We start from the raw sequence: 54,913 nt of genomic DNA on the forward strand, positions 1-54,913 counted from the left end.
CGTCCAGACGCACGACAGCCCCCCCGATACCGAACCCGGGGATGGCTGGGAGCCGGCGGAGGAGATGAGCCTGCTCGCCGATACCCCCACGCTCTGCCTCGCCACCATCGGGCAGGGCGACTTCTGGGACGCATGGCCCGAAGACCAACCGCCCCTCGAAGCACCTGAGGCTGCCGACAGCGGCGGCTGGGTCCACATGCGCCTCTACTGCCATGTTGACGACCTCGAGCCGGGCATCGGCGATCACGGGGAAAGACACCTCATCCAGCTCTGGCCAGCACCCCAGGCACCCGCCGTGCATCCGGACATCAGCGACGCGGACCGGCAGGCACGAGCCGCGTACGCCGCGGACATGGCCAGGCCCGTGGAGGACTACACGGTCGCATACCCCTTCACCTACGGCGACGAGGCCGGCTGATGTCCGTAAGGTGATCACGGGCCATCACGCGAATTCAGAGCGAAGGGGGCTGATGGTGCAGCAGCCCCCGTACCTCGACCGCGTGACTGCCCGCCGCACACTTGGTGCTGGCCCTCAGGCCCCGCACAGCATCCGCGCCGCCCAGGGCGACCTGCTCGACGCCCTCTCTTGAGTCCGTCTGCCCGACGTGGAGGAACTGCGGACCTGTGGCGTACTCGGCGCTCAGCCGCCGGCGTCCCCGGCTTCACGGCGGACTCTCGGCGCCGGCGTAAGTGCCGACGCGGCCCCCCGATCTCGCCAGCTGACGCTGGGCGGGCAGCCGGGCGCTACGAGCACGTCCCCCCTGTTTGCCAGGCGGGCGCTCATTGCCGTAGCCGTGCCGTGTGGTGCTGCTGGGCCGGGGGCCGTTTGCGGGCCCGGCGCTCGCGGTGCCGCATCCACGCCAGCAGCACGTCCCGCTTGTGCTAGGACTCCTGGGGCACGAGAGTCTGGACCAGCGCGAGAAGACCAGCCACTGCGACACCGACGATCACGGTGACGGCCACGAGCCACCAGGGCAGCGGTCGTCCGCGCCGACGAAGGCGCCCGCCATCCCGTGCCGGGCGATCTGAGCCCGCTTACCTGCAGCGAGATCGCACGTCTGTTCATTATGCTCATCGCCCAGCACGTCCACGACACGGCCCACCGGCTCCGCTGGTCCCACTGGAGACGCCGCCACCAGGCCCGATCCCGAGCAAGCCATTACCGTCGTCAGGCTGCCGCCCCAGCGTGATCACGGGCCACATGCTTTCTGCTCTCGCAGCAGCCCGACCTCTGGTCATGCATCAGTCACCCTTGCTGGTCCAGCGCGGCGAGCAACTGGCTCGCGCGTCCGTCCGCTGCGGCGAAGGTGAGGTGGTCGTGGAAGTCGCGGGTCTCGACGATCAAGCCGTCCCTGATGCGCAGGACCTGGATGTTGGCGGTACGGAAGGTGCGGCCGGTGTCGGGGTACAGGCCCTCGTAGTCGAACTCCGCGATCACGACCTCGGGGTCGTCGGTCTTGTGGACGTGGATGTTCTCGGCGCGCAGGCGGATCGCGTCGGCGGCCTCCAGGGCGGCGAAGCGCTTACGGAGTTCGGCTCGGCCGTGGATACGGCGTGGGGGAACCGGCGAGAAGACGATCTCCACCTCGGCGTCCTCCGCGTAGAGTTCAGTGAGTTCGCCCCACTTGCCCGCAGAGATGAGACCGATCAACCGCCCGAAGATCTCCTGCGGCGTAGTTGGTGCAGACATGGCTGACCTCCGTGACCCTGCCACCTATAATCGGATAGGTGACTCCGTTTCCGAACGATACGGATACGTGACTCCGTTTGTCCAGGCATAGTGAGGCCCACTTGACGACTGATCAGACTCCCCCCGTCGCGGGCGCGAAGCCCTTGCGCGCCGACGCACGGCGAAACCGCGCGCGGCTGCTGGAGGTCGCTGAGGCGGTCTTCACCGCGCGGGGCACCGGCGCGTCCACGGAGGAGATCGCCCGCCATGCGAACGTCGGAATCGCCACCGTGTTCCGGCATTTCCCCACCAAGGAAGCCCTGTTGGAAGCGGTGCTCGTCCGGCGATTGGAACGGCTGGCCGAGGAGGGACGGCGTTTGGCGGCCGAGATAGGCCCAACGGACGCTCTCTTCGCGTTCTTCGACCTGGTGCTGGATCAGTCTCCGGTTAGGAATGCCTTCGCTGCGGCGCTCGCGGACGCGGGAGTCGATGTCCGGGCCGCCACCTCCGAGGCTGGACGTGCCCTGGGCCAGGTGCTTATCGCGCTCCTCGATGGCGCCCAGCGGGCTGGCGTGGTGCGACGGGACCTGGAGGTACCGGAGCTGACGGCGATCCTGGTGGGCACCTGCCGCATGTTGGAGCACCTGGACGGCCACCCGGAGTCAGCGAAGCGCGCCCGCGCGGTCGTCCGCGACGGGCTGAAGGCGTGCACCGGGAGCGTTGAAGGACCCTCGCCGCACGGACATTGCCGCCCCTGAAAGCGGAGCGGACAGCCTACGCTCCGGGCAGCCTGAAACCGTAAGGATCACGATCTACGGCTGGAGTACGGACCCTAGACGCGTCACCGAGGTTCGCACGGAGTTCACACGGCCGTCAGAACGTGTTGGTACCAACTCGCCGGATGGGCTGTCTAACGTGCGCTGATCACTCCCGAAGTTGGAAGGACACGCACATGAGACGCGCCACCAAGGTCTCCTCTGCAGCTGTCGGCCTGGCCGTCCTCGCGGTCACCGGCACCGCCGTCGCCGCCGCGAACCAGAGCGACAACCACTGGCCCTACGCCCACCACAGCGCGGCCTCGTACACCCTGGCGGCTGTCGGCGACATCGCCTGCGAGCCCGACGACGACGAGAACGCCGCCACCCCGGCGTCGCTCAAGTGCGGCAGCCCCACCCTGGGCGGCATGAGCGCCGAGTTCGCCACCGCAAAGCAGGCCACGGACATGCACCCCGATGCCGTGGCACTGCTGGGCGACGAGCAGTACCAGGTCGGCAAGCTGACCGACTTCGAGAAATCCTTCGAGCAGGCATGGGGAGGACTGAAGATGCTGGAGCGTCCGGCGCCCGGCAACCACGAGTACTACCCGTACACGAAGAAGGGCGACGACGAGAAGGGGCAGAACGGCGCCGGCTACTTCGGCTACTTCAACGGCCACGACCAGGCCGGCACGCCGAACACCCAGGGCCAGGCCGGCGACGACACCGCCGACAACCAGGGGTGGTACTCCTACGACCTCGGCAATTGGCACATCATCTCGCTCAACGCCGAGTGCGACTCCGACGCCTTCACACACGACTGCTCCACGACGGACAACGGCCTCCTCGGCCAGGAAACCCAGTGGCTCTCGAACGACCTGGCCGCCAACAACCGTCCGTGCACGATCGCGTACTGGCACCAGGCGACCTTCAGCGCCACGACGGCCTCGACCGCCACGGTGCCCGCGTCCGCGCCGGGCGCCGGCGGCGCGGAGGGCGCAGCGACCGACGCGTGGTGGAAGCTCCTCTACCAGCACCACGCCACGCTCATCCTCAACGGTCACGAGCACGCGTACGCCCGGCTGCGCCCGATGAACCCCGCCGGCCAGTCCGACCCGGCCCACGGCATCCCGGAGTTCATCGTGGGCTCCGGCGGCGAGGCCCTCGACACCCTCGCCGGCTCGCCCGGCGACTACGACAACCCCAATGTGGTCACCGCCCAGGCCGGCGCCTTCGGCGTCATGAAGCTCACCCTCAAGCCCCACAGTTACAGCTGGGACTACAAACCCGTCCTGCCCGGCCCCGGCTTCGACTCCACGGCGCTGAAGTACAGCGACTCCGGGAGCGGCACCTGCAAGTGACGCCCCGCCCGGGCGGAACAGGCACCGGCTGCACACGCACGGGAGACGGCCTCACGGCGACGCTGTCGAGCCCACCATATGTCCAGACACGCGGCATGGGGCGCCTGGCCAGGGAAGATGCCGCGAGGCCGCGGTGAAATCTGCCGGACTACTCGACGGTCGCCGCCTGGAAAGTGGGCTTCAGCCGCAGGACATGGGTGGGGGCGAAGGGGATCAGGTTCTCGTGCCGGTCCGGCAGAGCGGCGTCGTTGCCCCTGTGAGAGCGCACCGCCCAGGGCCCGTCGCGGTGGCTGCTGTTCCGGAGCTGCGGCCCGAAGCGTGTCGTCGTCCGCGCCCGGGGCGGCCTGCCGGAGGTTCTCGGCGACGGTCGCGTCGGCGATCTACTCCTCCGCTTCAACGAGGGTGAGCGAGTCGGCGATCGCATGGGCGGGCAAAGACTCGACAGGTACGCCATCGAGCAGCACCGACCGGGAGCGGCAGTCGAGACGCGTCCGGCCAGAGTCTGGCCAGGTCGTCCAAGATCTGCGCGGCGACGTCCTCTCCGGGCAGTGCGGTCTGCTGGGCCCCAGCAGCTGCGATCGCTGTGGCCGCGACGGTGTCGGCATCGCGCACGCTGCGGTTGGCCAGCCAGGCCGTCAGCCTCGCCCGGCCACGGCGGCTGAGGGCGGCAGGAGTCTGGTAGCCGGTCGGCAAGACGAGCGCGCCCTTGTGGACGGAGGAGTCGAAAGCACGCTCCAGCGCCCGGAAGACACCGGTGAGCACGTCACGCAGCTGGTTGTCGCTCGGCCACCAGGTACGACCGGCGCGCGGTCAGCATCGCGAGATCGGCGGCCAGCTGGGCAGGCACCTCGATGGCGGTAAGTCGCTGCGGTGACGGGCGGTTTCGGCGATGACGTAGGCGTCGCGGGCATCAACGGAGGCCATCGCGGAGCGCACTGCGAGCGGAGTCCACTCGGTGCGCCCCACTGGGTGGGGGGTGCGTTCCATGGCGCGCAACTCAGCGCACCGCCCGCGCCGGTCCGCACCCGCGCGCCACCGCCCCGGCCATCCGGTGCACGCGTAGCGCATGCCGCCCGCGTCGCGTCGGCCTCTACGATCTGCGCGCGGGACAGACCCCGGCACAGAAGGCCGCGAGGGCGGCATGCGGGCAGCAGCCGAAGAAGCGGCCCGGCAAGGCGCAGCGCGAGGCGACCAAGCGGGCGCAGGCGGCGAAGAAGACGGGCGGCGGGAAGGGCGCGAAGAAGACGGCGGCTTCGTTCCGGACCCGGACTGAAACCCAGGGCGAACTGGCTCCCCATCCGCAGCCCGAAGACCTCCTCGAGCACCGAGCCCAGGACGGTCCGGGTCGTGCCCAGGTAGCTGGTGGACTCCAGTACCACCAACGCCCCCTCGTGCAGGTAGCGGCCCAAGGTCCGGCCGGCCGCGATCACCTCGTCGTGCAGTGCGTCGGCCCCGCGATCACCGCCACGTCGAACCCGGCCGCGTCGTCCGGCGTCGCGGTGGGTTGGTAAGTGCCGTCACGCAGCAGCGGCCCCAACTGCGCCGCGGTGATGTCCTCGACCGGCGAACTGCCGCAGGCCAGGTCCTCGGCCCGTTGCGCATCAATGTCAGCCCCACCACGCGATGGCCATCTGAGCGGCGCGTAACGCCAGCGGAAGACGCACATAGCCCTGGCCGACCACCACGACCCGTAAGAAAGCCACATCCGCGGGACAGCCGGCCTCCTGCCGGCTGACCAAGGTCGTCCGTGCGGGGGGGGGGGGTGTCTCTATGTCCTTCGTCAAGGACGTGGTGCCTGGTATGCGGGTGTTTGGGGCGGTCATGCGGCGAGAGTGACGTCGGGGGTCCGGGATTCGTAGAAGGTGCCGTCGCGGAGCATGGCGAACAGGACGCTGATGCGTTGGCGGGCGAGTCGGAGGAGGGCCTGGGTGTGGGTTTTGCCGCGGGCTCTTTGCCGGTCGTAGTAGGTGCGCGATGCCGGGTCGGCGTTCATGCAGGCGAAGGCGGAGAGGAACATTGCGCGTTTGAGCTGTCTGTTTCCTCCTCGTGGTGCGTGCTCGCCATGAATCGAGGTTCCCGACGACCTGGTCGTGGGGGCGAGGCCGGCGTAGGAGGCGAGGTGGGCGGCACTGGCGAAGCTGGTGCCGTCGCCGACGGTGACCAGCAGGACGGCGGCGGTCCTGACTCCGACTCCCGGCATCGAAGTCAGGACCTGGTGAAGAGGGTGAGCCTCCAGCAGACTGTTGATCTGGGCTTCCAGGGCCCGGCGCTGGTCGTGGACCGCGGCCAGCGAGCGGGCCAGCGACGGGATGACCACGTCGAGGGTGCCGGTTCCCGGGACCACGACGGTCTGCTCGTCGAGTGCGGTGAAGACGTCGTCGATCAGCCGGGCGGCCATGCGAGGGGCCTTGGGCCGGATCACCTCGACGAGTCTGCGACGGCCGGCCTTCCGTAGTGCGGCCGGGGATCCGTATCGCTCGAGGAGCCAGGTGACGGCGGCGTGGTCCAGTCTCGGGCCGAGCACGCGCTCAAGGCTGGGGTGGAACTGGGTGAGCAGGCCGCGGATCCGGTTGGAGGTTCGGGTGGCTTCGGCGGCGAGGTCCTGGTCGAAGCCGGTCAGCACCGTGAGCTCGGCAGTGATCTCGTCGGTCAGCTCCAGCGACCGCAGAGTGTGAGGCATCGTCCGGGCGGCGTCCGCGATGACGGCCGCGTCCTTCGCGTCGGTTTTCGCCTCTCCCGGATAGAGGTCGGCGATCCGTCGCATCGCGAGTCCGGGCAGGTAGGCGACCTCGCAGTCCGCATCGCGGGCGACGGTCAGGGGCAGGGCGCCGATCGAGGCGGGCTGGTCCACGATCACCAGGACAGTGCCGAACTTGGCCTTGAGTTTGTCGAACACGGCCCGCAGCTTCGGTTCGCTGTTGGGCATCGGCTTGTCGAAGACCTTCTTCCCGGCCGGCGTGAGCCCGTGGCCATGGTGGGCTGTCTTGCCGACGTCCAACCCGAGGAAGACGCCTATGTCTTCGGTGTCTAACATCGCACGACTCCAGAGGTGTTGACCGCGCCGGCCTCGGCGGTGGCACCGTGCTCGCGCATCCACGTTATGCAGACCTGCCGCCCGCGAACTGCCCGGCATTGCGCCGGGCCGGGCGGTGGCCGGGTCTCTCATCAGCGTCTCCGACGGCACCTCCCGGGCCCGGCGACACCACCCCCCAGGTCATTCGTTCGACAGAGGGGACACAGTCATACCGGGCCCGGAGGCCAGCGGCCCCATTGCAGGACCGCGAAAAACATAACGGGGGGAGAGAGAGAGTGGCACACGGCCCGGGGTGGCCGTGACTGGTAGGGGAATCAGTCATACAGGTGTCCCAGGAGGGCGCCCTGTCCGGACTGCAAGGACGTGGGCGTTCTCCTGGCCCATCCACCGCTCCGGTGCGGGCTCGGTCAGCTCAGTTCGGCTTCCAGAGCTCGGGCGTGCTCGTCGCCGGGCTGGCGCGGGAGGGGCGGACGGCGTTCAAATACGTGGCGGCCGACACCGGCGAGGTCAAGGAAGCGGCTCAGCCCGTCCGCGAGAGAGGGATCCCGCACGACAAGGTGTGGATCATGCAGCTGGCCGCGAATGATGTGCCGGTTCGGTGGCGCGGCGCGTGCCGAGTGTGCGGCGCTGGTCGTGGCGGCGGACGTGGACGCCGAGGTGCCACCATGTCCCAGTTTGCCTGCCGACCAGGGGCAGCGTGTCAGGGAGCGACGATGTCGTCTCAGAGGGGTCCTGAGAGCACTCGTGAGCGCCGGAACAGCCGACGAGGAGGTTCCGGTCATGAAGGAGTCGTCGCAGAGCGCTACGGTCGTGGCTCTCCTGGCGGATCCGGACGCGCCGACGGAAGTCGCGCAGCGCATGGCGCGGATACTTCCTGCTCGGCTCGCCGACAAGTCGGACCAGGGGCGACAGTTCGACGTAGAGGTGATCAGTGATCAGTGAGCCCTTCACTGCGGGGACCGAGGAGCTGTCCACGTCGAGGCGCCGGATCATGGACCGCAGGCATGCGGAGCATTGGGACATCGTCGTGGCCATCACCGATCTTCCGCTGTACTCGCACGGGCGCAAGCTCGTGGATCGAAACCGGTCGTGCGCGCACGGCACGTTGGTGTCGCGAGCGGGAACGGGCCGGACGGGGTGGTGTCCGGGTCCGGCCCGTCTGTGGGTTGTCAGAGGTCGAGTTGGTATTGGTGGGTGGTGTGGGTGGGTGTGTAACCGAGGCTGTCGTTGATCTGCCTCATGTGGGTGTTGCTGTCGGCGGTGTCGGTCAGGAGGCCGCCGAGGTCGGGGTGGTGCTGGTGGGCATGTCGGATCGATTCGGCCTTCATCCATCGGCCGAGGCCGTGTCCACGGTGCTCGGGCAGTACGCCGGTGCCGTAGTGCTGGCCGTCGCCTCTGCCGTCACCGGGAACGACCAACTCGGTGAACCCGGCGATGGAGCCGTCGGACGTGTCGACGGCCGCGACGGTGTGCAGGTGGTCGCCGCGCTGTTCGACGGCCTTGGCCGCGGCCCTGACACGGTCCACGTCCCAGGTGACCGTGCCGTAGTCGGTGTCGTCCATGGGCATGTCGTCCATGGCGCGACGCGAGGCGGCGAACGTCTCGGCGAGGTGGTCGGGCACGGTCTTGTTCCATGACGTCAGCCGGTAGCCGGGATGCGCGCGCTCGATGATGCGGGCGAGGGCGGTGGTGTCCACATCGGCCAGGGGCAAGCGGGAGTACCTCAGGGTGAGGACCTTCCTGAAGCCGTGTGCCGGCAGGAAGTGGTCGCCCGGAGATCCGGCGTCTGCCTGCGCGATGACGCAGCGTCGGGCGTCGGCCCGGGCAGCGGCGACGGCGGTGTCGAGGAGCTGCGAGCCGACGTGCCGGCGTCGTTCCGCGGGATGGACAGCGAGGTTCAGTTCGGTCAGGTGTTCCTGCCCTGGACTGTTGAACAGGCGGAGAAAGGCGGTCCCGAGGGGGACGGAATCGGCGTCGGATGCCAGCCATGCGAGGCGCCGGCTGTTCGGCCCGTGAATGGGGTCGGTCAGGGCAGTGATGCGAGACGACAAGGTGTCTCCGTGGTGAGGAAGTGGCGAAGGTCGGTACGCGGGCTCAACTGCTGGGCACTCCTGCGCATGTGCTCCACACCTCCTCGTCGACATCGCCGGTCCCTGACGACACCGGACGGCTGGGAGAACCTAGCTGGCCGGTCGGCTCCTTTGCAAAGGGTTAACGAGGGGCGGTGCGGGCGTCCGGTCACCGCCACTCGTGATCCGCTTCGCCGCACGCTCTGGCCGAAGAGCGGGAAGCGATCGGCGTCATCGCCGAGTCGTTCCCTCTCGACGGCGGTCAGCGGTAGCCGGCCGGTGGCCGCTCGTGCGTAGTGCCGGTCGCTCCAGTCCAGCGGGAGCGGTCCAGCAGAGCGTCGAGGGTGGCCCGTACGCATGCCAGGCCATCTTTTGCGGGCTGTAGGGCCGTTGGCAGGTGCGCCACGAGGTCGAGGTGGTGGACCGTGGCCTCGACGGCGAGTGTCCGCATCCAGTCGCCGCTGCTGAGCACATGCCCCTGGGTGCCGACCACGAACCGGGGATCGACGTCCTCGGCAGCTGTGACGAGGGCCGAGGCTGTCTCCAGGTACGACGCGCGCGATGCGTCGAAGCGGCCACGTGGCGGGCGTGTGCAACGCCACCGGCCCTCGCCGGCTATCGCTCAGACAGTGGAAGACGAGATCGCGCAGGCGTCGGCCTGCGCGCTGACGCAGCGTCGCGCTTCGACCCGGGCAGCGGCGACGGCACTCGGCCCGTCCGGCCACCGTGGAGGAAGCCTCACTGGCAGACTTCTGCCAGGAATCTTGGGTGTGAACAGCCCTTTTCGGGCTCGGCGGGTCCGGCCTCCTGGGCGCTGGACACGCCGGGCGCACCGCGATCCTCATCGGCTACGCGCGTCTCTACCGGCGGACCGAACCTCAAGCAACGCTCGACGCCTGGGGCGGTCGAAGTGTGGCTGCCTGCCCGTGGGTTCGGGTGCCGGGGGAGGGGAGGCGCGGGCGGGCTGGCCGGGGTGCACAGCTTGCCTGCCCGGGGGGCGGGGCCGCCGGTGGGCTTCGCCTGGGGCATCGTGAACACCTGGACAGGGGCCGCCCCTCTTTGGCCGGCCGGCCCCCGCGGTCTCCCGGATACGGCCCGCGCGCCCTCGTCCTTCAACCCAGGCCCTTGTCTACGGCTCCTTCGCCCCCGAACCTGAGCCCCGGCCTTGGTTCTAGTCCCTGGCCCTGGCCCTGGCCCTGGTCCCGGGCCTGAGCCCTCGGGCCCGGGACCCTGGCTCCTGGCTTCGCTCCGGGCCTCGGGCCGTCAGCCTTTGCGGGGCGTTCGCCCGCGTGGCCTGTCCGATCCGTATCCCGGGCTTTCGTCCCTGCCCTCCGGCCCCCGCCCTCCCCCTCCTCCTGGGTCTTTCCGGGGGGGCCTTCTTGTGAGGGGTGTTGGAGTCGTCTTTTCGGGTTCCCCTCTGCGGTGGTGCCAGAGTCGTGTGGGGGTGTGGGGGGCAGATGTTCAGAGTTGTTCCATGACGAAGTCTTCCTTGCTTGCTCCGCAGGTGGGGCATTGCCAGGTGTCGGGGATGTTTTCCCAGGGGGTGCCGGGGGGGATGCCTTCTTCGGGGAGGCCGAGGGTTTCGTAGTAGACCCAGCCGCACAGCAGGCACATCCAGGCGCGTTTGCCGGGGGTGTCGTTCATGCGATTCCTTCGTGGTGCGTGTGCGTGTGCAGGTGCGTGTGCGGGCCGTGGGGGGCGGTGAGGTGTTCGGTGGTGAAGTGGGTGAGGTGGGCGGCGGTGGTGCGGGACATGAGGATGCCCATGTGGCCGCCGTCGGCGTCGGTGAGTTGGGCGTTTTTCAGGCTGGCGGTGACGGTGCGGGCGTCTTCGTAGGGGACCATGGGGTCGCCTGGGTCGTGGAGGATGAGCGTGGGCAGGTCGAGTGCGGCGCCGAGCGCGGTCAGGTCCCAGTGGCTGACGGGGACGCCGTTGCGGTGGTGCAGTTCGTGGTAGATCCCCTGGACCAGCGGGGGAGTCAGGCGCAGCCCGCCGCCGTCCCAGCGTTCGAGGACGTTGCCGAGTGTGGCGGGTGGGGCGATGAGGACCGCGCATTCGGGCTGGTGTCCGGTGTGCTGTGCGATGGCGGCGATCGCGGCGATGGACCCCAGCGAGTGCGCCACGACCACCCGCACGTCGCCGAGTGTGTCCAGGACGGCGCCGGTGGCGTGGGTGTACTGGGTCATGGTGGCCTGGTCGCCTTTGCGGACTCCGTGGGCGGGTCCGTCGAAGGCGGCGACGCGCAGGCCCTGGGCGCGCAGTGGGGGGACGAGGGAGTGCATGCTGCTGCTGTTGGCGGCCCATCCGTGGACGAGGAGGGCGCTGCCCTGGGTGGCGTTCTCGTTCCACAGGAAGCCGTCGGTGACGTTCTGGTCGCCGTGGACGGTGAAGGGGACCGCGCCCAGTGGCAGGACGTCGTCGGGGCGCAGTCCGTAGGTGCGGGTGCTGGAGAACACGTCGGTGGCCCAGCGTGCTGCCAGCCGGGGTGCCAGTGCGCCTGCTGTGCGGTGTGCGTGGCGGCGCAGCCACCGGCTGGTCACGGGGTGCCCTTCGCGGCCGAGGGCAGGGCTGTCTTCGGTTCGACCTTGTTGCGGGCGAGGTCGGCGTAGTACCCGGACTCGGTGTCGTAGAAGTGGAGGTGGCGGACGATGTCCCACATCTGCCCGAAGGAGAACCGGCGTTCGCGGACCATTCCCGGGTAGCGGGCCTTCAGTGTCTCCTGGGCCTTGGGCAGGTTGTAGTAGGGGATGACGGGGGCGACGTGGTGGGCGGTGTGGATGGAGATGTTGTGGGTGAGGAACAGCAGCCAGCGCGGGTAGACGTAGTCGGTGGTCACCAGCAGCCGGCTGGCGTTGCGGGTCCAGTACTCGGCGGTCAGGTAGGGGATGTCGCTGGCGCTGTGGTGCATGAGGGTGGTGGCGCTGAACCAGGCGTGGGTGGCGATCCAGGGGGCGACGAAGTAGATCAGCAGTCCGGTGAAGCCGGTGAAGTACACCAGCACGGCCGCGTAGGGCAGGGCCACCGCGGCGACGAACAGCATGGAGCGCCGTACCTCGCGCCGCTGGCCGGCCTTGGGGAAGAAGCCGGGGCGCAGGGCGGATTCGGCCCAGTAGTTGATGGTGCCGCCCCAGAACGCCCACGTACGCGTGGAGACGTACACCGTCTTGTCCCACAGCGACATCCGCTCGAACATGCCGGCGGGTATGGGGCGCCAGTCGGTGTCGAACTCCAGGTGGTTGGTGCTGGAGTGGTGCATGTTGTGGACGTGCCGCCAGGCGTGGAAGGGGTAGATCAGCGGCAGCAGGGAGATGTGCCCGATCGCGTAGTTGAACCTGCGTGAACGCGAGAACGAGCCGTGTCCGCAGTCGTGGGCGATGCAGTGCAGCCCCCAGCCGCCGAGTCCGGCCACGATCCACAGCGGGATCCACAGCAGCGGGCTCGGCGCGTACGCCACGCCCACGATCGCGCCCGCGTACAGCAGCCAGCTGACCGCGAACCCGATCAGGCCGCGGCTGACGCGCGGTTCGAAGTACTCCTTGGGTATCGCGCCGGCCAGGCGTTCCCCCTCCAGCTGTTCCGCCTGGCGCATAAAGGCCCGGAAGTTGTCCTGCGGTGCCGAAGGGAAGTCGAATGCCCCCATGGTGGTCGTCGTCCTTTCGGTGTCAGAGCTTGAGTTCGGCGGCGAGGTGGGCGGTGAGGGCGTCGATGGACTGGTACTCGTACAGGAGGCCGGGGGAGAGGCGGCGTTCGATGACTTTCTCCAGGGCGCCGGAGACCTGGACGGCTACGCGGGAGTCGAGGCCGTAGGCCTCGAAGGTCTTGGCGGTGTCGATGTCCTCACGCGGTATCTCGACGTGGACGACCAGGTAGTCCACGAGCCACTGGCGCAGGGCCTGCTCGGTGAGGGGCCCCTGGGGGCGCTGGACCTTCTTGCGGTTGAACATGGTGTGCCTTTCCTCGTCGTACTGCCTCGTGCTGCCGGTGCCGGGTGGCGTGTTGTGTGTGTGCTGTTGTGTCAGGTGGTGGTTCTGGCTTCTTGCCTGCGCCGGGTGATGGTGGTTTTGTCGGGTTCGCGGAGGTTCCATACGATGTGGAGTTTGCCGAGGGCCATGAGGAGCCAGCCGCTGAGGTCGGGTTCCCACCAGGTGACGCCGTGGCGGTAGGAGCCGGGGAAGGCGTGGTGGTTGTTCTGGAGTCCTTCGCCGAAGGTGAGCAGGGCGACGGGCCAGTTGTTGGCGCTGTGGTCCTCGTTGTCGAAGGGCCGTCCGCCGAAGGCGTGGCAGATCGAGCCGACGCACCAGGCGGCCTGGTTGGCGACGAAGATCCGGGCGAGGCCGCCGAAGACGAGTCCGCCGAGCAGTGCCATCGGGGTGCGGACGATCGCGTAGTCGATGAGGGCGGGCAGGGCGAGGCCGAGCAGTACCCACTGCGGGTAGGTGCGGTTGAAGTACATCAGGCGCCGGCTGCGCAGGACGTCGGGTCCGAAGACGGTGACCTTGCTGGCTTCGGGGCTGAGCATCCAGGGCATGTGGGCGTACCACAGGCCGTGCAGGCGGGCTTTGAGGGCCCAGCCGTGGAGGTTGGGGGAGTGGGGGTCGCCTTCCTGGTCGCTGAAGCGGTGGTGGCGGCGGTGGGTGATGACCCAGAACATGAGGGGGCCCTGGGCGCCCATGGATCCGGTGATCATCATGAGGGCTTCGAAGGCGGGTGAGGTCTTGAAGGCTTTGTGGGCGAGGTAGCGGTGGAAGCCCACGGTGATGCCGAACATGTGGACGAAGTACATGGCGGCGAACAGCCACAGGTCGGTCGCGGTGTAGTGGCCGCTCCACAGCAGGTAGGCGGCGGCCGCGGTTCCGATCAGTGGCAGGGTCATGGTGGTCAGGGCGGAGAACCGTTTGATCCGCAGGCTGACGGGGTCGAGCCTGACGACGGCGTTCGCGGCCGCGGTCGCGGACATCGTCAACTCCCTTCCTCTCGGTGTGAGACGGGCTTCGGGGCGTGCCCCGTGTGGTGCGGTGCGGGCGCGGACTGCTCCGGTGTGCGGGGGGCGGGCTCCGGTGCGGGTTCGGGCCGGTCTGGCGTGGGCGTGGTCCGGTTGTCCGGTGCGGGGGTGGCCGGGTCGTCCGGTGCGGGTGTGTGCGGGTCGGGTGGGTGTGGGGTTGGGTGCCGGGTGGTGGGGTGGGGGCGCATGCGGTCGGGGTAGCGGGCGTCGTGGACGAGTCCGAGGGCGTCCAGGGCCCGGATGACGGCTCCGGTGGGGTCGATCTGGAGGAGGTTGTGCCGGTTGTGGGCCAGGGAGGGGCGGGCGTGGTGGTTGTTGTGCCAGGAGCCGCCGACCGAGATCGCCGCGAGGGGGGCCACGTTGCGGCTGGTGTCGCGGGTGCGGTAGGGGCGGTGGCCGATGGTGTGGCCGATGGAGTTGACGGCCCAGGTGACGTGGTCGAGGAGGAAGATGCGGGCCAGTCCGCCCCACAGCAGTCCGCCCACCGCGCCGTGTGTCGTTCCTCCCGACAGGAGCCAGCCCGCGAGTGCCGGCAGCGCGAGCCCGGCCAGCACCCACACGAAGTAGTACTGGTTCAGGCGCATGACGAGGCGGTCGCGGACCATGTCGGGGGCGCGGCGGGCCCAGTCCTGGCGCTGGACGGTGAAGAGCCAGCCGACGTGTCCGTGCCAGAATCCGCGCAGCCGTCCGGCCAGTCCCGGGCCGAGCGCCCGCGGGGAGTGCGGGTCGCCGTCCTTGTCGGTGAAGGCGTGGTGCTGGCGGTGGATGGCCACCCAGAACACGACCGGTCCCTGTGCGGCCATGCTTCCGGCGATGCCCCACAGGGTGGTGACGACGGGGCCGGCGGCGAAGGAGCGGTGGGAGAAGAAGCGGTGGAAGCCGCCTTCCACGCCCAGTGAGGTGATCGCGTACATCACCACCAGCAGCAGGGCGTCAATCCAGGTGAAGCCGTAGTGTGCGGCGAAGACGATCGCGGCGGCGGTGCCGAGGGTGGGGACGCCGACGGTGACCCAGGCGAGGTTGCGGGCTTGCCGGTCGATCCGGGCGGGGGCCGTGGTGGTGCGGGGCGGTGCCTGGCCGGCCCCGGTGCGGGCGCTGCTCATGACACCCCCGCCGGGGCGGCCGCGGTGTCTGCGGGTGCGGGGAAGGTTTTGAGGGTGCCGTCGAGGTAGGCCTTGCGGGTGTCGCGGCGGCGGACTTTGCCGCTGGTGGTCATCAGGACGCATCCGGGGGGTCCGATGTGGATGCGGCCGGGGCGTACGCCGTGGTCCTCGGTGACCGCGGCGGTCATTTTCTCGAGGAGTTCTTTCTCCTGGGCGGCGAATTCTCTGGCGGTGCCGCGGAATTCGGCGACGAGGACGACTTCTTCCTCGTCGCGTGTGGCGTGGGGCAGGGCGAACGCGGCGATGCGGCGCAGGTCCTGGTGGGCGCGCAGGACGGAGTGTTCGATGTCCTGGGGGTGGAGGTTGCGGCCGCTGATGACGATGAGGTCCTTGAGGCGTCCGGTGACGAAGAGTTCCGCGTCGAGGAGGAAGCCGAGGTCTCCGGTGCGCAGGTAGGTGCGGTGGTCGTCGGTGGCGTGGGCGGGGCGGGCGCCGAAGGTGCGGGCGGTCAGTTCGGGGCGCCCCAGGTAGCCGGCGGCGACGCTGGGGCCGTTGACCCAGATCTCGCCGCTCTCGCCGTCGGGCAACGGGGTGAGGGTGTGGGGGTCGACGATGAGGACCTCGTGGCCGTCGGCGATGATTCCGCAGCTGACGACCTTGACCGTGCCCGTGTCGGCCGCACCGCTGTCGGCGCCGTCGCTGTCAGCGGCGTCGCTGTGGGGGTGGGTGCGGTGGGCGTGGCCTTGTTCGAGGGCGGTCTTGTCGAGTTGTTCGGTGCGGATGGTGTCGGCGGTTTCGGGTTTGCCGGAGACGAAGAGGGTGGCTTCGGCGAGTCCGTAGCAGGGGATGAGGCTGCCGGGGTCGAAGCCGACGGGGGCGAAGCGTTCCTCGAAGCGTTCCATGGTGTTGCCGGAGACGGGTTCGCTGCCGCAGAACACCTGGCGCAGGCGGCTGAGGTCGAGGGTGGTGAGTTCTTCGTCGGTGATGTTCTGGGCGCACAGGTCGAACGCGAAGTTCGGGCCGACGGAGATGGTGACCTTGTGGTCGGTGATGGCTTTGAGCCAGCGGTAGGGGTCCTGCACGAAGTGGATGGGGGAGAGCATGACCAGGGGCCAGCCGCCGTGCAGGGCGAGCATGATGGTGCCCATCAGGCCCATGTCGTGGTAGGGGGGCAGCCAGGAGCAGCCGACGCGGTCCTCCTCGTAGCCCATGTGGGTGTCCAGGACCCGGCAGTTGCTGAGCAGGTTCTCGTGGGTGAGGACGATGCCCTTGGGGTCGCCGGTCGATCCCGAGCTGTACTGGATCAGTGCCGGCTCCACCACCCGTGAGGGCACGGGCCCGTTGGCCGGCGGCTGGTAGAAGTCCGGTTCGGGGAAGATCCACTGGGGGTGTTCGGTGGTGGGGGTGAGCTGCTGGTGGAAGTGGTCGACCTGGGGGGCGAAGCGGGGGTCGGTCAGGACGGCGCGTGGGTTGCAGTCGTCCAGGACGGACAGGAAGCGGGCGGTGGCGCGTCGTCCGAACGGCGGGAAGCAGGGTACGGCGGTGCAGCCGGCCTGCATGATGCCGAAGAGTCCGGCGACGTAGTCGAGTCCGGGGTCCAGGGCGAGGACGACGTGGCCCTGGGTGAGGCCGCGTTCGTTGAGGTGGGCGGCGACCGCGCCGGCGCGGTCGGCGAGTTCGCGGTAGGTCCAGTCGATCGGGTGGTCGCCGGTCCCGTCGGGCAGGAAGCGGAACGCGAGCCGGTCGGGTGTCCGGGTCGCGCGGTGTTCGAGGACGTGGACCAGCGAGGTGTGGGCGGACGGTGGCAGCGGACTCACAGGAATACGGCCTTCCGGGTCGGTCTGCGTGTGGGACACGTGCGTGATCTGTGGGCGAACCCCCAACCCCCAACCCCCCAAGCCCCCGAGCCTCCAGGCCCCGAGGCCGAGGCCCCGAGTTGGAGGCCCCGAGCCTCCAGGCCCCGAGGCCGAGGCCCCGAGTTGGAGGCCCCGAGCCTCCAGGCCCCGAGGCCCTGAGCCTTTGAGGCCCTGAGCTCCTGAGCCCCTGAGGCCCCGAGGTCCCGAGGCTCCTGGGCCCCGAACCCCCGAGCCTTTGCGGCCCTGAGCTCCTGAGCCCCTGAGGCCCCGGGCTCCCGGGCCTCCGAGGCTGCGAGCCCCCGAACCCCCCGAGGCCGTGGGGCCGGGAGAGCGGGAGGGCCCCTTGCGGTGCGTGGCCCGTGGCGCGCGGGCCCGCGGCCGGGAGGTTGTGGCGCCGGGGCCCGGACGTGTGGCCTGTGACGGGGCTGTGGCGCCGCCTTCCCGCGGCGCGCGGGCGTGTGACGCCGGGACTTGTGACGCCGCGTTCCCGCGGGGGCGGGCGCGTGGCGCGTGTCACCGGTGCCCGTGGTGCCGGGGCTCGTGGTGCCGTGGTGCGTGGTGCCGGGGCTCGTGATGTGCGGGCCTGTGGCGTGTGGGTGTGCGGAGGGGGTGCGGGTGGTGCTGGGGTGGGGGTGGTGTCAGAGGGTGCGGACCACGCGTAGTTGCTGGGCGCTGCCCAGGTGGGTGCCGTCGGGTGTCCAGGCGTCGATCTGTTCGTCGACCCAGCCGTCGGGTCCGGCGGTGCGGGTGGTGGCCCGCAGCAGGATCCAGGGGGAGGTGGCGGTGGCCAGTCCCGGGGCGGGGCGTACGGTCAGTTCGACGGTGGGGACGACGGCGAGGGTGGACAGGATCGCCGCGTAGGAGGGGGCGAGGGCGTCCATCAGCAGGACGAGGCGGAGCGGGTCGGGGGCTTCGTCGTCCTCGGTCAGCCGTACCCAGGCGAGGAGTTCGGGCTGCGGGCCGCCGGCGTAGGGGCGGGCGGTGCCGACGGGGCGGATCTCCATGCTGGTGGCGATGGGTACGAACTCCGCGGGGATGGCGAACACTTCGCACTCGGCGGGGGGCGGTGCGGGCGGGGCCTGGGGGGTGACGGGCTGCCAGGTGTTCTCGCCGCGGCGGGCGAACACGGCGCTCGCCTCGATCGCGGTGCCCTTCTCGCTCTGGGCCTGGGCGCGGACCACGCTGAGGGTCCGTCCGGCCCGTACCAGGGCGGCGTCCACGGTGAAGCCGGGGTCGACGGGCCGGTCGAACCGGCCGGTGACGCTCTGGAGTTCGAGTCCGGGTGCGTGTTCGCGCATCGCGGAGGTCAGCAGGGCGAGGGCGAGACCGCCGTGGAACCCGCCGAAGCCGCGCAGGTGCGCGTCCGCTTGCAGCCACCCGTTCACCGGTTTTCTCAGGAGGGCTCCCGGTGTCGCCCCGTCAGTGTTCAGCATGCGAAGACAGCGTCCCGTCCGAGTGTGTGGAAAAGAGGGGGGTGTGCGGGGGTGCCGGCCCCGGGGCGGGCTGTACAGGAGCCTGCCCCGGGCCGGGGGTGGGGGTCAGCCGAAGAAGGCGGTCAGTTCGGCCGCGACGGTCTCGGGCTGTTCCTCGACCATGTAGTTGCGGGTGTTCTTGACCTCGATGACGCGTACGTCGCTGCCGCAGGTGGGCAGGACGCGGTTCATGTAGTCGTAGAACCCGCCGTAGGCGAGGCCGAGGACGGGCACGGACAGCTTGCCGTAGCCGCGGAAGTCGTCGATGTCCTGCTGGTAGGCCTGGAACCAGCCCTGGCTGGCGCGGATGGCTTCGGGTGTGTCGTACGCGTGCGCGTACACGTCGCGGTCCTGCGGCAGGACGGCGTCGGGGTTGACCAGGCTCAGGCCGAGCATGTAGTCGATCATGATGCGGTAGCGGCCGGCGAGTGCCTGTTCGGGGAAGCCGGGCACGATGTTGAAGGCGAGCCACCAGCGGTGCGGGGGGGTGTCCTCGGGCTTCGGCATCAGGCGGAAGTTCTGGTAGCTGTCGTCGATGTGCGTGGTGTTGATGATGGCGAGGCGGTTGGTGGCCGCTTCGTGGTTCGCGGCGTAGGCGAAGGCGACCATGGCGCCGATGCCGTGTCCGGCGATGTTGATCCGCTTGTGGCCGAGGTGTTCGGCCAGGGCGCGGATGTCGGCGGCCATGTTTTTCTTCTCGTAGCCAAAGCCGGGGCGGCTGGAGCCGCCCATGCCGCGGATGTCGACCGCGACGACGCGGAAGTGTTCCGCGAGGGCGGGCATCACCTTGCGGTACTCCCACCAGGTCTCCGGCCAGCCCGGCAGCAGGAACAGCGGTTCGCCCTGCCCGCCGGTGACGTAGTGCAGCCGCACCCCGTTGACGTCGGCGTACTCGCTGGTGAAGCCGCCCTCAAGGGACGCGGCGAGTTCCTCGTCGGACGGTACGTTCGTGCCCATCAGTGTGCTCTCCCTCGTTGCTGTGGTGCGGTCGGGACGGCTCTGCCCGGGGGACCGCCCCGGGACCGCCGTCCCCCTCCGGACCCCGGCCGGGCCGGGAACCTCCGCCCCGAAGGACCGCCGGGACCCCGAAAGGCCGTCCCGGCCAGGCCGTCCCGGCGGGGTCGTCCCCGGGGTCGCCCGGGTCCTGCCGTGGGCGGTCCCGGGGGGTCCGGGGCGGTCCGGGGCGGTGGGATCCCGGGGGTCGGGGTCGGGGTTGGGGTTGGGTGGGGGGTGTGGTCAGTCGGCCGTGACCGGGAGCCGGCCGTGGCCGCGCTGGACGATCTGGTCGCGGAACGTGGCCTCGCCGGCGAGCCGCAGCCCGGGCAGCCGGCGCAGCAGCAGGGGCACCGCCGTCTCCGCGGACATCCGGGCCAGGGCCGCGCCCAGGCAGAAGTGCGCGCCGCCGCTGAAGGTGAGCGGGCTGTTGTCGCGGCGGGCGGGGTCGAAGACGTCCGGGTCCGTGAAGCGGCGCGGGTCGCGGTTGCCGGCGGCGATGAGCAGGGTCAGCGGCACGCCCTGGGCGACCTTGACGCCGAAGAAGTCCAGGTCGCGTGAGGCGACGCGGTTCAGGATCTGGGCGGCGGGGTCGAAGCGCAGGGTCTCGTCGGTGAAGCCGGCCGCGAACCCGGGTTCGGTGCGCAGCCGTTCGGCCTCGGCGGGGTGGGTGAGGGCGAGACGGACCATGTTGCTGAGCAGGTCCTGGGGTGCCTCGGTCGCGGCGACCAGGAGCAGCATGAGGTTGGCGACCAGTTCGGTCTCGCTCAGTTCGCCGCCCGCGTCGCGGGCGGCGGTGAAGGAGCTGGTCAGGTCGGTGGTGGGGTGGGCGCGGCGGCGGGCGACGAGGTCGTGGAAGTAGACGGCGAGGCGTTCCATGGCCGCGTCGCCGGCGGTGAGCTGGCCCATGTCGCGGATCGGTTCCAGGGTCAGCGTGATGTCGCCGACGTCCGCGCGGAACGCGTCGTGGTCCTCGTCGGGGATGCCGAGCAGTTCCCCGATGACGCCGGCGGCCATCGGGAAGGAGAACTCCGCGACCACGTCGACCGCCTCCCCGCCCGCGGCGAGGCGGGCGACGCGTTCGACGGCGTACGCGGCCCGCCGTTCGACCAGGGGCCGCCAGGCCTCCACGCTGCGCGCGGAGAAGGCGCTGGAGAAGAAGCGCCGGTAGCGCTCGTGGTCGGGGTCGTTGGAGAACAGCATGTTCTTCGTCAGCCAGGACCAGGAGGCGTGTTCGCGCCAGCCGGGCAGCTTGCCGTCCTGGACGGCGGCGTCGGTCGACAGCAGGTCCGGCTCGCGCAGTGCCCGCGCGCACTCGGCGTGGCCGGTGACGAAGAGGTGGGCTCCGCCCACGTCGACGACCGGCCCGTGGGCCCGCATCTGCTCGTACAGCGGGTAGGGGTCCTGTTTGCCCTCGAAGGACAGCAGACGGCCCATCACGTCGATCGGGTCTGCCAGGGTTTTCGTGGGACTCACTCTCACTCCGGGTATTCGACGGCAGCCGGGCATGCGGTGCGTGCGGTACAGGGGTGGTGTCCTTGCGGGCGGTACAGGGCGAGTTCGGTAATTGCCGGTGGTGCGCGGTGCATCAGCGTGTCCGAGGCAGGTGATCCGGGCCGGACACGTGGTTCGCGGTGCAATGGTGCAGAGCCCGAACTCAATGGGCTCTGTGTACTCGTCGTACTCGTCGAGTTGGAATGTCCAACTCGATTGTTCGAGCGACAATAACAATCTTCTTCGCCCCCGGGCAATCCCCGCGATCAGCGGATACGCAAGAGTTACGCGCCGGTAAGGTCGCGTCCGCCGGGAATGTGTATCGAGGGCATGAAACCGCTGCGCGGGCCCGTGAACACCCGGACGGAATACGGCAGTCCGCCTCCGCGGAAGCAAAGACACCGTTGTCAGTGATCCACTCCGCATTACCGGTGTGGCGTACGTCATGTCTCCGTGATGTCTCCATGTGTCGAACGGATGTGACGGTCGTGAATCCCCGTCCTCTCCATGGGCCGAACGCGCCGCGCAAAACCGGAATTCGGTGCCGCGGTTCCCGGAAAGAGCTGACGGCCGGTCAGATCGGTTGATCTGACCGGCCGTCGCACACGGTTCCCGCCCTCCCCCGGCCCGGGCCGGGGGACGGTGACTACGGGCTGTTCACGCCCCGCCGGCCCCCGCGGCCCCGCCGGCTTCGGTGGTTTCGGCGGGCCGGGCGGGCTGGGTGGTGCGGGGGGTCTTGCCGACGCTGCCGACGAAGAAGCAGGCGATCGCGGCGGCCGCGGTGGCCGTCAGCGTCATCTCCCAGCCCCGGTCGAAGGAGTCCGCCTGGTGGGCGGCGCCGGAGCCCATGGTGGCCACCAGCAGCGAGATGCCCAGGACGGTGCCGGCCTGGCGGGCCATGGTGATGACACCGGAACCGGTGGAGAAGCTCTGCGGCGGCAGGCCGGAGACACCGGCGCTGATCAGCGTGGGCAGGGTCAGGCCGACCCCGATGCCGGTGAGCAGCATGCCGGGCAGCATCCCGCCCGCGTAGCCGGCGTCCGGCCCCAGCAGGACCAGCCACCAGGCGATGCCCGCGCCGAAGACGACGCACCCGGTGAAGGCGACCACGCTGGAGCCGAAGCGGTGGATGACCGGCCCGATGCTCATGGCCAGCGCGGGCGGCAGTAGCGTGCCCGGGAAGATCGCGAGCCCGGTCCGCACCGCCGACCAGTGCCACACGTCCTGGCACCACAGCACGCTCGACAGCAGCATCGCCGCGAAGGCGACGGCGAACAGCACGTTGGAGAACGCGGACGGGCTGAAACCGCGGAACTTGAACAGCGGCAGCGGCAGCACCGGCGAGGCGTGGCGGGCGGAGCGCACCGTGAACCAGACCAGCCCCAGCACCCCCAGCACGAGGGCGCCGAGGAACTTCTGTGACGCCCAGCCCCAGTCGTCGCCCCTGACCAGGCCGAGCGCGATCAGCGCGATGGACACGGTCAGCACGGCGGCACCGAGCACGTCCGCCCGCGGCAGGTCCCGGGCGGCAACACGCGGCAGCACCCGCAGACCGCCCAGCAGCGCGGCCACCCCGATCGGCACGTTCACCAGGAACACCCAGTGCCAGCTCAGATCGGTCAGCAGCCCGCCCAGCACCGGACCCAGCGCACTGGCCACACCGCTGATCGCCGTCCACCCCCGCACCGACGCGAGCCGCTTCTCGGGCGGCGCGGTCGCCAGCAGCAGACCCAGCGAGGAGGGGATCAGCATCGCCGCGCCGACCGCTTGCAGCACCCGCGCCCCGACCAGCAGCCAGATCCCCGGCGCCAGCGCGCACAGCACCGAGGAGAGCGTGAAGAGCGCGATGCCCGACAGATAGGCGATCCGCGGATTGACCCGGTCCGCGAAATTGCCCGCCGGCACCAGCAGCGCGGCGAACACCACCGCGTACGCGTTCAGCACCCACGACAGGGACGCCAGCGACGTCCCCGAGAACTGGTGCCCGATGTCCGGCAGCGCCACATTGACGATGAACACGTCCAGGTTGGCCATCGCCACCCCGGCGGCGATCACCGTGAAGACCACCCCGAGCCGCGGTCGTTGCTCTGTGGGACCGGGGGTATCGGCGGTCCGGCCGTCAGGGAGGCTCATGTTCGTCCCATCTCAGTTTGGAATTCCAACTCACTTGCGCAGTGAAGCTAGCAACGAACGAACACACACGGCAACGCCCGCCGGTGTGCTGTGACGCGTACCTCTTCCGGCACGTCAGACAGGTCCCGCAAGGACAATGACGACCCGTCAGACAACAAAGGACACCATTTCGAACACACCGGCACCCCCGGCTCCGGAAAGCGCCACCCGGAGCGGGCACGGCCCCCGGTCCGCGGGCCGTCCCAATCACGCCGCGACGCGGTTCATCGGTCGTTCAGGGCCGGGCGGCAACCTCTACCGGTGTCGGAACACGACTCCTGAGCGTTGCGGGCTCCACCAAGACGACCGGGAACCCGGCGGGACCACGTTGCCGCGTGCCCCCGCAGCCGGCGCCCTCACCGGAGGGCGCCGGCGGGACGACACCGCGCCCCGCCCGGCCCCGCGGACCCCCCGGCACCGGGCGGCACCACTTTCGGGAACCGGCGCGAGCACGCGAGACGGCCCGCGGGGCCCGGCCCCGGCAAAGCCGTGCTCACGGCAGGGCGGTTGTCCAGATCGTCGGCAGCGTTCACGGGCGAGCGTTCCGCGCCCCCCGGACACCTCGCACGACCCCGCGGCCACGGACCCGGCGGTCCCACCGCCGGCCCGCCGCTCACCCCCCGGCTCACCCCCCGGCTCACCGCCACCGCGCCCGCCCCACCGCCCCCGCCGCCGTCAGCGGCACCGTCAGGGCCGCCGCCAGCCAGAACAACGGCCGGTACGCGTGCGCCTGCGCGGCCGGAGCCGCCAGCACACCGGCCACCGCACCGCCCGCGTACAGGGCGACCCCGAACAGGGCCACCCCGGTCGCCCGGGCCGCCGCGGACACGGCGGTCGCCCACGACTGCACCGTGGAGTGCAGGAACGACCAGCCGCCCCCCAGCAGCAGCGCCACCACCACGAGCACCCCGGCCCGCTGGCTGTACCCGGCGAGCAGATACGCCAGAGCCGTCTGGGCGCCGCCGGCCACGATCAGCCGTACCGGACTCCACCGGCCGACGAGCCGCCCGACCACCCGCGCCGCGCCCATCGACCCCACCCCGTACAGGGCCGCGACCGCCCCCGCGAGGACCACGGGAACCCCGCGCGCCTCCAGCGCCGGCGCCAGATACGTCAAGAAGCCCAGCAGCACCGCCCCTTCGAGCAGCGCCACGGCCATGACGTACCACTGCCACCGCGAACACAGCACCACCCGCAGCGGCGCCACCGGCGTGGGGCGTTCCCGGGGCGGCTCGGGCAGCCGCCGCAGCGCCACCACCAGGAGCGCGGCGAGGACACCGGGCAGCGCGAACACCAGCCGCCAGCTGAGCCACTGCGCCACCAGCCCGGCCACCAGCGTGGCCGTCGCCGTGCCCAGCGCGAAGGCACTCATCAGTGAGCTCAGCGGCCGCTGCCGTACCGCCGCGGGCACCGTGTCGCCCACATACGTCAGACACACCGCGATCGCGGCCGCGAAGAACCCCCCGGCCACCACACGGGCCCCGATCAGCACGGGGACGCTGGGCGCGAGGGCCGAGACCAGGGCGGCCGGCGCCGCCCCGGCCAGGGAGACCCGCAGCACCCGCACCCGCCCCCACCGGTCACTGGCCACCCCCCACACCGGCTGCGCCAGCCCGTAGGCGAGGTAGTAGCCGCTCGCGGCCGCCGCCACGCTGTGCAGCGGGGCCCCGAGCCGGGAGGCGAGGACGACGAGCATGGGGGCGATGCAGAAACGGTCGAAGTTGCTGACGAACCCGGCCGCCCGCAACAGCCGCACCGCGAAGGCGGGCAGGGCCGCCACCGGTGCCGCGACGATGCTGGTACTCACAAGAGGGACACTCCCTGCTCCGGAAAAAAGGGGCCCGCATGAAGCCCGCACGGAGTCCGCACAGGGCCCACGAGGACGCGGAACGCAGTCCACGAGGGCGAGGGCGAGGACGTGAATCAGGACCGGCCGCCCGGGGGCGGACCCGGCCCGCCACCAGCCCACCACGGCCGGCGGCAGGGCGAAGCCGGAAGGCTATTACCCTTGCTCACACCCACCCGGGCCCGCCCGCGCACCCGGTCACGGCACCATCGAGGCAACGCCCGCCCAGGGACCGTGAACGACACCCCCCGGACGGGCCGGTGGAACGACACCCCCCAGGGCCGGTGGACGGCACCCCGGGGCCAGGGGGCGGCACCCCGGGGGGCGAACACCCCGCCGCCCGAAGGAGAAACCCCCGCCGATGACGCACTCCGGGCCGCCGACGACGCCCCACGCGTTCCCCCACCGTGAACTGGGCGCCTTCCTGCGCTCCCGCCGCGAACGGCTCGCCCCGCACACCGTCGGCCTGCCCGCCGCCCCCGGCCGCCGCACACCCGGCCTGCGCAGAGCCGAAGTCGCCGAACGCGCCGGCATCAGCCTCTCCTGGTACACCTGGCTGGAACAGGGCCGCGTGCGCACCTCCCCGCAGGTACTGCGCGCCGTGGCCCGGGCCCTGCGCCTGGACGAGGCGGAGACCGCGCACGTCCTGTCGTTCACCGCCGAGGACAGGCCCCCCGCGAACCCTCCCACCTTCGTCTCCCGCAACCTGCTCACCCTCGTCCAGAGCATGGCCCCCTACCCCGCCGTGGTCCTGGACCCGCACTGGGACCTGCTGGCGTGGAACACCTCCTACGCCGCCCTGCTGACCGACCCCGCCCGCCTGCACCCCAAGCAACGCAACCTGCTGTGGCTGGTGTTCTGCTGGCCGCCGGCCCGCACCCTCCTCGCCGACTGGCCGCGCGAAGCCCGCGCCCTGCTCGGCCAGTTCCGCTCCCGGGCCGCCCACCGCCCGGGCGACCCCCGCTTCACCGAACTCCTCGGCCGGCTCCTCACCGACCCCGACGCGGCCCGCTGGTACGCCGACCGCGAGACCACCGCCTTCCAGCCCTCCGTACGCCGCTTCCACCACCCGGCGGCGGGCGAACTGCGCCTGCGCTACGTCAAACTGGCCGCCGTCGACGAACCCGGCCACCACCTGCTGACCTACCTCCCCGACGACCCCGCCTCCCACGACGCCCTGCGCCGCCTGGAGAAGACCGCCCCGAGTCCCTGCCCCGGGAGAGGACCATGCCAAGCCCGTACGACGCCGACACCACAGCCCCACACGGCCGCCCGCTGGTGACACGCGCCCTCACCCGGGAGGCCGACCGCGCCCGGCACCTCCTGGCCGGCGGCCGGTGGCGCCCCACCGCCCCTGACACGGAGGCCGCGACAGCAGTCCTCGCCCGCCTCACCGCCCCCCTCCCGGCCCGACAGGCGCCGACCGAGAGGCGGTTGGCCGTGGCCCGGGACCGGCGCCTCCAGCGGATCCTGCGCACCACCCTGCACCACCTCGACGCGGGCGCCGTCAGCCCGCCCGCCGCCGCCCTCTTCGCCGCCGTCGCCCGAGCCCTCCTGCCCTGGCACGCCCACCCGAACCCGCCGCCCGCCGCCGCGGTCCCCGCCCACACCGCCGCACCGCACCCCCCGGGCCGTGCACCGACACCGCCGACGGAAGCGGGCGAGGCCCTCCTGCCCGCCCTGATCGCCCTGTTCACCACCCTGGCCGCACCACCCCCGCCCGGCACCGCCCCGCTCGCCCCCGCCGCCGAGCCCTGGCACGCCCGCCACGAAGGCCGCTTCCGCCGCTACGGCAGGCCCGGCCCCGGGGTGTGGACGGCCGAGACCGTCGGCTGCCCCGGGTGCGGCGGCACGACGGGCCCCTGGACGGTGGTCTGCGACTGGCAGGCGATCACGCTCGGCCGCGCGTGCGGTACGGCCACCCGCGAGCACGGCCTCGCCTTCTCGGAGGTCTGGCTCCTGATGCCGGACGGCTGACCGGGCACCCCGCCCCTCCACCGCCCCCCAGGGCCCGGCCTCCCGGGGGATGTCGGCTCTTTGTCGGCGCCGACGGCGCCGTGTCGGTGAACTGTCGACGCCCGCCCGGACAGTGGAGCCCATCCGGACACCGGCCCTTGCCGGGGCCCGGCCCCGGAGCACCCCGACGGCGGAAGGACCCCTCTTTCATGACCACGGACGTCACGATCATCGGTGCCGGGCTCGGCGGCCTCACCCTCGCCCGCGTCCTGCACCTGCACGGCATACCGGCCACGGTCTACGAGGCGGAACCCTCACCGACCGCCCGCTCGCAGGGCGGACTGCTCGACATCCACGACTACAACGGCCAACTCGCCATCCATGCAGCGGACCTGACGGACGAGTTCCGGGCCATCGTCCTGGACGGCCGGCAGGCGATGCGCATCCTCGACACGGACGGGACCGTCCTGTTCGACAAGAGCGACGACGGCACCGGCGGCCGCCCCGAGGTACAGCGCGGCGAACTGCGCCAGATCCTGCTCGACTCGCTGCCGCCCGGGACCGTGCGGTGGGGCCGCAAGGTCACCCGCACCCGCGCCCTGGGGGAGGGCCGCCACGAAGTGGTCTTCGCCGACGGGCGGAGCGTGGTCACCGGCCTGCTGGTCGGCGCGGACGGCGCCTGGTCACGCGTGCGCCCCCTGCTCACCGCGGCCGAACCCGCCTACACCGGCAGGTCGGTCGTGGAGACCTACCTGTACGACGCCGCCACCCGGCACCCGGCCACCGCGAAGGCGGTCGGCGCCGGCTCGACGATGGTGTCCGCGCGGAGCCGGGAGATCTTCGTCCACCGGGAGCGGGACGACACCCTGCACGCCTACGCGGGCCTGTCCGTGCCGCAGGACTGGTTCGCGGCCGTCGACCTCTTTGACCCCGCGGCGGCGGCCGCGCGGATCGCGGCCGAGTTCGCCGGCTGGGCGCCGGAACTCACCGCGCTGATCACCGCCACCGACACCGCACCGGCCCTGCGCCCCCTTTACGCCCTGCCGGCCGGGACCCGCTGGGACCGCGTCCTGGGCGTGACCCTCCTGGGCGACGCCGCACACCTGACCGCGCCCAACGGCGAGGGCGCCAACCTGGCCATGCTCGACGGCGCCGAACTCGGCCGGGCGCTGGCCGCCCGTCCCGGCGACACCGAGGCCGCGCTCGCCGCGTACGAGCAGGCCATGTTCGAACGCGCCCTGCAATCCGCCGGGATCCCCGGCATCGACCCCGGCGAGAGCACGGTCCACGACCTGGTCGCCGCGTTCACCCGCCACGAACAGCCCTGACCGCGCCCGCCCGTACGCCCTCCACGGCGGGCACGGCGGGCAACGGCGGGTGTGTGCGGGGTCAGTTGAGTTCGCCGGGGTGGGGCCCGGTGCGCAGGCCGCGGTCGAGGGCGGCCAGGGCCTGCATCTCCTCGGCCCGGTGGCCCGGTGGGGCTCAGGGGAGGATGGAGTCGACGTAGCCGCCGTCGACGCGCAGGGCGCCGCCGGTGGTGGCGGAGGCCAGTGGCGAGGCGAGGTAGACGACCATGTTGGCGATCTCCTCGGGCTCGATCAGGCGCTGGATCAGGGACTGGGGCCGGTACTTGACCATGAACGCGCGCTGCGCCTCGTCCCAGGGCAGTTCGTCGCCGACGAGTTCGCGGACGAACTGCTCGACCCCGCCGGTGCGGGTGGGTCCGGCGATGACGGAGTTGACGGTGACGCCGGTGCCGGCGGCGTCCTTGGCGAATCCGCGGCCGATGGCGAGCAGCGCGGTCTTCGTCATGCCGTAGTGGATCATCTCGGCGGGGATGGCCACGGCGGAGTCGCTGGCGAGGTCGAGGATCCGTCCCCAGCCGCGTTCCTTCATCCCGGGCAGGCAGGCGCGGATGAGGCGGACGGCGGACAGGACGTTGACCTCGAAGTAGCGGCGCCATTCGGCGTCGTCGATCTCCAGCGGGTCGGCGCTGCCGAAGACGCCGAGGTTGTTGACGAGGATGTCGAGCGCGGGCACGGCCCGCAGCACATCGGCGGCGCCCTGCTCGGTCGCGAGGTCGCCCGCGGCGCCGGTGACGTCCTCGCTGCCGGAGCCGGCGCGTACCGTGCGCACGGCGTCGGCGACGCGTTCCTCCCCGCGGCCGTTGACGACGACCCGGGCGCCCGCGCGGGCGAGCGCGGTGGCGATGGCGAGGCCGATGCCCTGGGTGGAGCCGGTCACCAGGGCGGTGCGGCCGGAGAGATCGATCTGCATGATGGGGTTCTTCCCGTCGAGGCGGTGGCGCCGGCGCGGCGCTGCCCGGTGCCGCCCGTCGCGGCCTGGGTGACGGACTCAGGGATCACGATGTTCCCGGCCCGCGGCCGAGGGCGCGCCACGGACCGCACCGGGGTTACGCCATACGCCCCAGCGTTTTCCCACGATCGCCCCGCCGCCCCCGGGACCCGTGTCCTGCCCGCCCGGCGCGGTGTCAGACGGCGAGGGCCCGGTGGAGGGCGTCGAGGCCGTCGCGGTGGGTGCCGGTGAAGAGGGCGACGGCCTCGTCCTCGGTGGCGCCCCGGGGGCTGAAGCGGCCGGACCACTGGACCTGGGCGATGCCGGTACGGCCCGGGACGGGGCGGACGCGCAGGGTGGAGAGGCAGCCGTCGGCCGGCCGGAAGGGGCGGCCACGGCATGCGCGGCGGGATGCCCCCGCCCCCGGGGGGGGCATCCCGCCCGGCCACGGACCACGGACGGCCGACAGCCGCCCCAGAGCCCGCGAGAACGCCTCCGGCCCGGCCGCCCGCTCTCCTCCCACGCCGCCCGGCGCCTCCAGGGCCCCGGATCCAAGAGCAGAGGCATCGGCACGGCCCGGCAGCAGCCGGCCGGCGTGATGCCCCGCGCGCTCCGGCGGCCCCCGGGGCGGGGCCCGGACCCGGCTTCCGCGGTCCATGACGGCGCGTCACCGGTCAGACGGCGAAGAGGACTTCCCCCTGCGGCGGGAGCGGAGGGCCGAGGACCTCGCGGAGACGGACGACGCCCCGGCGCCATTTCGGCCCGTCCACCGCCTCGTCCCGCACCACGGCGAGTCCGCACAGCCCGCCGGCCACCTGGTGCAGGGCCGCGAGGGCGAGCGTCCGGAACTCTGCGGGCAATGGAGGCAGCGGCTCCGACGGGCCGTAGCCCGAACCCGAGGGCCCACCGACAGGACGCTCCGGCCCACCGGCAGGATGCTGCCCGGCGACCAGCGCCGCCGCGGCGACCGTCCGCTCGGCATCGGGAATCTCCAGGAACTCCGCACCGGCGGCGGCGCGTTCGAGGACCCGGCGGATCACGGGCACGCGTTCCGCCGCGGCCGCCTCGCTGTCGAACGGGCCGATGCCCCAGGTTCCCACGCGATCTCCTCGACCAGCCCTGCGAGGATCCTCACGCTGTCACGGGAGCCGGGAGCCGGGAGGCGTTGTCGATCGTTGCGGAGAGGGCAGGATTCGAACCTGCGTGGACCATTGCGGATCCGACTTCGGGCTACTGCCCTGGTCCCCGATAAACCACTCCGGGCACCTCTCCCCGTGTCCGGCCTGTGCGGTAGCGCCGTTCACGGGTACTACCGTGCCAGGCCCCGCTGACACACCCCTGACCACCCGCTGACGCACGACTGCGCACCCGAGGACACGCCCGAAAGCCGCAGCGGCCGGTGCGGCACCGGGAGTTCACCGAGGCGGAGGGCGAACCGCGCAGGCGGGCGGACGCGCGGGCCGCGCAGGCGGACGAAGACCCGAAGACGTCGTGCGACCGGGCGGCCGGCCGCCCGCGTGAGCGGCGGGTGCTGCTCCCGGGGGCGACGACGCCGGCGAGACCGACGGCCCCGGTCCGCGAGGCGGCGGACCAGCGGCTGCGGGACACCCCGCACCGGACGCCCCACACCGGGCAGCAGGCAGCGCAGAGCGGGCGGCGCCGGACTCGCCGCCGGGGGAGCGGGTGCCGGACCCGGACCGGCTGCGGCGCGGCCCGGCACGGACCTCGCACCCGCAGCCGGGGCGGCCCCGGCGCGGGCGGCCGCCGCGCTCGGGACGGGCACCTCGAACACGCCGGGAAGACCGCCGCGGCCTCTGGCGCAGCGGCCGCGGTCCGGGTCGGACAGGTAGAGCGGCGGATCAGCCCGGCGTCACCGCGCCCTCCGGCACGGCGAACCACTCCCTGAGCGCCTCTGCCAGCCCGGCCGCCGGCGCCGGTGCCCCCGCGTCGGCCGCCCAGGCCGTGAAGCCGTCCGGACGCACGAGGACCGCCGCCAGCTTCGGGCGGGACGGGCAACGGGCCGTCAGCGTGTCGACGCGGCCGGCATACCCCGCGGCAAGCGCCCGCAGCCCCGGGTCGTCGGCGAGGTCGAGCAGGAGCGCCCGGCCCGCGCGCAGATGGTCCGCGAGGCGGCCGGCGCCAGCGAGTTCGAGGTCCGGGGCGCTGCGTCCGGTCAGCGGGTGCGTGCCCGCGAGGTCGTAGCGCACCCCGCCGCCGTTGAGCCGCGCGGTGAGATACGTGGTGCCCGTGACCGTCCCCGCCAGGTCGCTGACGATCTCGCGCAGGGCCCGGGAGCGCGGGTCCGGGCGCATGGCCGCGACCTGGGACCTGGTCCAGTCAAGGACCTGCGCACCGACCGGGTGCCGCTCGCGGGTGTACGTGTCCAGCAGTCCCTGCGGCGCCCGGCCGCCGACCACCGCGGCGAGTTTCCAGCCGAGGTTCATCGCGTCCCCGATCCCCAGGCTCAGCCCCTGGCTCCCGAACGCGGAGTGCACGTGCGCCGCATCGCCCGCCAGCAGCACCCGGCCCCTGCGGTACTCGGTGACCTGGCGGGCGTGGTCGGTGAAGCGGGTCGCGGTCCGCACCCCGGTGACCGTGACGTCCACGCCGCAGACGCGCCGCAGCCGCGCCTGGAGGTCCTCGGCGGTGACCGGCGCGTCCCGGTCGGCCGGCGGCCCGTCGAACTCCACGGTGACGATACGGCCCGGCATCGGCCCGTAGGCGTACACCCCGGTGTCCGTGGCGGTCCAGCCGACCTTCAGATCCTCGGCGCCGGTCATCTCCACGACCGCCTGGTGGCACGTGATCTCCGGCTCCGTGCCGGGGAATGCGAACCCCGCGAGCTTGCGGACCGTGCTGCGGCCGCCGTCGCAGCCCACGAGCCAGCCGGCGCGCACGGCCCCGTGGCCGCTTCGCACGGTGACGCCCCTCTCGTCCGCGTCGAAGCCCGTCAGCTCCACTCCCCGGCGCACCTCGACACCGAGTTCCTTTGCCCGCTCGCCGAGCAGCCGCTCGATGTCCTGCTGCGCCACGAAGGCGATCTCCGAGGCGGGCCCGGCGTCGCCGAGGCCCGCCTCCGTGCGGTCGACCAGGTCGGCGCGCAGCATGATCCCGGCGAAGTGCCCGACGACCCCCAGCCCCTGCCCCGCGGGCGCACCCCCGCCCTCGTCCCCGCCGTCGTGTTCGCGTATGAACGCCCGGAAGCTCTCCACCGCCTGCCGCTGCACCTCGGCCATCGCGGGCAGCATGCCCCGGCGGTAGAGCGCCTCCGCGCCGGGCGTGGTGATCGCCCCGCCCTTGATCGTCGAGTCCACCTCGGTGCGGCGCTCTAGGACGGCCACCCGCGCGCCCCCGAGCCGGAGTTCACAGCCCAGCATCAGCCCGACCGGGCCGCCCCCGGCCACCACTACGTCATAGTCCATGGCGGCGACTATGACCGAAGGGCGGAAAAGCCAAAAAGCCGCCGCGGTGTCAAGAGACAGGCCCTGCGGGGGAAATGGGGCCGGCTGCGTGCTTCCCGTTGCGGAGAGGGCAGGATTCGAACCTGCGTGGACCCTTGCGGATCCGACTTCGGGCTACTGCCCTGGTCCCCGATAAACCACTCCGGGCACCTCTCCTCGTGTCCGGCCTGTGCGGTAGCGCCGTTCACGGGTACTACCGTGCCAGGCCCCGCTGACACACCCCTGACCGCCCGCTGACCGGCCGGACCGGCCGTCGAGCGAGGGGCCCGCCGCGCGAACCGCGGACGGACACCCCGGTGGTGTTGCGGGTGACGTTGCGGCGCATCCAGGTTCCCGGGGTGGCGTGGCGCAGGGTTTCCTCGACGGTGCCGGGCATACGTCCCGGCAGGTCGGCCAGGAGCAGCTGTTTCCGGCCGGGGTTGTCGGTCAGCGGGTGCAGCATGTGGGCCAGGGTGCTGCGGGTGGTGCCGTTGCCGCCGACCAGCAGGATGCGCAGGAACGCGCCGAGTTCGGCGTCGTGAGCAGCCGGCCGTCCACGGTGGCCCGGACCAGGGTGGTCGTCACGTCGTCGGCGGGGCTGCCGCGGCGCAGGCGGGCGAGGTCGCCCATGAGGGTGCTGAAGTAGGTGACCGCTTCGGCCACGGCATCCAGGCGGCGCCCCTGACAGGTCGCGCAGCGCACCGGCGTCGGGAAGAGACCGAGCGACATCGTGAACAGTCGTACGGCCGTCCGACCGGACCCCACTGACACCCTCACCGGCATCCGGCACCGGGCCGCTCACGGTGGCGTACCCGGTCGCACCTGCTGTCCGTCCGCGGCGGTGCCGGGCTTGGTGTGGAGGACCTCGCGGGCCTGGTCCGCGGCGCGGGTGAGGCTCTCGGAGACGAAGTCGAGGAAGCGGCCGATGTTCTCCAGCCGGCGGGCGGCCGGGGTGCCGGGGACGAGGACGGTGACGCCCTGCCGTGCGGTCTCGGCGACCTGGGCGGTGGCGCGGGCGCTGGCGATCATGGACTGGTACCAGACGTCGTCGTCGATGGAGTAGCGCTCGCGGCGGCGTTCGTCGCGCTCGCGGCGCACCAGGTCCTGGCTCTCCAGGAAGGCGATCGCCTTGGACACGGACGCGGGGCTGACCTGGAGTCGCTGGACGAGTTCGGCGGCGGTGAGGGTGCCCGCGTCGCTGACGCACAGGCAGGCCATCACCCGGGCCATCATCCTGGGGGTGCCCGACCGCATGAAGACGGCGGTGAGCGTCTCCTCGTACGCGCGTACCGCCCCGGCGTCGCGTCCGTAGGGCTGCGGCGGGGTCCGCGGTGCCCGGGGGGCGGGCTGCCTGCGGCGCTGGGCGCGGTGTCCGGTGGCGCGGTGGGCGAGGTCGGCGCGGTAGGCGGTGGGCCCGCCGTTGCGCATGACCTCGCGGGTGACGGTCGAGGTGGGGCGCTCCAGGCGGCGGGCGATCTCCGCGTAGGCGAGGCCGTCGGCCAGGCCCAGCGCGATCTGCTGGCGTTCGGGCTGGGTGAGCCTGCCTCCCGGCATCGCGGTCTCCTTCATGCTCGGCGGGAGCGCCACCATAGCGTTCACCACCAGTTCATTGCAACGAACGCGTCGAAGACCGTTGCGTTACCCGTCAAATCGCCGCAACGATTCACTACTTGTGACCTGCGGTGATCTACTTGAAGCGCAACAAGTCCATTGCCCGATCAGTGAACGCAACATAGCGTTTCCCGTGTCAGAAACAAGGAACGAACTCGGGAGACCGTGATGCAGAAGTTCGACACCCCCGCCCCGATCGCCGCCGTCCTCACCATCCCCGCGGGCCGCGTCCAGTTCATCGCCGCCGACCGGACCGACACCGTGGTCGAGGTCCTGCCCGCCAACGCCTCCAAGGCCCGCGACGCGAAGGCGGCCCAGCAGACCACCGTCGAATACGCGGGCGGGGTCCTGCGCATCGACACCCCGGCGGGGGACCGGCACCTCGGCCCCACCGGAGCCGTCGAGGTGACGGTCAAACTGCCCGCCGGCTCCCGCGTCGACGCCAAAACCGCCGGCGCCGAACTCCGTGCTGTCGGCCGCCTCGGCGACGTCGCCTTCGACGGCGCCTACCGCCGGATCAAGCTGGACGAGACCGCGAGCCTCCAACTCACCGCCGTCGACGGCGACATCGAGGTCGGCCGCCTGGGCGGCCCCGCGAAGATCAGCACCGCCCACGGCGACATCCAGATCACCGAGGCCACCCACGGCACCGTTGTGCTCCGCACCCGGTCCGGCGACATCACGATCGGCGCCGCCCCCGGCACCTCCGCCACCCTGGACGCCGGCACCACCCACGGCCGCATCAGCAACACCCTCCGCAACGACGGCACCCCCGCCCTCGACATCCACGCCACCACCGACCACGGCGACATCACCGCCCGCAGCATCTGAACCGCCACCACGCCCCGCCGGGGCCGCCACGACGCCTCCGGCCCGCCACGACCAGGACGCCGGCCGAGCCGGAAACCGATCACACGCCGGCCGCGCCGTTCGAACCCTCGTCCGGCCACACCGACCAGGCCGAACAACACGCCCCGTGGGGCCGGGGCGCGGTGAACCCCCCGGCGCTGACGGCCACTTGCACGCAGGCCGGAGCGGACGGGCCGGACGGCCTGGCGGACGGTCGTGGTGCGCAGCGGTGCGGCAGCTGCCGGCTACCCCCCGCCCCCGCCTCCGCCCCCGCCGGTGTCGGGGACGCGGGCGGCGCAGTGGTGGCCGCAGCCGGTCATCTCGCTGAGCGCCCAGGTGGTGGCCGCGACTCCTCCCCAGACGATGCACAGGAGGCCGATCAGCACGCCGACGACGAGCGCGTAATCGCGCGCGGTGCGTAACCGTGCTTTCGCCACGGGCCTCTCCTTCGGTGCAGGGCCGGGCGAGAAGTCTCCCGCTGCACGGCGGCCGGTGCCACCACCGGGGACGCCCAAGGGCGTTGACCATGAGCGTCGTCGGCAGCGGCGAGGCTGTGCCCTCGGCCCTCGGCCCTCGGCCCGCCGGTACCGTCGGCCGCCGACGGCGTCAGGCGCCCAGCGAGCTCCCCGCGGGGGAACAGGCACCCGGGCCGGCGGGTGCCCTGGACCCGGTGCGCATATCGGTGCGGTGCCGGCCGGCCTGCGGGGGCCCGGTCGCGCCGAAGGTACGGCGGTAGGAGGCGGGCGACACCCCGAAGGCCGTTCTCATGTGCGCGCGCAGCGAGTTCGCCGTGCCGAACCCGGCCCGGTGGGCGACCAGGTCGATCGACAGGTCGGTCGTCTCCAGCAACTGCTTGGCGAGTTCGAGGCGTTGTGCGGTGAGCCACTGCACCGGGGTCATGCCGACCTCGTCGCGGAACCTGCGGGTGAAGGAGCGCAGGCTCATCCGGGCGTGCTCGGCGAGCCGGGCGAGGGTGAGCGGCTCGCCGAGGTGCTCCAGCGCCCAGGCACGGGTCGCGGTGGTGCCGGCGACGGTGGGTTCGGGGACCGGACGGTCGATGTACTGGGCCTGCCCGCCGTCCCGCCAGGGCGGTACGACACACATGCGGGCGGCCCGGTTCGCGGCGGCGGCCCCGTGGTCGCGGCGGATCATGTGCAGGCACAGGTCGACGCCGGCGGCCACGCCCGCGGAGGTCAGCAGGTCGCCGTCGTCGACGAAGAGGACGTCCTCGTCGAGCCTGACCCCGGGGTAGGCCCGGCGGAACTCCGGGGCGAGGTTCCAGTGGGTGGTGGCCGGACGGCCGTCGAGCAGTCCGGCCGCGGCCAGGACGTAGGAGCCGGTGCAGATGGACACCAGCCGGGTGCCGGGCCGGATGCCGGCGATGGCCGCGGCGATCTTGTCGGGCAGGGGTCCGCCGCGGCCCAGTTCGGGCATGGCGTGCGTGGGCGGGAAGATCACGGTGTCCGCCGCGGCCAGGGCCTCGGGGCCGGCCGCGGGCTGGACGGTGAAGCCCGCGTCGCTGGGCACGGGGGCGCCGTCGGCGGTGCAGACGGTGACGTCGTACAGCGGGCGGCCCCCGGCGTCCTGCGCGCTGCCGAAGACACGGGAGGGGATGCCGAGCTCGAACGGCGGGACCCCCGGCAGTGCCAGCACGGCGATCCGGTGCCGTCGCGGGGTGTCGTCCGCGCGGCCCCTCGCGTTCTCCGCCGCTGTCCACCGGGTGCTGTCCATGGCCAGATCCTGGCACATAGTGGCCGTACGGCCAACACCGTGACGGGCCGCGGCGGCCGATGCTGGGCTGCGTCGCGCCGGGGAACTGCGGGCGCGGACCGATACGAAGCCGGGAACAGCGAAGGATGAGGAAGACGATGCGTGCGGTGGTCGTGGAGCAGTGGGGCGGGGCCGAGAGCCTGGTCGAGCGCGAGATGCCGCGCCCGGAACCGGGGCTGGGCGAGGTCCTGGTCCGGGTGCACGCGGCCGGGGTGAACCCGGTGGACTGGAAGACGCGTGCCAGTGGGGCTCTCATCGAGTGGGGCGCGGTGCCGGCGGTCGGATGGGACGTGTCGGGCACGATCGAGGCCGTCGGCCCCGGTGTGGGCATGTTCCGCCCCGGTGACGAGGTCTTCGGAATGCCGTCGTTCCCCCGTCAGGCGGGCGCGTATGCCGAGTACGTGGTGGCGCCGGCCCGGCATCTCGCACCCAAGCCGGCCGCCCTGACCCACGTGGAGGCGGCGGCCCTGCCGCTCGCGGCGCTCACCGCCTGGCAGGCCCTCGTCGACACCGCCGGTCTGCGTCCCGGCGAGCGGGTGCTGGTGCACGCGGCCGCCGGCGGGGTCGGTCACCTCGCCGTGCAGATCGCCAAGGCCCGCGGCGCGTACGTCATCGGTACGGCCGGAGCGGCCAAGCACGACCTGGTGCGCCGGCTGGGCGCGGACGAGGTGATCGACTACCGCGCGGTGCGGTTCGAGGACGTCGTGAGCGACGTCGACGTGGTGCTGGACGGACTGGGCGCGGAGACGGCCGAGCGGTCGCTGAAGGTCCTGCGGCCCGGTGGCCGGCTGATCACGCTGCCCGGCCCGGACGACGTTCCCACGGCCCGGGACGGGGTGCGGGCGGTGTGGATGCTGGTCGAACCCGACCACCTGGGGCTGCGCGAGATCACCGCCCTGGTGGAGCGGGGCGCGCTGCGGCCGGTGATCGACACCGTCGTGCCGCTGGCCGAGGCCGCGAAGGCGCACGAGATCGGCGAGCGGGGCCGCACCGCAGGCAAGATCGTGCTGTCGGTCGTCTGAGCCGCACATACGGCCGGCCTCTGTTCCGGCTCCCGCTCAGCCCGCTGACGCCCGCCGCCGCCACCTTCCTCCAGGTGGCGGCGCCGGGCGTTCAGGCAGGGCGTCGATGGCACCGGCCCGGGCGGCCGGGTGGGTGCTCAAGCGGCGCTTGCGCCGTTCGTCGGGCCCAGCTCCACCGCGTCTCCTTGAGGCGGCCGTCTTCGACCACCGCTTCGACGAGGACACGGAGCTGAGCGGCCCGATGACGCTGCGACTACGCGTGGCCACCACCGGCGCCGAGGACCCGCGGCTCTTCGCCGGAATCGAGAAGCGGTCGCACGGCGCGCCGGTCCCGTTCGAGGGCTCCTACGGTTACGGGCGTGACCTGGTCGCACAAGGCCGCCTGCGCCTCGCGCTGCGCGAACTCGACCCGGTGCTCAGCACCCCCCACCAGCCCGAGCACACCTTCCGGACGCTCCAGCCGGTCCGGGACGGCGAAGAAGTCGACGTGCTCATCCCGTTGAGCTCCTCGGCGACCCTCTTCGCCCGAAAACGCTTCCACGCTTGAGATCCCCGTCATCCCGAAGACGTGACCGGCCCGCACCCGCGCGGCCTGCCGGCGCCTTCGGCCAGGGACACCTCGGCCGGCCCGAAGCCTTCCCCCACCTCGATGGCGTCGAGGTGGGCCCGGGCCGGTTCGGCCGATCCACCCCCGCCTCGTCCAGGCCGCCGGCCCCTTGCTGCGCACCGCGGCGCTCCGGCACGGTCACCAGGCTCTCCCACCGCCTCCCGGAGCCACGCGCGGACCCGACGCCGACGGCCGGACCCTCGCCCTCGCCCGCGACGTGGCCGGCCGCCCCTGCCCACAACGGCGCCCGCCGGCCCCGACCCCTACGAAACGACCGGCTCCCTGCCCGAGCCCGTTTCCCCCACACGCCTCAGTAACTGTCGTGGCGGGGCTCACCGTTCGGCCGGTAGACGCCGACGACGGTGCCCCCCTTCGTCGTCGAGACGCTGACCGGCTCCAGCGCGGTGGGGATCGCGCCGTCGGCGAACAGCCGCTTGCCGGTGCCGATGATCACCGGATGGATGGTCAGCCGGTACTCGTCGACGAGCCCGTGCCGCATGAGGCTCTGGGCGAGGTCGCCACTGCCCACGACGTTGATGTCGCGGCCGTCGGACGCCTTCAACTCGCGTACGGCATCGACGACATCGCCCTTCAGCAGCGTGGAGTTCTGCCATTCGGCAGCTGTCAGGGTGCGGGACGCCACGTACTTGTGCATGCGGTTCATCCGACCGGTGAACGGGTTGTCAGGGTCGGCGGTCGGCCAGTACGACGCGAAGATCTCGTACGTCTTGCGGCCGAGCAGCATCGCGTCGCAGGACTCGTACCAACCGGCGATGGCCGCCCCGACCTCGTCGTCGGACGAGGGCTTCTGCCAGCCGCCGTGCTCGAAACCGCTCTGCGTGTCCTCGTCCGGACCGCCCGGCGCCTGCATGACGCCGTCGAGCGTGAGGAACGTACAGATGATGATCTTGCGCATGGTGCGCTCCCTTCGTCGACGGGTAGACCGCACAACCGCCGCTGACTCATCGGACTCCCGCCAGGCGGACATCTCGCCGACGGCCGCCCGCTCCCCGCGCCGCGGTGAGCGCGTCGTACGCGATGACGGGGCTTCTCGTCGCATCCGCACGCACGCCCACGCCCGAAAGAACGGGCGATGGACGGTACGGACCGGCGATGGCAGGGAGCGAGGCGCTGGGGTGACGGTGTGGAGAGTACGACCGGACGGTGGCCGCCCGCAGGGCCGTGCGTGTCCGCACGCGGCGGCCGCGGGTCCGGAGCCGACGCCCCTGAGCGGAGCGTGCCTCGACTGCGTCGCCCGCGGACGTCACGAGCGCCGCTTGCGACTGTGTCTGACCTGCGGCCACGTGGGGTGCAGCGACAGTTCTCCCGGCGCTCACGCCACCGCCCACCACGAGTCGACCGGGCACCCTCTCGTGCGCTCGATGGAGCCCGGCCACCAGTGGGCCTGGTGCTATGCCGACGAGTTGTTCCTGGAACCGGGCGGCGGCCGCGGGCCGGCGTGACGCCCCGCCCGAAGTGGTACGCGTACGGCCGCGACCGGCGCCGGCCCCGGACCGGGCCCCGCACCGCCGTGCGGGGCCCGGGAGCGCACCGCCTCCCAGGTCCCTCGACCGACGGGCGCTCGACCGGGCGGCAGACCCGGTCCCTCGGTGGTTTTTCCGCTCGCGCCCCCGAAACGGATGCGCGGGAGTGCCGCCCGGATCCGGAGGGGGCCGCGGCACCGGCCGGCGGCGGGGTTCTCACAAGAGCGGCTCCGGTCTCTCAGGGAAGCGTGACGAACGGGCAGACCTCGGTGCAGGAGTCGCCGTCGCTGCCGTAGTAGGTGCAGGTGCGGGCGGCGGTGTCGACGTCGTACCGGGCGACCCCGGCGTCCCAGCAGGCGCGGACGAACGCGGGGAACGTCGCCTCGCCGGCCTGGTCCGCGCGCACCGGCGCCCGCCCCCGCCCTCGCGCCGGTTCGGCCCGCGGGGGCGGGGTGCGGGCGGGAGCCCGCCCTGACCGCGGCCGTGCAGGAGACCGGACGGACCCACCGGGTGCGCTGCTCACGCCCGGCCCGATCGCGCGTCGAGTGCGGCGCCGACGTGGGGGCAGGTTCGGCGAACGGTGTCGAGGAAGGCGCCCAGCGCCGGGGAGCGGTCACGGCCGGCGAAGGACAGGACCAGGTCGGGCAGCGCCGTCCTCGGCGTCACCTCGCAGAACCGGATCCCCGCTCTCGGCGCCTCCCGCATACGGGAGGGCCCGAGGCCCACACCGGCCCCGCAGGCGGCCAGGCCCATGATCGTGTGCACGTCCCTGGCCATGGTGGCACCGTCCAGCGCCGCGGTGTCCTCGCCCAGCAGGACGCGCAGGCAGGCGGCGACGGCGGGCTCGTCCTCCCCGGCGGCCACGATCAGCGGCTGCCGTCGCAGCTGGTCCACGCTCACCGACGCCTGGCCCGCGTAGGGGTGCGCGCTGCCGACCACGGCGGTCAGGTGATCGCGTCCGACCGGGACGGACACCAGATGCTCGGCCCCGGCGCCCCGGGGCGCACCGAGGGTGACGGCGACGTCCAGTTCCCCGGCGATGAGAGCGGCGGCGCCGCGCCCGGATGCCATCTCGTGCAACTCCAGCCGTACGCCGGGCCGTTCGCGGCCGAACCGGCCCAGGACGTCCGGGAGCGGATCGAGCAGCGCGGAGGCGACGAATCCCAGCCGCAGCCGGCCCGTCTCCCCGCGCGCCGCCCGCCCCGCGTCGGCCGTGGCCCCGGCCATCTCCTCCAGCGCCCGCCGCGCCCGCACGAGGAACGCCTCGCCCGCGGCGGTCGGGAACACGCCCTGGCGCGTACGGTCGAACAGCCGGGCCCCGGTCTCGCGCTCCAGGTCGGCGATCTGTTTGGACAGCGGGGGCTGCGCGATACCCAGCGAGCGGGCGGCCCGGCCGAAGTGCGCGTGCTCGGCGAGGGCGAGCGCGTACCGCAGATGCCGCGCTTCCATACCGCCCCGTCCCTTTCGCCGTCCATACACGCAAAGTATCGCCGCCCAGCCTGCACACCATGGCCCCCACCACCGGGACCCGGCCCGGTGGCTGCTGTCCACCGCCGCGCTCGCCCTGGCCCTCTGGCTCGGCGAACGCGGCTACTGCGCGTGGGGCCGCTGCGCGGCACCCGGCTGCGACCGCTGCTTCATCGACACCGGGCGCCGCGCCCCGCAGCGCTACTGCTCGACCCGCTGCGGAACCCGGGTCCGCGTCGCCGCCCACCGCGACCGCGGCCGATGACCGGCACGGGGCCCCGACTCCGCCCCGGCGTCACCCTCATGGACGCACGCATGCCCGGCGCCGGCGGCCCTGGGGCCGGCCTTGTCACGGCCTCGGTGGATCCAGGGCCACGGCATCGCCCCGGGTGATACGTGCTGGGTGTCCGTGGTGCGTGAGGCGGGGGAGAGGGGGAACCGTCCAGGCGCGGGGTCTGCATATGCCCCTCGCTTCACAGAAATAACTCATATTTTGTGTGCTTGTAGGGGCGAAGTAAGGGCATTCGATGGCCAGGAGGTTGATAACTATGGTTCCCCTGCTTCTCGTTCTTCTTCTGGCTCTGATCCTCTTCGGCGCGGGCTTCGCGCTGAAGGCACTGTGGTGGATCGCGGTGATCGTGCTCATCGTGTGGCTGCTGGGCTTCGTCGTCCGTTCCGCGGACAGCGGCGGCCGCAAGGGCCGCTGGTACCGCTGGTAGACGAAGGCATCCGGCGCGAGGAACGCGCCCCGCGCGAGCAATGAGCGGGCCCGGCCGAAGCGGCCGGGCCCGCTGCCGTGCACGGGCCCGGCCGAAGGGGCAGGAGGGATCGGGCTTATCGGACGCACCGCAGGGTACGTGAATCGTGCAACGGCCCCGCGGGCTCAGCAGTGGAACCCTGCTCCTCCTGCCCGCGGGGCCGTTGCCCTTTCCCGGGGACGGCGGGCGGTTTCTCCTCCTCACCGAACCCGAGCCGGTCCGGGCCCGGCCCGCGCTCTCAGAGGGCGGGCGCCGAGGTGTCGGTCCAGTCCAGGCGAAGGACGGCGAGGTCGTCGGTGTGCCGGTCCGCGTTGAGCGTGCGGGTCCGGGCGATGAGCTCGTCGAGGTGGGTGCCGGGGTCCGGTGAGGGGATCGTGTCGATGATCCGCAGCAGGCCCTCCACGCCGAGCCGGGCGCCGGTGCTGTCCGCGAAGCCTTCGACCAGGCCGTCGGTGTAGGCGATGAGCGCGCCCCGGGCCGGCAGCGCGAGGGTGGTGGCGGGCCATCTGCCCAGTCCGGGCGCGATGCCGAGGGCGACCCCGTGGGCCGCGTCGACCTCCTGGGTGCCCTTGGCGGTGACGAGGAGGGGCTCGTGGTGGCCGGCCAGGTGCAGGGTCAGGACGCGGCTGTCCGGGTCCAGGGTGATGAGGGTGCAGGTGGTGAACAGGTCGCCGTCGGCGCGTTCGGCGATGTGGACCTGTTCCAGCAGGCCGAGCAGTTCCTGGTCGCGGTGCCCGCCGAGGGTGAGCGCGCGCCAGGCGATGCGCAGGCAGACACCGAGCGCGGCGGCGTCGGGGCCGTGGCCGCTGACGTCTCCGATCACGGCGTGCACCTGCCCGTCGTCGGTCTGCACGACGTCGAGGAAGTCACCGCCCAGAAGGGCCTGCGCCCGGCCGGGGTAGTAGCGGCTGGAGGCGGTGACGACGGTGGAGGACAGCAGGGGTTCGGGGAGCAGTCCGCGTTCCAGGCGGGCGTTCTCCTCGGCCCGCAGGCGCCCGATCTGCAGGGCGGCGTTGGCGCGTTCGGCCTGCTTTCGCTGGACGGCGTAGCGGACGGCGCGCTGCATGAGGTCGGGCTGGACCTGGCCCTTGACGAGGTAGTCCTGGGCGCCGGCGGCGAGCGCGTCCACTCCCGCGCGGGGTTCGTCCAGGCCGGTGAGGACGATGACCGCGGCGTCGGCGTCCGGCTGGATCGCCTGGACCGTGTCCACGCCGGAGGCATCCGGCAGGTGCAGGTCGAGCAGGACGCAGTCGACGGGGTCCGTCCTGAGTGCCTGGCGTGCTTCCGCGGCCGTGCGGCAGCGCGTGAGGTCGTAGGGCAGGCCGGTGTCGTAGAGGAGCTCTTCGACGAGGAGGGCGTCTCCGTCGTCGTCCTCGACCAGGAGGAGACGGAACGGCTGCGTGCGGCCCGCGACGTGTTCGGTCACGGCTGCGTCTTTCTCTGCGGGGCGGCCGGGGCGCTGTCGGCGGCGGGGAGGGTGAAGGCGACGCGGGTGCCCGGCTCGTGGCCGGCGTCGATGCGGATCCTGCCCCCGTGGAACTCCACGACCTTCTTGCACATCGCCAGGCCGATGCCGGTGCCGGGGTAGGCGTCCTTGGTGTGCAGCCGCTGGAAGAGCACGAAGACCTTCTCCCGGAACTCGGGAGCGATGCCGATGCCGTTGTCGCTGACCGCGAAGTGCCAGGTGTCGTCCTCGCGGGAGGCGCTGACGTGGATGCGCGCAGAGCGGTCGGGGCTGCGGAACTTGACCGCGTTGGACAGCAGGTTCTGCCAGAGCATGCCGAGCTGGGTCGGGTCCCCCACGACGGTGGGAAGGGCGTCGTGGGTGATCTCGGCGCCGGTCTCCTCCACGGTCACGCTCAGGTTGTCCAGGGCCCTGTCCAGCAGCGCCTCGAGGTCGACCCGCTGGTGGTCGTTGTACTGGCGGCCGACCCTGGAGAAGGCCAGCAGGTCGTTGATCAGGTTCTGCATGCGGTTGGCGCCGTCGACCGCGAAGGCGATGTACTGGTCGGCCTTCTCGTCCAGCTGGCCGCCGTAACGGCGCTGCAGCAGCTGGGTGAAGCTGGACACCTTGCGCAGCGGTTCCTGCAGATCGTGGGAGGCGACGTAGGCGAACTGCTCCAGCTCCGTGTTGGACCGCTTGAGATCCGCCGCCTGCTCGTCCAGCAGGACGCGGGACGCCTCGCTGAACGTGAGCTCCTCCAGCAGACGCCCGCGCATCGACTCGACGTCCGCGGCCAGCCGGCGCAGGTCGGCGGGGCCGGTGCCGGTGATGGAGCGCTCGAAGCGGCCCTGCGCCACCTCACGGGCGTCCGTGCCGAGCCGGCTCAGCGGCCCGGTGATGCCCCGGCGCAGCCCCTCGAAGACCAGCACCGCCACCAGGGCGATGACGACGGCGATGACGACGAACACCCAGTTGCGCAGGGTGACGGCCCGGCGCAGGTCACCGGTGGCCGACGCCCGCTCGTCCTGGAGGTGCGCCTGCTGGCGCGTCAGGGCCTTGCGCAGCGCGTCGAACGCGGTCTTGCCCTGCGCCGTCCGCTCGGTGGCGAGCTTCACGGCGTTTCGGGGGGAGGCCGCCGAGACGGGTCGCGCTATGCGCTGCTGCCAGGCACCGGCCAGCTTCTCGGTCTCGGCCAGGTCGGCGCTCGCCCGGGCGTCGTCCCCGACCAGCGGACGCAGCTGCCCCAGGGCGCGTTTCTCGTCGGCCACGCCCTGCGTGTAGGGCTGGAGGAAGTCCGGGCGGCCCGACAGCCCGTAGCCGCGGATCCCGGTCTCCTGGTTGACCAGGGCCTGCTCCACCCGCATCGCCTCGATGAGGGCCGGCGAGCGCCGGTCCACCAGCTCCGAGGTGATCTGCGACGTACGCCACATCGCCCAGCCGCCCAGCGATCCCAGGACGGCCAGGACGGCCAGCGTGACAAAGACCCCGGCGCGCAGCCAGCGCCGGGTCGTCCAGCGGGAGAAGACGCCCTCGTCGTGGGGCGGCTCACTGTTCTGTGCGGTTCGCATGTGTCCCTCGGTGATCCGGACCGTGTCCCGGCGCACGGCGCAGACACTGTACCCAGGGTCCGACAACGCATGTTGTCCGAGGTGAGATCGGCGACGTAGGGTGACCCCATGCCTGGTCCATCTTCCGCCTCACGTTCGTCCGCGGAGACGGCCGCACTGGTCACGCAGGTGGTGGACGAACTCGCCCGGCGTCTCATGCCGGACACCGTCCTGCCGCTGGACGAAGGCGCCGACACGGCCGGCGAGACCCGCCGGCGCGCGCTGCAGCGCCTTCAGGTCCTCGCCGGCGTCAAGCAGGCCCTCAGGCGCCTGGAGGACCAGGCCGCCCATGTCGCGGCCGCGAGCGGCGCGGGTTACCCCGAGATCGGCCAGGCCCTGAACATGAGCCGTCAGGGGGCCCGGCGCCGCTGGCCCGGACTGATCACCAGCAGCACCTGTCATCGGACCCCCCAACCCACCCCCCGGAGCTTGTGAACCATGGCCGCCGCCGCTATCCGCCCCTATGACGTGCTGCTGGTCGAGGACGACGTCGCCGACGCGATGCTCATCCAGGACGCCCTCTCCGAGCGCGGGGCCCGCAACCTGACCCAGGTCTGCGACGGCGTCGCCGCCCTGGACTACCTGCGCGACCCGGACAACGCGCGCCCCGACCTGATCGTCCTCGACCTCAACATGCCGCGCATGAACGGCCGCGAGTTCCTCGCCGTGGTCAAGGAGGACCCCGCGCTGCGCACCATCCCGGTCGTCGTGCTGACCACCTCCGCCGCCCCCGACGACGTCTCCGGCGCCTACAGCCACCACGCGAACGCCTACGTCACCAAGCCGGTCAACCTGGAGGAGTTCGAGGCGGCGGTCCGCAGCATCGACACCTTCTACCTGGACGTCGCCGTCAAGCCCCCCAAGGAGTGACCCCCGGCCTGCCGGGCGGACCCCGCCTCTGCGCGGCGGGCACGCACGACGATCCGCGCAGCCCGGCCCCGACGGGCCCCGGCCCCACGGCCGGGGCCCGTCGGCACACCCGGGCGGAACTTCCGCGCCCCCGCCCGGCGGCCCCCAGCACCCCAGCCTTGCGGCAGACCACGCCACCGGGCCCGCAGCGCTGAACAACGGCCCCGGGCAGCGGCGTTGGGCTACTCGGCACACAACCTCCACATCATGATCCGCACCACACGGACAACCCCCGCCGCCGTACCCGCGTCTTGATCCACAACAGACCGCCACGCCCCGGTCCTCCCGGACGGGGCGTACCCCCGACCCCCTATACACTCTGTGTATACACGTCGTGTATGGAAAGGTATGCATGTACGGCAAGGCTTTCGCCCCCGAGTACCAGGGCGCCCTGACCACCCTGTCCGTGAACTCCTCCCTGACGGACGTGCTGACAGAAGGCATCGACAAGCTCCGCGAGGCCGAACGGTCCGGGCACCCGGCCGAGGCCGCCCGCTGCGGACTCGCCGTGGCCGAGGCCTACCGGCGCCTCGGCAAGGTACGGGAAGCCGACCAGGCCTGGAAGGCCAGCTACCGCACCGCCCGCCAGGCCGGCGACACCGCCGCGATGGCATGGGCCCTGTGGAGCGGCGGCACCCTCGCCCGCCAGCGCGGAGCCTTCCCCCTGGCCTGGCGACTGCTCGGCCTCGCCGCCGAACTCGGCGAACAGGCAGGCGACATCGTCTGCCGCGGCTACTCCCTGGCCGGACTCGCCGAAACCGGCCGCATCCAGGGCGACTACGACGCCGTCGGCCGCCTCCACGAACAACTGCTGGCCGAGGCCCGCAGGCGCGGCGAGGCCCGCCACACGGTCTGGGCCCTGGAAGGCATCGCCCAGATGCACCGCAACACCGGCGACTACGACCGCGCCTACACCCTCTTCGAAGAAGCTGCGGAGATAGCCCAACGCGCCGAGGACACCCGCGGCCACGCCTGGGCCCTGCGCGGCCTCGCGGACATCCTCTCGGTACGCGACAAGAACACCGAGAAAGCACTCGAACTCCTCTCCCGCGCGGAGACCGGCTGCCGCGCGATGAACCTCTCCAGCGCCCTTGCCTACAACCACAAGATGCAGGGCAACGTCCTCCACCGGGCCGGCCGCCACGAAGAAGCACGGCAGATGTACGAGCTGGCACTCACCGAGTTCCGCGCCATGAGCGAGCCCCGCGGCGAGGCACTCGCCCGCCTCGGCCTCGCCAAGTCACGGGCACGACTCGACCGCACCCACGCCGAGACCACCGCCGAACTCACCGCACTGGCACGCTCACTGGAAGGCAGCGGCCTCAAACACGTACAACGGCTGGTGACCCGCGCCCAGGAGGAGTTCGCACGCGAGGCGGAGGCCGTACGATGACCGCCCTGCACGCCCCGCCCGCAGCCCCCGAAGTCCTCGCCCGCTGCACCGCGCTGGTACGCCCCGCCCTGCGCGAGGCGATCGGCCGGCTGCACCCGTGGACCGCCGAGATGGCCGCGTACTCCTTCGGCTGGTGCGAGGTGGGCGGCACACCCACCACCACCGCCGGCGGCAAAGGCGTTCGACAGGCACTGGCCGTACTCGGCGCACGCGCGGCAGGCGCCGACGCACGCACCGCAATACCCGCCGCGGTCGCCGTGGAACTGGTCCACACCTTCTCGCTCCTGCACGACGACATCATGGACGGCGACGCCACCCGGCGCCGCCGCCCCGCCGTGTGGAAGGCATACGGCACCGGCCCCGCGGTACTGGCCGGCGACGCCCTGTTCGCCCTGGCGGTGGAGACCCTCGCCGCCGCCCCCCAAGGCGCCCGCGCCGTACGGCTCCTGTCCACAGCCCTGACCGACCTGGTCCGCGGACAGGCCGACGACCTGCTGTTCACCGGCCGCCCCCATACCGGCCCCGGCAAGGTGACCACCGAGGAGTACCAGGCGATGGCCGAGGCCAAGACCGGCGCCCTCCTCGGCTGCGCCTGCGCCCTGGGCGCCGCGCTCGGCGGGGCCGGCGAGGACACCACCGACGCGCTCGACCGGGCCGGACGGCATCTCGGCATCGCCTTCCAGCTGGTCGACGACGTCCTCGGGATCTGGGGCGACCCCGCCGTCACCGGCAAACCCACGGGCGGCGACCTGCGGGAGGGCAAGAAGACCTACCCGGTCCTGGCCGCCCTCGTCTCCCCGGACGCCCGCGCCCTGCCCGACCTGCTCAACTCACCGGCGCGGACCCAGGAGGCCGCCGCCCTGATCGAAGCGGCCGGCGGCCGCACGGCGGCACTGGCCGAGGCCCGCACCCACACGGCCGCCGCCCGCGCCCTCCTGACCCGCACACCCCTGGCCACCGGCGCCGTGGAAGACCTGCTCACGGTGCTGGACTACCTCGTCGGCCGCGACCTGTAGACCCACCGGCACACCGCGCCGGCCCGTAAGCCGGCGGGCCGGCCGCCGGCTTACGGCATCAGCGGCCCGAGCGCGCGTACCACCGGCCGTCGTGGCGGGCCACATGAACGGGACGCCCGAAGCAGAGCGTCATGTTGTCCGCGGTGAGCACACCGTCCACCGCCCCGGACGCCAGCTTTCGGCCCTCCTTGAGCAGGAAGGCATGCGTGGTGCTGGGCGGGAGCTCCTCCACATAGTGCGTGACCGTGACGGTGGCGAGGGCGGGCTGGTCGGCCGCCAGGCGCTGCAGCGCGTCCACGAGATCCTCACGGGAGGGGAGATCGAGGGCGTTGAACGGCTCGTCGAGCAGCAGCAGCGCCGGATCCGCCATCAGCGCACGGCAGATCAGGATCCGGGCCCGCTGGCCGCCCGAGCAGTCACCGAACCGGCGGTCGGCGAACTCCTTGCACCCCAGCTCGGCCAGCAGGACGCGGGCACGCTCGCGCACCGCGGTCCCGTACTCCCGCCACAACGGCTGCACCGTCCCCGTCGCCCCCGTCAGGACGACCGTGTGGGCGGTGGCGTCGGGCGGGACCTTCTGCGCGGCGGACACCAGACCGACACGCGCCCGCAGCTCACGCATGTCGATGCGGCCGAGCCGGTCACCGAGAACCTCGACGCTGCCGAGCGTGGGATACATGGCCGCCCCGACGAGCCGCAACAAGGTCGTCTTGCCGGCCCCGTTCGCCCCCAGCAGCGCCCAGTGCTCGCCGGACCGGACAATCCAGTCGATCCCGTCGAGGACGATCTCCTGCCCGCTGCTACGCCGGTGGACGGCGACACCCCTCAGAGCGACGACGGCGCGGGAATCCTGGTTCTCGGTCACCCCGGCACAGTAGTGCCGCGGGCGGCAACCGCACCGGACGCGCCCAGAGAACGGACACCCCGGCCGACCCCGCCGGTCACAGCACAGGATCCCAGGGGTTCTCACATGTGCCGCATCCACACACCGGGCTCCACATAGGCGCCCTGACCGCTGTCCTTGTCGACACGCCGCAGGCCGAGCCCCCGCGGGACGACGTACTCGCCCGACGCCGGGAAGACCAGGCCCGTCCACCGCTCCCACTCGCAGACCGTGCCGGTCCTCGTCTGCGAGGCCGGCGCGGCGGCGACGATGCGCGCACCGGGACGCTGGTGGGTGCGGATCCACGGGTCGAGCGAGGTGCCGTCCGGGCGGGCCCACCCCATGAACGACTCGATCGGCGCGAGAGGGTACCGCGACTCCAGGGTCGGGCGGACCGGCCCGATCACCCGCGGCCACCCCCGCTCCACGGCGACCGGCACCCCGCGCTCGTCGGCCAGTGCCGGGTTCAGCTCGGCGAACCACTCCCGGATCCGACCGATGTACTGCTTCACCAGCCGGTCCGCCGCGATGCGCCACCACAACGCACTGCCGCCGGAAAGACGCATGAGGCAGGTGCACCGGCAGCCGCCGCAGGACCGGCCCCTGAGGACGGGGCCTACGGCGGGTGACCGGAGCCGTTCTCAAGGCCGGCGCGTCAACTCCCGGGCGGACAGCACCGACGTCAGAAGCGCCGTGTCGAAGGAGGAACCGACGGCCAGCTGGGCGGTGTTGCCGTAGGCGTTCAACGCCTTCTTGGTCATACGCAGCGCCAGCGGCGAACGGCGGGTCAGCGGTTTGCTCCACTCTCTGACGGCCGAGTCGAGCTGCTCCAGCGGCACGACCTTGTTCAGAAGGGACAGCTCCTTCGCCTTCGAGGCGTCGAAGGCAGCACAGGTCAGCAGCAGCTCGCGGACTTCCGGCTGCCCCCCTTCGCGCAGAAGACGGGGGAGAATGCCGCCCCACGCGGGCGGGACACCGAGCCCCAATTCCGGCATACGGAAACGGCAGTTGTCCGCCCCCACCCGCAGATCGCAGAGCACCGCCAGTCCCAGACCGGCACCGATCACCCGGCCGTGCAGCCGCGCGATGGTCACCAACTCGGTTCCCCTGAGGGCATCGCACAAGCGCTCCGCCTTGGTCAGGAGCGCGCTGAGCGCCTCGCCCGACGGATCCTGTGCGAGAAGCGTCGAGAACTCGGTGCGGTCCCCTCCCACGCTGAAGTCGTCCCCGGCGCCGGCCAGTATCAGCACACGAATACCAGGATCGGCCTCCGCACGGAACAGGACGTCAAGGAGATCATCGAGGACCTTCCCCGATATGGCGTTATCGGACTCAGGGATATTCAACTGAACGGTGAGGACAGAGGATTCGAGCGTGACGAGAAGCGTCTTGTAGCTGTTGATGTGTCTACTTCTTTCTTCAGACTCTGCACATCGAAAATGATCATTCCTCAGCCGAGAGCCAACTGCATGGACGTCATCCGGCGAAAAGCGATGCGCGGCTCCCACCGCGGAGGCGCACTGATGGACAGCCGCGCATCCCGTTTCAGCAGCGAGTTGAGAAGCGCCGTCGCCTCCAGCCGGGCGAGAGCGTTCCCCAGGCAGTAATGGATACCCCCGCCGAAGCTGAGATGAGCCTGCGCCCGGCGAATATCGAAAACATGCGGATCGGCATACTGCTTCGGGTCATGATGAGCCGCGCCCGTCATGAGCTGAACCATTTCCCCTTCGCGTACGAGTACGCCACCGACCTCACAGTCCATCGACGCCACCCGGCTGATCATGTGTATCGGAGCATCGTATCGGAGCGTCTCCTCGACCGCGCCGCCCACGTCCTCCGGATGCCGGCGCAGCCACTCCCACTCATGAGGGCGGTCGACCAGCAGGCGCACACTCGCGGACAACACGTGCGAGGTCGTCTCCAGAGCCGCGAGAATCATGAACAACGCAAGAGAATGAACCGCGGCATCAGCCCGGGCGCGATCGGACTCAATACCGTCCCACGCCCGGAGCCAAGAAGAGATCGGGTCTTCCCCCGGACTGCTTCGGCGTTCTCGGATCACGTCGGTGAAGTACTGACGCAGCTGCGCCGTGGCCGAATCGGAAAGCGCCAACTGGCTTCGGGAAGGGAACAGTTCCTGCGTGTGGACCTGGTCATGAGTCAGCGTGCGCAGCAGTTCATGATCCGCTTCGGGGAGCCCCATCCATTGCCCTATGGTAATGACCGGCAGTTCATCGGCGACGAGTGAACAGAAATCCGCCGATCCCTCACGGGCTTCCTCGAAGAACCGGTCCGTCAGTCGATCCGCTGTCTCCTCGATGAACGGCCGCAATCTGGCCAGCGAGTGACGGTCGAATATATTCCCGAGCGACTTCCGCGTCATCGTATGATCAGGAGGATTCAGCATCGGCAAGGAGGCCGCCATCTGCCGCGAAGCAGGAGAACTCCAGCGCGCGGAGTCATCCTGACTGAGACGCCAATGCAGATCAGGAACCCGCCACGATCTGTCACGCAAGACCTGATGGCAGAGCCGGTGAGAAGTCACCAAATACCCGCCCCAGGGCGCCGGAAACACTTCACCCAGTTTCCTGAGCTCCTGATAGGCGGCCAGAGGGTTTGCCTGCCCCCGACCGGTACGCAGGCGAGAGAAGAGCGGGACAATCGTCTGCCGGCTGACGTTCGCGAGGGAAAGCGTCGACTCCACTATGTAAAACTCTCTCGTGAGAATGGATTCATGACCTGTCAATTCTGTGATATTTCGTCAGCGCCCTGTGAAAATACCCCGACCGGCACCCGTCGGCGAGCGTCAGAATAAGGCCGCGAAGCCGAATCCGATACAGACGGCAGGGGAGTGTCCTTGAGGGGGACTTTCGCGCAGTCTGCCGTCTCAGCCGAAAGAGAGACCGAATCGGGCATGGAATCACGGAGGGGGGCGACCGAGCCGAAGAGGTTCGCGTCACGGATGTAAACGAATCCGGTCGCCAGAGCGGCCGCCGTTCGGCCCTTTCCGCCGCGGTGTTAGGGATGACGTGCTGCGCACTGATTTCCTGTCCGGAGCCACATGACAACTCGACGTATCGTAATGATCACTCTGGGTAGCTAAGTCGCCGGGGAAGAAGTGAGCCTCACAGATCGGACAAGCCACGTATACGTGGAAGATTTCCCCGATGGTGCATCAGTACTGGCTGATGGGGGCGAAATACTTGCGCAGAGCATGGAATCCACTGCACCGATCCTCCTGTTGACGGCGTCGGTATATGACTTCTTCTCTCCGGCGACGGATAAACCAGGAGTTGGTCCCTGAACCGTGTGACGTGTGGCCGCATCCTTACGAAATTTTGCCGGTGCCGACGGCGGACAGACACACCGCGACGGCCCGCCCGCCACCTGGCGCGATCGCCCCTTGACCAATGAACCCGGACAGCCGGACTCCCTGAAGTACGTCCTGTTCGACATCGACCGCACACTGACCGACACGGTGACCAACCAACGCCGCACCTGGGGGACCTGGGCGGGCCGATACGGACTGGACACCGACAAGGCCCACCAAGTGACGCCACGGACACGACCGGGCGGAGACACCCGCCCGGACCGCCGCGGACCACGACCCGCACGAGTACCTGGCCGCCCCGCACACTCCTTGGCAATGCGAAGCCTCCTGGTCCGCAGGGGGTGGGGCTTCACATTTCACCCCTTTCGCATGGGGGTCCCGCTGCCGCCGGACGGCGCGCCACGTTCGGCGAGGGGGGAGGATCCAGCCCAGTGGAACGGGTGACGGGCCGGGCCCTTCAGAGCTTCAAGATCAACTCATTGCCCCCTGCGGCAGCTTCGCCCGTCCAGGACACAGATCGCCGGATTCTTCAGGCCGCGGTTTCCAGGGGGCGCCCGCCCCAGCGGATGCCCTTCTCGCGGCGGACGCGGGCACGTGCGCGACGGGCCCGTGGATCGGCCTCAGCGCGGCCAGGGTGTTCGCGGCGCCCTTCTCCCTGCGTTTGACGCCCCACAACTTGTCGTCGCCGACCGAACAGCAGCCGTAAGCAGCGCACCCCGTGCGTGCGGTGACAGGTCGGGGTGCCGCTCAGGCTGTCCCTGCTCGGCCCAGCACGACCCGGCGGCGGGCCGGATACCGAGCGGCCCGAACTCGTCGAACGCGAACACCCGGTCCGGGAACTGCTCCACGACCTGTTCGATCCGGTTGTGCCCACCAACACGCCGCCGCAGCTCGCAAAAGGGGGGCACTGGCACAGGACGAACTGGAAGATCCGCCACATCCGACGCTTGGCCAGGCACTCGGCCGGTCCCGCGGCGGGCTGACCACCAAGGTCCACCTCGCAGCCGACGGCCGCGGCCTTCCTCTGGCCATCATCGTCACCCCAGGCAACGTCAACGACTCAACGGTCTTCGACACGGTGCTGGACGCGGTGCGGGTGCCCCCGGGTCCACGCCGGATGCGATCTGGGCCTCTTAAAGCAGGAAGTGCACGCCGAGCTCGGGCTTCCGGTGGAACTTCACCAGTGTCGTGGCACCCTCGGCGTTGACGAGGCGGAGGCCTCGGTGTGCAGTGAGACGAAGTCCCAGAACGTGTCATGGACACTCTGGGCGGTGGCATCTCTCGGTCGGGATGCGGCTTGCCGGCCTGCTGCTCTGGGTTCGATCGGGGCCGGCCGTCCGCGGGCGGCTATGCGGCATGCGATGAGGACGCCGACCGGTTGCCCCGCCGCGGATGACGGGGTGCGCGGGCCGCTTCTTCGGCACGGTCCATGCCGGTTGCGGCGTGGTCCAGCTCCACGGCGATGCGGGCGGCGTCGTTGACGAGTGCGCCGCGCAGGATCAGGCAGTCGTGGCAGCTGCCGTCGGCGCAGGCGGGAAGAGCGTCGAGCCCGTTCAGCGGGTCCCGGGCCCGCCGCAGGACGGTGTCGAGGGCATCGGTGTCCGTGCGCTCGACCCTTCCTACGTGCTCCAGTGCGTCCGCCAGGAAGTTCAGCGACTCCGCGTAGCCGGTCCGGAAGGAGCGCGTCAGACAGCCTTCCTGGCCGTCAGCGCGGGCGTGGTCGAGGGTACGGGTGAGAGACCGTACGTGGCTCACGCAGAGATGAGCGATGCGTACGGCGCAACGGGTGCGGGGGAGCAGATGGCGGGAGTCGGTCGGATCCCGGCGCGGGTTGAACCACGCGTTCTCCTGTTCAGCGGCGACCGCGCCCTCGGCGTGCTCCGCTTCGCCGGACAGACGTGCGGCGTTGCTCCTCCACTGCCCGGATGCCCGCAGAGCCACGCGGTCGTCCCCCTCCAGCAGGCCCTCGCTGATGTCACGCAGGACGTCTGCGAGGCGCTCGTACAGGCGCGCGACGCGCTCTCGGCGGTGCAGGGGGCGGCGGGCCGGCGCCGCGATCGCGTGGGCGAGGGCACCACAGGCCGCGCCGATCGCCACCGCGGCCATCAGATGCCCGACGTAAGCGATCCTTCCCTGTCCCGCGTTGAACGCGAAGATCGCTACCGCGACCACCTGGAAACCGTACGCGCCCAGCGGTCTCGGCCGTGACAGAAGAAGAGCGGCGAGCATCAGCAGCGCGAAGGTC

At 71.6% G+C, this 54,913-nt stretch carries 52 protein-coding genes, 2 tRNA genes and 5 pseudogenes (2 of these 59 cut by a window edge); 19 read left to right on the forward strand and 40 right to left on the reverse strand.

Annotation, left to right across the window (positions count from 1 at the left end):
- Together HEP81_RS38905 and HEP81_RS41970 are read left to right on the forward strand one after the other, a co-directional pair.
- On the forward strand, window positions 1-418 hold the 3' portion of the coding sequence (locus HEP81_RS38905; protein WP_051850702.1) for a hypothetical protein. It extends 176 nt beyond the left edge of the window; only the last 418 of its 594 coding nucleotides appear in the window; its start codon lies off the left edge, out of view; it ends in the stop codon at window positions 416-418.
- A gap of 559 nt (window positions 419-977) precedes the next feature.
- Window positions 978-1,190: pseudogene (locus HEP81_RS41970) on the forward strand (IS701 family transposase); the annotation flags it as partial.
- A 56-nt stretch (window positions 1,191-1,246) separates the two neighbouring features.
- On the opposite strand, the gene HEP81_RS38910 reads toward HEP81_RS41970, so the two are convergent.
- Window positions 1,247-1,690, reverse strand: a complete 444-nt coding sequence (locus tag HEP81_RS38910) for a nuclear transport factor 2 family protein (protein ID WP_037663629.1) — start codon at window positions 1,688-1,690, stop codon at window positions 1,247-1,249.
- A 101-nt stretch (window positions 1,691-1,791) separates the two neighbouring features.
- On the opposite strand from HEP81_RS38910, the gene HEP81_RS38915 reads away from it, so the two are divergent.
- Window positions 1,792-2,427 (forward strand): TetR/AcrR family transcriptional regulator, encoded by a 636-nt coding sequence (locus tag HEP81_RS38915; protein ID WP_051850706.1) that lies wholly within the window; start codon window positions 1,792-1,794, stop codon window positions 2,425-2,427.
- A gap of 194 nt (window positions 2,428-2,621) precedes the next feature.
- The gene (locus tag HEP81_RS38920; protein WP_037663626.1) at window positions 2,622-3,785 is read left to right on the forward strand and encodes a metallophosphoesterase family protein; all 1,164 of its coding nucleotides are present in this window, start codon (window positions 2,622-2,624) and stop codon (window positions 3,783-3,785) included.
- Window positions 3,786-4,289: 504 nt separating this feature from the next.
- Here HEP81_RS38920 and HEP81_RS41975 read toward each other — a convergent pair.
- The 3 genes and pseudogenes from HEP81_RS41975 to HEP81_RS38930 all read right to left on the reverse strand — a co-directional run.
- Window positions 4,290-4,706 (reverse strand): annotated as a pseudogene (locus HEP81_RS41975) (IS110 family transposase); the annotation flags it as partial.
- A gap of 505 nt (window positions 4,707-5,211) precedes the next feature.
- Window positions 5,212-5,451 (reverse strand): hypothetical protein, encoded by a 240-nt coding sequence (locus HEP81_RS38925; RefSeq protein WP_157854665.1) that lies wholly within the window; start codon window positions 5,449-5,451, stop codon window positions 5,212-5,214.
- Window positions 5,452-5,604: 153 nt separating this feature from the next.
- Complete coding sequence (locus tag HEP81_RS38930; RefSeq protein ID WP_037664750.1) at window positions 5,605-6,819, reverse strand: IS110 family RNA-guided transposase; 1,215 nt, start codon at window positions 6,817-6,819, stop codon at window positions 5,605-5,607.
- A 585-nt stretch (window positions 6,820-7,404) separates the two neighbouring features.
- On the opposite strand from HEP81_RS38930, the pseudogene HEP81_RS42825 reads away from it, so the two are divergent.
- Window positions 7,405-7,894: pseudogene (locus HEP81_RS42825) on the forward strand (hypothetical protein); the annotation flags it as partial.
- 94 nt (window positions 7,895-7,988) lie between these two features.
- Here the strand turns inward: HEP81_RS42825 and HEP81_RS38940 are convergent.
- From HEP81_RS38940 to HEP81_RS39005, 14 genes are all read right to left on the reverse strand, one after another.
- Window positions 7,989-8,870, reverse strand: coding sequence for a GNAT family N-acetyltransferase (locus tag HEP81_RS38940; protein ID WP_037664643.1), 882 nt, complete (start codon window positions 8,868-8,870; stop codon window positions 7,989-7,991).
- Window positions 8,871-9,150: 280 nt separating this feature from the next.
- A complete protein-coding gene (locus HEP81_RS41980; protein ID WP_338058778.1) occupies window positions 9,151-9,507 on the reverse strand; it encodes a maleylpyruvate isomerase N-terminal domain-containing protein in 357 nt (118 codons plus the stop codon).
- 842 nt (window positions 9,508-10,349) lie between these two features.
- Window positions 10,350-10,532, reverse strand: coding sequence for a rubredoxin (locus HEP81_RS38950; RefSeq protein WP_190276083.1), 183 nt, complete (start codon window positions 10,530-10,532; stop codon window positions 10,350-10,352).
- On the reverse strand, window positions 10,529-11,428 hold the full coding sequence (locus HEP81_RS38955) for an alpha/beta fold hydrolase (protein WP_190276084.1): 900 nt from the start codon (window positions 11,426-11,428) through the stop codon (window positions 10,529-10,531). The genes HEP81_RS38950 and HEP81_RS38955 overlap by 4 nt, the downstream gene beginning before the upstream one ends.
- Window positions 11,425-12,528, reverse strand: coding sequence for a fatty acid desaturase (locus HEP81_RS38960; protein WP_037661853.1), 1,104 nt, complete (start codon window positions 12,526-12,528; stop codon window positions 11,425-11,427). Before HEP81_RS38960 ends, HEP81_RS38955 begins: the two co-directional genes overlap by 4 nt.
- Before the next feature lie 22 nt (window positions 12,529-12,550).
- Entirely contained in the window at window positions 12,551-12,832 is a 282-nt protein-coding gene (locus tag HEP81_RS38965; protein WP_037661851.1) for an acyl carrier protein, read from the reverse strand.
- 71 nt (window positions 12,833-12,903) lie between these two features.
- Window positions 12,904-13,845: an acyl-CoA desaturase gene (locus tag HEP81_RS38970; RefSeq protein ID WP_037661850.1), complete on the reverse strand. Its 942-nt coding sequence runs from the start codon at window positions 13,843-13,845 to the stop codon at window positions 12,904-12,906.
- Between the two features lie 2 nt (window positions 13,846-13,847).
- Window positions 13,848-14,993: an acyl-CoA desaturase gene (locus tag HEP81_RS38975; RefSeq protein ID WP_274599473.1), complete on the reverse strand. Its 1,146-nt coding sequence runs from the start codon at window positions 14,991-14,993 to the stop codon at window positions 13,848-13,850.
- Window positions 14,990-16,849 carry a fatty acyl-AMP ligase gene (locus HEP81_RS38980; protein ID WP_243279236.1) on the reverse strand — a complete coding sequence of 620 codons (1,860 nt, stop codon included), beginning with the start codon at window positions 16,847-16,849 and terminating at the stop codon, window positions 14,990-14,992. The genes HEP81_RS38975 and HEP81_RS38980 overlap by 4 nt, the downstream gene beginning before the upstream one ends.
- A 638-nt stretch (window positions 16,850-17,487) precedes the next feature.
- On the reverse strand, window positions 17,488-18,282 hold the full coding sequence (locus HEP81_RS38985; protein WP_233361065.1) for a thioesterase family protein: 795 nt from the start codon (window positions 18,280-18,282) through the stop codon (window positions 17,488-17,490).
- A gap of 105 nt (window positions 18,283-18,387) precedes the next feature.
- Entirely contained in the window at window positions 18,388-19,278 is an 891-nt protein-coding gene (locus HEP81_RS38990; protein WP_037661848.1) for an alpha/beta fold hydrolase, read from the reverse strand.
- A gap of 279 nt (window positions 19,279-19,557) precedes the next feature.
- Complete coding sequence (locus HEP81_RS38995; protein ID WP_051850564.1) at window positions 19,558-20,790, reverse strand: cytochrome P450; 1,233 nt, start codon at window positions 20,788-20,790, stop codon at window positions 19,558-19,560.
- A 675-nt stretch (window positions 20,791-21,465) separates the two neighbouring features.
- Window positions 21,466-22,941, reverse strand: a complete 1,476-nt coding sequence (locus tag HEP81_RS39000; protein WP_051850563.1) for an MFS transporter — start codon at window positions 22,939-22,941, stop codon at window positions 21,466-21,468.
- Between the two features lie 676 nt (window positions 22,942-23,617).
- The gene (locus HEP81_RS39005) at window positions 23,618-24,787 is read right to left on the reverse strand and encodes an MFS transporter (RefSeq protein WP_051850562.1); all 1,170 of its coding nucleotides are present in this window, start codon (window positions 24,785-24,787) and stop codon (window positions 23,618-23,620) included.
- 400 nt (window positions 24,788-25,187) lie between these two features.
- Here HEP81_RS39005 and HEP81_RS39010 point away from each other — a divergent pair, with 400 nt between their 5' ends.
- From HEP81_RS39010 to HEP81_RS39020, 3 genes are all read left to right on the forward strand, one after another.
- Window positions 25,188-26,108 carry a helix-turn-helix transcriptional regulator gene (locus HEP81_RS39010; RefSeq protein ID WP_051850561.1) on the forward strand — a complete coding sequence of 307 codons (921 nt, stop codon included), beginning with the start codon at window positions 25,188-25,190 and terminating at the stop codon, window positions 26,106-26,108.
- On the forward strand, window positions 26,054-26,803 hold the full coding sequence (locus HEP81_RS39015; RefSeq protein ID WP_051850560.1) for a hypothetical protein: 750 nt from the start codon (window positions 26,054-26,056) through the stop codon (window positions 26,801-26,803). Before HEP81_RS39010 ends, HEP81_RS39015 begins: the two co-directional genes overlap by 55 nt.
- Before the next feature lie 188 nt (window positions 26,804-26,991).
- Window positions 26,992-28,110, forward strand: coding sequence for an FAD-dependent oxidoreductase (locus tag HEP81_RS39020; RefSeq protein ID WP_037661838.1), 1,119 nt, complete (start codon window positions 26,992-26,994; stop codon window positions 28,108-28,110).
- Window positions 28,111-28,264: 154 nt separating this feature from the next.
- On the opposite strand, the gene HEP81_RS39025 is transcribed toward HEP81_RS39020, so the two are convergent.
- The 9 genes from HEP81_RS39025 to HEP81_RS39065 form a co-directional block, all read right to left on the reverse strand.
- Complete coding sequence (locus HEP81_RS39025) at window positions 28,265-29,059, reverse strand: SDR family NAD(P)-dependent oxidoreductase (RefSeq protein WP_037661836.1); 795 nt, start codon at window positions 29,057-29,059, stop codon at window positions 28,265-28,267.
- A gap of 214 nt (window positions 29,060-29,273) precedes the next feature.
- Window positions 29,274-29,513: an SRPBCC family protein gene (locus HEP81_RS39030; protein ID WP_051850559.1), complete on the reverse strand. Its 240-nt coding sequence runs from the start codon at window positions 29,511-29,513 to the stop codon at window positions 29,274-29,276.
- Between the two features lie 238 nt (window positions 29,514-29,751).
- The gene (locus tag HEP81_RS39035; RefSeq protein ID WP_051850558.1) at window positions 29,752-30,177 is read right to left on the reverse strand and encodes a DUF4259 domain-containing protein; all 426 of its coding nucleotides are present in this window, start codon (window positions 30,175-30,177) and stop codon (window positions 29,752-29,754) included.
- A 78-nt stretch (window positions 30,178-30,255) separates the two neighbouring features.
- Window positions 30,256-30,349, reverse strand: a tRNA-OTHER gene (locus HEP81_RS39040).
- Between the two features lie 587 nt (window positions 30,350-30,936).
- Window positions 30,937-32,499 carry an FAD-dependent oxidoreductase gene (locus HEP81_RS39045; protein ID WP_037661833.1) on the reverse strand — a complete coding sequence of 521 codons (1,563 nt, stop codon included), beginning with the start codon at window positions 32,497-32,499 and terminating at the stop codon, window positions 30,937-30,939.
- Between the two features lie 101 nt (window positions 32,500-32,600).
- A tRNA-Ser gene (locus HEP81_RS39050) sits at window positions 32,601-32,694 on the reverse strand.
- Window positions 32,695-32,731: 37 nt separating this feature from the next.
- Window positions 32,732-32,980, reverse strand: coding sequence for a hypothetical protein (locus HEP81_RS39055; RefSeq protein ID WP_157854578.1), 249 nt, complete (start codon window positions 32,978-32,980; stop codon window positions 32,732-32,734).
- Entirely contained in the window at window positions 32,965-33,246 is a 282-nt protein-coding gene (locus HEP81_RS39060; RefSeq protein WP_157854576.1) for a hypothetical protein, read from the reverse strand. The genes HEP81_RS39055 and HEP81_RS39060 overlap by 16 nt, the downstream gene beginning before the upstream one ends.
- 69 nt (window positions 33,247-33,315) lie before the next feature.
- Window positions 33,316-34,071, reverse strand: coding sequence for a helix-turn-helix domain-containing protein (locus tag HEP81_RS39065; RefSeq protein ID WP_037661877.1), 756 nt, complete (start codon window positions 34,069-34,071; stop codon window positions 33,316-33,318).
- Window positions 34,072-34,296: 225 nt separating this feature from the next.
- Between HEP81_RS39065 and HEP81_RS39070 the strand changes: the two genes are divergently transcribed.
- Window positions 34,297-34,959, forward strand: coding sequence for a DUF4097 family beta strand repeat-containing protein (locus HEP81_RS39070; RefSeq protein WP_037661830.1), 663 nt, complete (start codon window positions 34,297-34,299; stop codon window positions 34,957-34,959).
- Window positions 34,960-35,222: 263 nt separating this feature from the next.
- Here the strand turns inward: HEP81_RS39070 and HEP81_RS39075 are convergent, their stop codons facing one another.
- Complete coding sequence (locus tag HEP81_RS39075) at window positions 35,223-35,414, reverse strand: hypothetical protein (protein ID WP_037661827.1); 192 nt, start codon at window positions 35,412-35,414, stop codon at window positions 35,223-35,225.
- A 169-nt stretch (window positions 35,415-35,583) separates the two neighbouring features.
- Window positions 35,584-36,708, reverse strand: coding sequence for a GlxA family transcriptional regulator (locus HEP81_RS39080; protein ID WP_243279235.1), 1,125 nt, complete (start codon window positions 36,706-36,708; stop codon window positions 35,584-35,586).
- Window positions 36,709-36,833: 125 nt separating this feature from the next.
- On the opposite strand from HEP81_RS39080, the gene HEP81_RS39085 reads away from it, so the two are divergent.
- Together HEP81_RS39085 and HEP81_RS39090 are read left to right on the forward strand one after the other, a co-directional pair.
- A complete protein-coding gene (locus tag HEP81_RS39085; protein ID WP_037661825.1) occupies window positions 36,834-37,769 on the forward strand; it encodes an NADP-dependent oxidoreductase in 936 nt (311 codons plus the stop codon).
- A gap of 106 nt (window positions 37,770-37,875) precedes the next feature.
- Window positions 37,876-38,316 (forward strand): CocE/NonD family hydrolase C-terminal non-catalytic domain-containing protein, encoded by a 441-nt coding sequence (locus HEP81_RS39090; RefSeq protein ID WP_037661822.1) that lies wholly within the window; start codon window positions 37,876-37,878, stop codon window positions 38,314-38,316.
- Between the two features lie 370 nt (window positions 38,317-38,686).
- Here the strand turns inward: HEP81_RS39090 and HEP81_RS39095 are convergent, their stop codons facing one another.
- The gene (locus tag HEP81_RS39095; protein ID WP_037661819.1) at window positions 38,687-39,292 is read right to left on the reverse strand and encodes a dihydrofolate reductase family protein; all 606 of its coding nucleotides are present in this window, start codon (window positions 39,290-39,292) and stop codon (window positions 38,687-38,689) included.
- 310 nt (window positions 39,293-39,602) lie between these two features.
- Between HEP81_RS39095 and HEP81_RS41985 the strand changes: the two genes are divergently transcribed.
- On the forward strand, window positions 39,603-39,839 hold the full coding sequence (locus tag HEP81_RS41985) for a UBP-type zinc finger domain-containing protein (RefSeq protein ID WP_063755279.1): 237 nt from the start codon (window positions 39,603-39,605) through the stop codon (window positions 39,837-39,839).
- Window positions 39,840-40,098: 259 nt separating this feature from the next.
- Here HEP81_RS41985 and HEP81_RS41990 read toward each other — a convergent pair whose 3' ends face one another.
- Window positions 40,099-40,266, reverse strand: coding sequence for a DUF1398 family protein (locus HEP81_RS41990; RefSeq protein ID WP_243279234.1), 168 nt, complete (start codon window positions 40,264-40,266; stop codon window positions 40,099-40,101).
- A 113-nt stretch (window positions 40,267-40,379) separates the two neighbouring features.
- Window positions 40,380-41,309, reverse strand: coding sequence for a LysR family transcriptional regulator (locus tag HEP81_RS39110; RefSeq protein ID WP_037661816.1), 930 nt, complete (start codon window positions 41,307-41,309; stop codon window positions 40,380-40,382).
- Between HEP81_RS39110 and HEP81_RS39115 the strand changes: the two genes are divergently transcribed.
- Both HEP81_RS39115 and HEP81_RS39120 read left to right on the forward strand, forming a co-directional pair.
- The gene (locus HEP81_RS39115; protein ID WP_243279233.1) at window positions 41,209-41,592 is read left to right on the forward strand and encodes a CGNR zinc finger domain-containing protein; all 384 of its coding nucleotides are present in this window, start codon (window positions 41,209-41,211) and stop codon (window positions 41,590-41,592) included. The genes HEP81_RS39110 and HEP81_RS39115 overlap by 101 nt on opposite strands.
- A 283-nt stretch (window positions 41,593-41,875) precedes the next feature.
- Window positions 41,876-42,046, forward strand: a complete 171-nt coding sequence (locus HEP81_RS39120) for a DUF5670 family protein (protein ID WP_037661814.1) — start codon at window positions 41,876-41,878, stop codon at window positions 42,044-42,046.
- 277 nt (window positions 42,047-42,323) lie between these two features.
- Here HEP81_RS39120 and HEP81_RS39125 read toward each other — a convergent pair whose 3' ends face one another.
- Window positions 42,324-43,511 (reverse strand): PP2C family protein-serine/threonine phosphatase, encoded by a 1,188-nt coding sequence (locus HEP81_RS39125; protein ID WP_037661812.1) that lies wholly within the window; start codon window positions 43,509-43,511, stop codon window positions 42,324-42,326.
- Window positions 43,508-45,097, reverse strand: coding sequence for a sensor histidine kinase (locus HEP81_RS39130; protein WP_037661872.1), 1,590 nt, complete (start codon window positions 45,095-45,097; stop codon window positions 43,508-43,510). Before HEP81_RS39130 ends, HEP81_RS39125 begins: the two co-directional genes overlap by 4 nt.
- A 108-nt stretch (window positions 45,098-45,205) precedes the next feature.
- Between HEP81_RS39130 and HEP81_RS39135 the strand changes: the two genes are divergently transcribed.
- The 4 genes from HEP81_RS39135 to HEP81_RS39150 all read left to right on the forward strand — a co-directional run bounded on the left by HEP81_RS39135 (window position 45,206) and on the right by HEP81_RS39150 (window position 48,454).
- Window positions 45,206-45,571: a hypothetical protein gene (locus HEP81_RS39135; RefSeq protein ID WP_051850557.1), complete on the forward strand. Its 366-nt coding sequence runs from the start codon at window positions 45,206-45,208 to the stop codon at window positions 45,569-45,571.
- A 3-nt stretch (window positions 45,572-45,574) separates the two neighbouring features.
- On the forward strand, window positions 45,575-46,006 hold the full coding sequence (locus HEP81_RS39140; protein ID WP_037661811.1) for a response regulator: 432 nt from the start codon (window positions 45,575-45,577) through the stop codon (window positions 46,004-46,006).
- Window positions 46,007-46,397: 391 nt separating this feature from the next.
- Entirely contained in the window at window positions 46,398-47,438 is a 1,041-nt protein-coding gene (locus HEP81_RS39145; protein ID WP_037661809.1) for a tetratricopeptide repeat protein, read from the forward strand.
- Window positions 47,435-48,454, forward strand: coding sequence for a polyprenyl synthetase family protein (locus HEP81_RS39150; RefSeq protein ID WP_037661807.1), 1,020 nt, complete (start codon window positions 47,435-47,437; stop codon window positions 48,452-48,454). Before HEP81_RS39145 ends, HEP81_RS39150 begins: the two co-directional genes overlap by 4 nt.
- A 58-nt stretch (window positions 48,455-48,512) precedes the next feature.
- Here HEP81_RS39150 and HEP81_RS39155 read toward each other — a convergent pair whose 3' ends face one another.
- The 5 genes and pseudogenes from HEP81_RS39155 to HEP81_RS41995 form a co-directional block, all read right to left on the reverse strand.
- Window positions 48,513-49,319, reverse strand: coding sequence for an ABC transporter ATP-binding protein (locus tag HEP81_RS39155; RefSeq protein ID WP_037661805.1), 807 nt, complete (start codon window positions 49,317-49,319; stop codon window positions 48,513-48,515).
- 101 nt (window positions 49,320-49,420) lie between these two features.
- On the reverse strand, window positions 49,421-49,903 hold the full coding sequence (locus HEP81_RS39160) for a hypothetical protein (protein WP_157854574.1): 483 nt from the start codon (window positions 49,901-49,903) through the stop codon (window positions 49,421-49,423).
- Between the two features lie 75 nt (window positions 49,904-49,978).
- Window positions 49,979-50,845: an enoyl-CoA hydratase/isomerase family protein gene (locus HEP81_RS39165; protein WP_338058767.1), complete on the reverse strand. Its 867-nt coding sequence runs from the start codon at window positions 50,843-50,845 to the stop codon at window positions 49,979-49,981.
- Window positions 50,788-52,041 (reverse strand): cytochrome P450, encoded by a 1,254-nt coding sequence (locus tag HEP81_RS39170; RefSeq protein WP_037661804.1) that lies wholly within the window; start codon window positions 52,039-52,041, stop codon window positions 50,788-50,790. The genes HEP81_RS39165 and HEP81_RS39170 overlap by 58 nt, the downstream gene beginning before the upstream one ends.
- Before the next feature lie 1,239 nt (window positions 52,042-53,280).
- Window positions 53,281-53,534: pseudogene (locus HEP81_RS41995) on the reverse strand (IS630 family transposase); the annotation flags it as partial.
- Window positions 53,535-53,536: 2 nt separating this feature from the next.
- Between HEP81_RS41995 and HEP81_RS42830 the strand changes: the two are divergent.
- Window positions 53,537-53,830 (forward strand): annotated as a pseudogene (locus tag HEP81_RS42830) (transposase); the annotation flags it as partial.
- A 185-nt stretch (window positions 53,831-54,015) separates the two neighbouring features.
- Here the strand turns inward: HEP81_RS42830 and HEP81_RS39180 are convergent.
- A protein-coding gene (locus HEP81_RS39180) for an aromatic acid exporter family protein (RefSeq protein WP_157854572.1) crosses the window boundary here: on the reverse strand, window positions 54,016-54,913 show its 3' portion. 314 nt of this gene lie beyond the right edge of the window; only the last 898 of its 1,212 coding nucleotides appear in the window; its start codon lies beyond the right edge, outside the window — the gene reads right to left on this strand; the stop codon is at window positions 54,016-54,018.

Source organism: Streptomyces griseofuscus (assembly GCF_014673495.1).
Taxonomy (GTDB): domain Bacteria; phylum Actinomycetota; class Actinomycetes; order Streptomycetales; family Streptomycetaceae; genus Streptomyces; species Streptomyces murinus.

Excerpts from the sequence above, each read along its gene's own strand:
- HEP81_RS38910 (WP_037663629.1), bottom strand. The coding sequence starts at position 1,690 with ATGTCTGCACCAACTACGCCGCAGGAGATCTTCGGGCGGTTGATCGGT.
- HEP81_RS38920 (WP_037663626.1), top strand. The coding sequence starts at position 2,622 with ATGAGACGCGCCACCAAGGTCTCCTCTGCAGCTGTCGGCCTGGCCGTC.
- HEP81_RS38925 (WP_157854665.1), bottom strand. The coding sequence starts at position 5,451 with ATGTGCGTCTTCCGCTGGCGTTACGCGCCGCTCAGATGGCCATCGCGT.
- HEP81_RS38930 (WP_037664750.1), bottom strand. The coding sequence starts at position 6,819 with ATGTTAGACACCGAAGACATAGGCGTCTTCCTCGGGTTGGACGTCGGC.
- HEP81_RS38950 (WP_190276083.1), bottom strand. The coding sequence starts at position 10,532 with ATGAACGACACCCCCGGCAAACGCGCCTGGATGTGCCTGCTGTGCGGC.
- HEP81_RS38960 (WP_037661853.1), bottom strand. The coding sequence starts at position 12,528 with ATGGGGGCATTCGACTTCCCTTCGGCACCGCAGGACAACTTCCGGGCC.
- HEP81_RS38965 (WP_037661851.1), bottom strand. The coding sequence starts at position 12,832 with ATGTTCAACCGCAAGAAGGTCCAGCGCCCCCAGGGGCCCCTCACCGAG.
- HEP81_RS38970 (WP_037661850.1), bottom strand. The coding sequence starts at position 13,845 with ATGTCCGCGACCGCGGCCGCGAACGCCGTCGTCAGGCTCGACCCCGTC.
- HEP81_RS38975 (WP_274599473.1), bottom strand. The coding sequence starts at position 14,993 with ATGAGCAGCGCCCGCACCGGGGCCGGCCAGGCACCGCCCCGCACCACC.
- HEP81_RS38985 (WP_233361065.1), bottom strand. The coding sequence starts at position 18,282 with ATGCTGAACACTGACGGGGCGACACCGGGAGCCCTCCTGAGAAAACCG.
- HEP81_RS38990 (WP_037661848.1), bottom strand. The coding sequence starts at position 19,278 with ATGGGCACGAACGTACCGTCCGACGAGGAACTCGCCGCGTCCCTTGAG.
- HEP81_RS39000 (WP_051850563.1), bottom strand. The coding sequence starts at position 22,941 with ATGAGCCTCCCTGACGGCCGGACCGCCGATACCCCCGGTCCCACAGAG.
- HEP81_RS39010 (WP_051850561.1), top strand. The coding sequence starts at position 25,188 with ATGACGCACTCCGGGCCGCCGACGACGCCCCACGCGTTCCCCCACCGT.
- HEP81_RS39015 (WP_051850560.1), top strand. The coding sequence starts at position 26,054 with ATGCCAAGCCCGTACGACGCCGACACCACAGCCCCACACGGCCGCCCG.
- HEP81_RS39020 (WP_037661838.1), top strand. The coding sequence starts at position 26,992 with ATGACCACGGACGTCACGATCATCGGTGCCGGGCTCGGCGGCCTCACC.
- HEP81_RS39025 (WP_037661836.1), bottom strand. The coding sequence starts at position 29,059 with ATGCAGATCGATCTCTCCGGCCGCACCGCCCTGGTGACCGGCTCCACC.
- HEP81_RS39030 (WP_051850559.1), bottom strand. The coding sequence starts at position 29,513 with ATGCCCCCCCCGGGGGCGGGGGCATCCCGCCGCGCATGCCGTGGCCGC.
- HEP81_RS39045 (WP_037661833.1), bottom strand. The coding sequence starts at position 32,499 with ATGGACTATGACGTAGTGGTGGCCGGGGGCGGCCCGGTCGGGCTGATG.
- HEP81_RS39055 (WP_157854578.1), bottom strand. The coding sequence starts at position 32,980 with ATGCTGCACCCGCTGACCGACAACCCCGGCCGGAAACAGCTGCTCCTG.
- HEP81_RS39060 (WP_157854576.1), bottom strand. The coding sequence starts at position 33,246 with ATGTCGCTCGGTCTCTTCCCGACGCCGGTGCGCTGCGCGACCTGTCAG.
- HEP81_RS39065 (WP_037661877.1), bottom strand. The coding sequence starts at position 34,071 with ATGCCGGGAGGCAGGCTCACCCAGCCCGAACGCCAGCAGATCGCGCTG.
- HEP81_RS39070 (WP_037661830.1), top strand. The coding sequence starts at position 34,297 with ATGCAGAAGTTCGACACCCCCGCCCCGATCGCCGCCGTCCTCACCATC.
- HEP81_RS39080 (WP_243279235.1), bottom strand. The coding sequence starts at position 36,708 with ATGGACAGCACCCGGTGGACAGCGGCGGAGAACGCGAGGGGCCGCGCG.
- HEP81_RS39085 (WP_037661825.1), top strand. The coding sequence starts at position 36,834 with ATGAGGAAGACGATGCGTGCGGTGGTCGTGGAGCAGTGGGGCGGGGCC.
- HEP81_RS39090 (WP_037661822.1), top strand. The coding sequence starts at position 37,876 with ATGGCACCGGCCCGGGCGGCCGGGTGGGTGCTCAAGCGGCGCTTGCGC.
- HEP81_RS39095 (WP_037661819.1), bottom strand. The coding sequence starts at position 39,292 with ATGCGCAAGATCATCATCTGTACGTTCCTCACGCTCGACGGCGTCATG.
- HEP81_RS39110 (WP_037661816.1), bottom strand. The coding sequence starts at position 41,309 with ATGGAAGCGCGGCATCTGCGGTACGCGCTCGCCCTCGCCGAGCACGCG.
- HEP81_RS39120 (WP_037661814.1), top strand. The coding sequence starts at position 41,876 with ATGGTTCCCCTGCTTCTCGTTCTTCTTCTGGCTCTGATCCTCTTCGGC.
- HEP81_RS39130 (WP_037661872.1), bottom strand. The coding sequence starts at position 45,097 with ATGCGAACCGCACAGAACAGTGAGCCGCCCCACGACGAGGGCGTCTTC.
- HEP81_RS39135 (WP_051850557.1), top strand. The coding sequence starts at position 45,206 with ATGCCTGGTCCATCTTCCGCCTCACGTTCGTCCGCGGAGACGGCCGCA.
- HEP81_RS39140 (WP_037661811.1), top strand. The coding sequence starts at position 45,575 with ATGGCCGCCGCCGCTATCCGCCCCTATGACGTGCTGCTGGTCGAGGAC.
- HEP81_RS39145 (WP_037661809.1), top strand. The coding sequence starts at position 46,398 with ATGTACGGCAAGGCTTTCGCCCCCGAGTACCAGGGCGCCCTGACCACC.
- HEP81_RS39150 (WP_037661807.1), top strand. The coding sequence starts at position 47,435 with ATGACCGCCCTGCACGCCCCGCCCGCAGCCCCCGAAGTCCTCGCCCGC.
- HEP81_RS39160 (WP_157854574.1), bottom strand. The coding sequence starts at position 49,903 with ATGCGTCTTTCCGGCGGCAGTGCGTTGTGGTGGCGCATCGCGGCGGAC.